The organism is Streptomyces sp. EDA2-14 (assembly GCF_054963755.1).
In genome coordinates this window covers 54,466-110,123 of sequence record NZ_JBUEGE010000025.1, presented here as the reverse complement: position 1 = coordinate 110,123, position 55,658 = coordinate 54,466, and the positions used below count along the sequence as shown (strand labels likewise).

53 protein-coding genes, 1 pseudogene and 1 riboswitch (1 of these 55 running past the window's edge) are annotated in these 55,658 nt (G+C 71.8%); of the genes and pseudogenes, 27 read left to right on the top strand and 27 right to left on the bottom strand.

Going from position 1 to position 55,658, the window contains the following annotated elements:
* The 10 genes from ACY34M_RS37700 to ACY34M_RS37655 form a co-directional block, all read right to left on the bottom strand.
* A protein-coding gene (locus ACY34M_RS37700; RefSeq protein WP_462722752.1) for an amidohydrolase family protein crosses the window boundary here: on the bottom strand, positions 1-1,090 show its 5' portion. Its footprint begins 101 nt before the window's first position; the window shows 1,090 of its 1,191 coding nt (coding positions 1-1,090); its start codon is at positions 1,088-1,090; its stop codon lies off the left edge, out of view.
* Between the two features lie 140 nt (positions 1,091-1,230).
* On the bottom strand, positions 1,231-2,772 hold the full coding sequence (locus ACY34M_RS37695) for an ABC transporter ATP-binding protein (RefSeq protein ID WP_462722753.1): 1,542 nt from the start codon (positions 2,770-2,772) through the stop codon (positions 1,231-1,233).
* Positions 2,769-3,593, bottom strand: coding sequence for an ABC transporter permease (locus ACY34M_RS37690; RefSeq protein WP_462722754.1), 825 nt, complete (start codon positions 3,591-3,593; stop codon positions 2,769-2,771). Before ACY34M_RS37690 ends, ACY34M_RS37695 begins: the two co-directional genes overlap by 4 nt.
* Positions 3,593-4,540 (bottom strand): ABC transporter permease, encoded by a 948-nt coding sequence (locus tag ACY34M_RS37685; RefSeq protein ID WP_462722755.1) that lies wholly within the window; start codon positions 4,538-4,540, stop codon positions 3,593-3,595. Before ACY34M_RS37685 ends, ACY34M_RS37690 begins: the two co-directional genes overlap by 1 nt.
* Before the next feature lie 4 nt (positions 4,541-4,544).
* Positions 4,545-6,050, bottom strand: coding sequence for an ABC transporter substrate-binding protein (locus ACY34M_RS37680; RefSeq protein ID WP_462722756.1), 1,506 nt, complete (start codon positions 6,048-6,050; stop codon positions 4,545-4,547).
* An 88-nt stretch (positions 6,051-6,138) separates the two neighbouring features.
* Positions 6,139-6,352, bottom strand: a riboswitch (cobalamin riboswitch).
* 158 nt (positions 6,353-6,510) lie between these two features.
* Positions 6,511-7,326 carry a class I SAM-dependent methyltransferase gene (locus ACY34M_RS37675; RefSeq protein ID WP_462722757.1) on the bottom strand — a complete coding sequence of 272 codons (816 nt, stop codon included), beginning with the start codon at positions 7,324-7,326 and terminating at the stop codon, positions 6,511-6,513.
* Positions 7,327-7,448: 122 nt separating this feature from the next.
* Positions 7,449-8,294 carry a prephenate dehydratase gene (locus ACY34M_RS37670; RefSeq protein WP_462722758.1) on the bottom strand — a complete coding sequence of 282 codons (846 nt, stop codon included), beginning with the start codon at positions 8,292-8,294 and terminating at the stop codon, positions 7,449-7,451.
* A 112-nt stretch (positions 8,295-8,406) separates the two neighbouring features.
* Positions 8,407-9,582, bottom strand: a complete 1,176-nt coding sequence (locus tag ACY34M_RS37665) for an NAD(P)/FAD-dependent oxidoreductase (RefSeq protein WP_462722759.1) — start codon at positions 9,580-9,582, stop codon at positions 8,407-8,409.
* Between the two features lie 71 nt (positions 9,583-9,653).
* Positions 9,654-10,976 carry an MFS transporter gene (locus ACY34M_RS37660; RefSeq protein ID WP_462722760.1) on the bottom strand — a complete coding sequence of 441 codons (1,323 nt, stop codon included), beginning with the start codon at positions 10,974-10,976 and terminating at the stop codon, positions 9,654-9,656.
* A 304-nt stretch (positions 10,977-11,280) separates the two neighbouring features.
* Positions 11,281-12,012: an IclR family transcriptional regulator gene (locus tag ACY34M_RS37655; protein WP_462722761.1), complete on the bottom strand. Its 732-nt coding sequence runs from the start codon at positions 12,010-12,012 to the stop codon at positions 11,281-11,283.
* Positions 12,013-12,124: 112 nt separating this feature from the next.
* Between ACY34M_RS37655 and ACY34M_RS37650 the strand changes: the two genes are divergently transcribed.
* Genes ACY34M_RS37650 through ACY34M_RS37635 form a run of 4 tightly spaced genes read left to right on the top strand, consistent with a single transcriptional unit; the run spans position 12,125 to position 15,975 of the window.
* On the top strand, positions 12,125-12,694 hold the full coding sequence (locus ACY34M_RS37650; RefSeq protein ID WP_462722762.1) for a MaoC family dehydratase: 570 nt from the start codon (positions 12,125-12,127) through the stop codon (positions 12,692-12,694).
* Positions 12,691-13,545 (top strand): HpcH/HpaI aldolase/citrate lyase family protein, encoded by an 855-nt coding sequence (locus tag ACY34M_RS37645; protein ID WP_462722763.1) that lies wholly within the window; start codon positions 12,691-12,693, stop codon positions 13,543-13,545. Before ACY34M_RS37650 ends, ACY34M_RS37645 begins: the two co-directional genes overlap by 4 nt.
* Positions 13,546-13,552: 7 nt before the next feature.
* Positions 13,553-14,719 (top strand): acyl-CoA dehydrogenase family protein, encoded by a 1,167-nt coding sequence (locus ACY34M_RS37640; RefSeq protein ID WP_462722764.1) that lies wholly within the window; start codon positions 13,553-13,555, stop codon positions 14,717-14,719.
* The gene (locus tag ACY34M_RS37635; RefSeq protein WP_462722765.1) at positions 14,719-15,975 is read left to right on the top strand and encodes a CaiB/BaiF CoA transferase family protein; all 1,257 of its coding nucleotides are present in this window, start codon (positions 14,719-14,721) and stop codon (positions 15,973-15,975) included. Before ACY34M_RS37640 ends, ACY34M_RS37635 begins: the two co-directional genes overlap by 1 nt.
* A gap of 41 nt (positions 15,976-16,016) precedes the next feature.
* On the opposite strand, the gene ACY34M_RS37630 is transcribed toward ACY34M_RS37635, so the two are convergent.
* The 3 genes from ACY34M_RS37630 to ACY34M_RS37620 form a co-directional block, all read right to left on the bottom strand.
* Complete coding sequence (locus tag ACY34M_RS37630; protein WP_462722766.1) at positions 16,017-16,688, bottom strand: hydrolase; 672 nt, start codon at positions 16,686-16,688, stop codon at positions 16,017-16,019.
* A 164-nt stretch (positions 16,689-16,852) separates the two neighbouring features.
* The gene (locus ACY34M_RS37625) at positions 16,853-17,191 is read right to left on the bottom strand and encodes a GNAT family N-acetyltransferase (protein ID WP_462722767.1); all 339 of its coding nucleotides are present in this window, start codon (positions 17,189-17,191) and stop codon (positions 16,853-16,855) included.
* Between the two features lie 85 nt (positions 17,192-17,276).
* Complete coding sequence (locus ACY34M_RS37620; RefSeq protein WP_462722768.1) at positions 17,277-18,266, bottom strand: pirin family protein; 990 nt, start codon at positions 18,264-18,266, stop codon at positions 17,277-17,279.
* 111 nt (positions 18,267-18,377) lie between these two features.
* Between ACY34M_RS37620 and ACY34M_RS37615 the strand changes: the two genes are divergently transcribed.
* Together ACY34M_RS37615 and ACY34M_RS37610 are read left to right on the top strand one after the other, a co-directional pair.
* The gene (locus tag ACY34M_RS37615; protein ID WP_462722769.1) at positions 18,378-18,893 is read left to right on the top strand and encodes a carboxymuconolactone decarboxylase family protein; all 516 of its coding nucleotides are present in this window, start codon (positions 18,378-18,380) and stop codon (positions 18,891-18,893) included.
* Between the two features lie 98 nt (positions 18,894-18,991).
* Entirely contained in the window at positions 18,992-19,300 is a 309-nt protein-coding gene (locus tag ACY34M_RS37610) for a GNAT family N-acetyltransferase (protein WP_462722770.1), read from the top strand.
* A 68-nt stretch (positions 19,301-19,368) separates the two neighbouring features.
* Here the strand turns inward: ACY34M_RS37610 and ACY34M_RS37605 are convergent, their stop codons facing one another.
* From ACY34M_RS37605 to ACY34M_RS37590, 4 genes are all read right to left on the bottom strand, one after another.
* Positions 19,369-19,968, bottom strand: a complete 600-nt coding sequence (locus ACY34M_RS37605; RefSeq protein ID WP_462722771.1) for a hypothetical protein — start codon at positions 19,966-19,968, stop codon at positions 19,369-19,371.
* A complete protein-coding gene (locus tag ACY34M_RS37600) occupies positions 19,955-22,351 on the bottom strand; it encodes a DUF3289 family protein (RefSeq protein ID WP_462722772.1) in 2,397 nt (798 codons plus the stop codon). Before ACY34M_RS37600 ends, ACY34M_RS37605 begins: the two co-directional genes overlap by 14 nt.
* Positions 22,352-22,652: 301 nt before the next feature.
* On the bottom strand, positions 22,653-22,853 hold the full coding sequence (locus ACY34M_RS37595) for a ferredoxin (protein WP_462722773.1): 201 nt from the start codon (positions 22,851-22,853) through the stop codon (positions 22,653-22,655).
* A 47-nt stretch (positions 22,854-22,900) separates the two neighbouring features.
* Entirely contained in the window at positions 22,901-24,172 is a 1,272-nt protein-coding gene (locus tag ACY34M_RS37590; RefSeq protein WP_462722774.1) for a cytochrome P450, read from the bottom strand.
* A gap of 199 nt (positions 24,173-24,371) precedes the next feature.
* Here ACY34M_RS37590 and ACY34M_RS37585 point away from each other — a divergent pair, with 199 nt between their 5' ends.
* The 5 genes from ACY34M_RS37585 (at position 24,372) to ACY34M_RS37565 (ending at position 29,037) form a co-directional block, all read left to right on the top strand.
* Positions 24,372-24,833: a MarR family winged helix-turn-helix transcriptional regulator gene (locus ACY34M_RS37585; RefSeq protein WP_462722775.1), complete on the top strand. Its 462-nt coding sequence runs from the start codon at positions 24,372-24,374 to the stop codon at positions 24,831-24,833.
* Between the two features lie 155 nt (positions 24,834-24,988).
* On the top strand, positions 24,989-26,035 hold the full coding sequence (locus ACY34M_RS37580) for an ABC transporter substrate-binding protein (RefSeq protein WP_462722776.1): 1,047 nt from the start codon (positions 24,989-24,991) through the stop codon (positions 26,033-26,035).
* Between the two features lie 67 nt (positions 26,036-26,102).
* Positions 26,103-27,107, top strand: a complete 1,005-nt coding sequence (locus ACY34M_RS37575; RefSeq protein ID WP_462722777.1) for a FecCD family ABC transporter permease — start codon at positions 26,103-26,105, stop codon at positions 27,105-27,107.
* Positions 27,104-28,183: a FecCD family ABC transporter permease gene (locus tag ACY34M_RS37570; protein ID WP_462722778.1), complete on the top strand. Its 1,080-nt coding sequence runs from the start codon at positions 27,104-27,106 to the stop codon at positions 28,181-28,183. Before ACY34M_RS37575 ends, ACY34M_RS37570 begins: the two co-directional genes overlap by 4 nt.
* Positions 28,180-29,037 (top strand): ABC transporter ATP-binding protein, encoded by an 858-nt coding sequence (locus ACY34M_RS37565; RefSeq protein WP_462722779.1) that lies wholly within the window; start codon positions 28,180-28,182, stop codon positions 29,035-29,037. Before ACY34M_RS37570 ends, ACY34M_RS37565 begins: the two co-directional genes overlap by 4 nt.
* 93 nt (positions 29,038-29,130) lie before the next feature.
* Here the strand turns inward: ACY34M_RS37565 and ACY34M_RS37560 are convergent, their stop codons facing one another.
* Positions 29,131-30,327: an FAD-dependent monooxygenase gene (locus ACY34M_RS37560; RefSeq protein ID WP_462722780.1), complete on the bottom strand. Its 1,197-nt coding sequence runs from the start codon at positions 30,325-30,327 to the stop codon at positions 29,131-29,133.
* 216 nt (positions 30,328-30,543) lie between these two features.
* Between ACY34M_RS37560 and ACY34M_RS37555 the strand changes: the two genes are divergently transcribed.
* Positions 30,544-30,828 (top strand): chaplin, encoded by a 285-nt coding sequence (locus tag ACY34M_RS37555; RefSeq protein WP_462722781.1) that lies wholly within the window; start codon positions 30,544-30,546, stop codon positions 30,826-30,828.
* 67 nt (positions 30,829-30,895) lie between these two features.
* Here ACY34M_RS37555 and ACY34M_RS37550 read toward each other — a convergent pair whose 3' ends face one another.
* Both ACY34M_RS37550 and ACY34M_RS37545 read right to left on the bottom strand, forming a co-directional pair.
* Entirely contained in the window at positions 30,896-31,765 is an 870-nt protein-coding gene (locus ACY34M_RS37550; RefSeq protein WP_462722782.1) for a tyrosinase family protein, read from the bottom strand.
* Between the two features lie 5 nt (positions 31,766-31,770).
* Positions 31,771-32,217 (bottom strand): tyrosinase family oxidase copper chaperone, encoded by a 447-nt coding sequence (locus tag ACY34M_RS37545; protein WP_462722783.1) that lies wholly within the window; start codon positions 32,215-32,217, stop codon positions 31,771-31,773.
* 665 nt (positions 32,218-32,882) lie between these two features.
* Between ACY34M_RS37545 and ACY34M_RS37540 the strand changes: the two genes are divergently transcribed.
* Genes ACY34M_RS37540 through ACY34M_RS37505 form a run of 8 tightly spaced genes read left to right on the top strand, consistent with a single transcriptional unit; the run spans position 32,883 to position 42,208 of the window.
* Positions 32,883-34,016 (top strand): glycosyltransferase family 4 protein, encoded by a 1,134-nt coding sequence (locus tag ACY34M_RS37540; RefSeq protein WP_462722784.1) that lies wholly within the window; start codon positions 32,883-32,885, stop codon positions 34,014-34,016.
* Positions 34,013-35,482, top strand: coding sequence for a sugar transferase (locus ACY34M_RS37535; protein ID WP_462722785.1), 1,470 nt, complete (start codon positions 34,013-34,015; stop codon positions 35,480-35,482). The genes ACY34M_RS37540 and ACY34M_RS37535 overlap by 4 nt, the downstream gene beginning before the upstream one ends.
* A 4-nt stretch (positions 35,483-35,486) precedes the next feature.
* Entirely contained in the window at positions 35,487-36,836 is a 1,350-nt protein-coding gene (locus ACY34M_RS37530; protein WP_462722786.1) for an O-antigen ligase family protein, read from the top strand.
* Positions 36,833-38,509 carry a murein biosynthesis integral membrane protein MurJ gene (murJ, locus tag ACY34M_RS37525; protein WP_462722787.1) on the top strand — a complete coding sequence of 559 codons (1,677 nt, stop codon included), beginning with the start codon at positions 36,833-36,835 and terminating at the stop codon, positions 38,507-38,509. The genes ACY34M_RS37530 and murJ overlap by 4 nt, the downstream gene beginning before the upstream one ends.
* Positions 38,499-39,281, top strand: coding sequence for a polysaccharide deacetylase family protein (locus ACY34M_RS37520; RefSeq protein ID WP_462722788.1), 783 nt, complete (start codon positions 38,499-38,501; stop codon positions 39,279-39,281). The genes murJ and ACY34M_RS37520 overlap by 11 nt, the downstream gene beginning before the upstream one ends.
* Positions 39,278-40,423, top strand: a complete 1,146-nt coding sequence (locus ACY34M_RS37515; RefSeq protein WP_462722789.1) for a glycosyltransferase — start codon at positions 39,278-39,280, stop codon at positions 40,421-40,423. Before ACY34M_RS37520 ends, ACY34M_RS37515 begins: the two co-directional genes overlap by 4 nt.
* A 1-nt stretch (position 40,424) precedes the next feature.
* The gene (locus ACY34M_RS37510; protein WP_462722790.1) at positions 40,425-41,084 is read left to right on the top strand and encodes a YveK family protein; all 660 of its coding nucleotides are present in this window, start codon (positions 40,425-40,427) and stop codon (positions 41,082-41,084) included.
* Positions 41,084-42,208 (top strand): GNAT family N-acetyltransferase, encoded by a 1,125-nt coding sequence (locus ACY34M_RS37505; protein WP_462722791.1) that lies wholly within the window; start codon positions 41,084-41,086, stop codon positions 42,206-42,208. Before ACY34M_RS37510 ends, ACY34M_RS37505 begins: the two co-directional genes overlap by 1 nt.
* A gap of 33 nt (positions 42,209-42,241) precedes the next feature.
* Here ACY34M_RS37505 and ACY34M_RS37500 read toward each other — a convergent pair whose 3' ends face one another.
* The 5 genes from ACY34M_RS37500 to ACY34M_RS37480 all read right to left on the bottom strand — a co-directional run bounded on the left by ACY34M_RS37500 (position 42,242) and on the right by ACY34M_RS37480 (position 50,274).
* Positions 42,242-43,588: a glycoside hydrolase family 26 protein gene (locus tag ACY34M_RS37500; RefSeq protein ID WP_462722792.1), complete on the bottom strand. Its 1,347-nt coding sequence runs from the start codon at positions 43,586-43,588 to the stop codon at positions 42,242-42,244.
* Positions 43,589-43,987: 399 nt separating this feature from the next.
* On the bottom strand, positions 43,988-44,632 hold the full coding sequence (locus ACY34M_RS37495; protein ID WP_462722793.1) for a response regulator: 645 nt from the start codon (positions 44,630-44,632) through the stop codon (positions 43,988-43,990).
* Positions 44,633-44,636: 4 nt separating this feature from the next.
* Complete coding sequence (locus tag ACY34M_RS37490; RefSeq protein WP_462722794.1) at positions 44,637-46,025, bottom strand: sensor histidine kinase; 1,389 nt, start codon at positions 46,023-46,025, stop codon at positions 44,637-44,639.
* An 86-nt stretch (positions 46,026-46,111) separates the two neighbouring features.
* Positions 46,112-47,359 (bottom strand): hypothetical protein, encoded by a 1,248-nt coding sequence (locus ACY34M_RS37485; protein ID WP_462722795.1) that lies wholly within the window; start codon positions 47,357-47,359, stop codon positions 46,112-46,114.
* 143 nt (positions 47,360-47,502) lie between these two features.
* Positions 47,503-50,274, bottom strand: a complete 2,772-nt coding sequence (locus tag ACY34M_RS37480; RefSeq protein WP_462722796.1) for an ATP-binding protein — start codon at positions 50,272-50,274, stop codon at positions 47,503-47,505.
* A gap of 266 nt (positions 50,275-50,540) precedes the next feature.
* Here ACY34M_RS37480 and ACY34M_RS37475 point away from each other — a divergent pair, with 266 nt between their 5' ends.
* Positions 50,541-51,401, top strand: coding sequence for an MBL fold metallo-hydrolase (locus ACY34M_RS37475; RefSeq protein ID WP_462722857.1), 861 nt, complete (start codon positions 50,541-50,543; stop codon positions 51,399-51,401).
* A gap of 49 nt (positions 51,402-51,450) precedes the next feature.
* Here ACY34M_RS37475 and ACY34M_RS37470 read toward each other — a convergent pair whose 3' ends face one another.
* On the bottom strand, positions 51,451-52,392 hold the full coding sequence (locus ACY34M_RS37470) for an NmrA/HSCARG family protein (RefSeq protein WP_462722797.1): 942 nt from the start codon (positions 52,390-52,392) through the stop codon (positions 51,451-51,453).
* A 127-nt stretch (positions 52,393-52,519) separates the two neighbouring features.
* Between ACY34M_RS37470 and ACY34M_RS37465 the strand changes: the two genes are divergently transcribed.
* From ACY34M_RS37465 to ACY34M_RS37445, 5 genes are all read left to right on the top strand, one after another.
* A complete protein-coding gene (locus ACY34M_RS37465; protein ID WP_462722798.1) occupies positions 52,520-53,089 on the top strand; it encodes a TetR/AcrR family transcriptional regulator in 570 nt (189 codons plus the stop codon).
* Between the two features lie 116 nt (positions 53,090-53,205).
* Complete coding sequence (locus tag ACY34M_RS37460) at positions 53,206-53,610, top strand: sec-independent translocase (RefSeq protein WP_462722799.1); 405 nt, start codon at positions 53,206-53,208, stop codon at positions 53,608-53,610.
* Between the two features lie 41 nt (positions 53,611-53,651).
* Positions 53,652-53,930 carry a hypothetical protein gene (locus ACY34M_RS37455; RefSeq protein ID WP_462722800.1) on the top strand — a complete coding sequence of 93 codons (279 nt, stop codon included), beginning with the start codon at positions 53,652-53,654 and terminating at the stop codon, positions 53,928-53,930.
* 114 nt (positions 53,931-54,044) lie between these two features.
* Positions 54,045-54,311, top strand: coding sequence for a GlsB/YeaQ/YmgE family stress response membrane protein (locus tag ACY34M_RS37450; RefSeq protein ID WP_462722801.1), 267 nt, complete (start codon positions 54,045-54,047; stop codon positions 54,309-54,311).
* A gap of 67 nt (positions 54,312-54,378) precedes the next feature.
* Complete coding sequence (locus tag ACY34M_RS37445; RefSeq protein ID WP_462722858.1) at positions 54,379-54,717, top strand: hypothetical protein; 339 nt, start codon at positions 54,379-54,381, stop codon at positions 54,715-54,717.
* Here the strand turns inward: ACY34M_RS37445 and ACY34M_RS37440 are convergent.
* Positions 54,708-55,388: pseudogene (locus ACY34M_RS37440) on the bottom strand (LysR family transcriptional regulator); the annotation flags it as partial. The gene ACY34M_RS37445 and the pseudogene ACY34M_RS37440 overlap by 10 nt on opposite strands.
* Before the next feature lie 137 nt (positions 55,389-55,525).
* Between ACY34M_RS37440 and ACY34M_RS37435 the strand changes: the two are divergent.
* Positions 55,526-55,609 carry a putative leader peptide gene (locus tag ACY34M_RS37435; RefSeq protein ID WP_462722859.1) on the top strand — a complete coding sequence of 28 codons (84 nt, stop codon included), beginning with the start codon at positions 55,526-55,528 and terminating at the stop codon, positions 55,607-55,609.
* The last annotated feature ends 49 nt before the right edge of the window (positions 55,610-55,658 follow it).

The window sequence follows — 55,658 nt, the reverse complement described above, 5'->3', positions numbered from 1 at the left end:
GGACGTCCGCGCCGTAGCCGGGTGTGAGCTGCCCGGTCGTCTCGTCGAGGCCCAGCGCGTGAGCGGCTTCCGTCGTGGCCATCGCGAGGATGCGGTCGGTGGGCAGGCCCAGGTGCGCGTAGAAGGTGAGGCTGGCGGACAGGCCGTCGAATCCGGCGCGCTGGACGCCCGCGTCGGTGCCCGCGATCATCCGCGCACCGGCCTCGGCCGTCCGGCGTACGGCGCCGAACATGGCCTCGGCACGCTCCGCCCCGAAGATCTTCGGCAGCATCCGCCAGTGCGGGCTGATCGTCGGGCAGACGTAGATGTTCCGCTGGACGATCTGGTCGAGCACGTCCTGGCGGACCTCGAATCCGTCGGCCGTCATCCACGTGCAGTGCTCGATGGTGTCGACTCCGGCCGCGACCGCGGCGCCGATGCCGTCCGCGCCGTGCGCGTGCGCGGCGACGGGCAGCCCGGCGCGGTGCGCCTCGTCGACGAGCGCCTCCAACTCCGCCTGGGAGAACTGGGTTTCCCAGCTGTTGGCCCCGCCCTCGGTGAGCCGTCCGCCGGTCTCCATGACCTTGACGACCCCGGCTCCGGCCTCCGCGTTGCGCCGGACGAGCCGCCGGGCCTCGTCGGGGCCTGAGACCTCGCCGCCGAGGAACCAGCAGTGGCCACGGGGCGTGGTGACGGGCATCGTCGCCGAGACGATACGCGGACCGACGGCGGCGCCCTCCCGGATGTCCCCGCCGAGCCGCACCGCGAGACCGTTGCGGTCACCGAGATCGCGGGCCGTCGTCACTCCGGAGCTCAGCAACTGCCCCGCCCGCCCGGCCATCGCGGCGAACAGCGCCTCGTCGTCCTGCTCCTGGAGCGTGGCGACGGGCTCCGGTCCCGCGTCGAAGCAGAGGTGCACATGGGCATCGATCAGGCCCGGGAGTACCGTCCCGCCGGGAAACGCGAGCCGAGGCTCGTCCGGCCGCGCCTGGCGCTCGACCTCCTCGCGCGGGCCGACACCGGCGATGACGCCCTCCCGTACGAGGACGGCCCCGTCGGCGACGGCGTGACGATCGGGTCCGGCGAGGACCTGCGCGGCAGTGATCAACATGAGACGCGGCTCTCTTTCGCATGCGAGGAACGTCGGCGGCTGGAGGACAGGAGCTGGACAGCAGGACATCAGAAAGAGCGGGGAGTGCTGGGTTGTACGCGCCACTCCGGCCCCGCGATGTCATCCTTTCCGCCACCGGGTCACGGCAGCATCTCGTCCGCCCCTCCCCTCCGTACGCACCTCCCGGCGTCGAACAGCACGACGTCCTCGGCGACCGCGCGTACGGCGGGAAGGTCGTGGCTGATGAACAGCAGCGCCGTGGCGGCGGGCGCGAGGAGGTCCGGCAGTGCATCGAGAACCCGCTCCCGCGAAGCCGTGTCCAGGGCCGATGTCACCTCGTCGCAGACCAGGAGCGCGGGCCGCGCGGTCAGGGCGCGCACGAGCGCGCAGCGTTGCAGCTGGCCGCCGGAGAGCCGGTCGGGTGTGCGGTCCAGGAGCGCCCCGTTCAGTCCCAGCGCATCGGCGGTCCTCCGCGCTTCGGCCTCCGCCTCCTCGCGCGACAACCCGCGCAACAGCCGTGCGGTGTCGCCGAGTTGTGCGGCGATCGGGCGGTGCCCTTCGAAGGAGTCCGCGCTGTTCTGGTGGACGTATTGGACGAGCCGGCGCTGTGCGGTGCCGCGGCGATCGATCCGGGCGGGGAGCGGTGCCCCGTCGACGCGGATCTCGCCGGACGTCGGCGTGGTCAGTCCGGCCAGGACGCGGGCGAACGTCGTCTTGCCCGAGCCCGAGGGTCCGAGCAGCGCGGTGCTGCTGCCGGGTGGGAAGGACATCGACACCGGTCCGGCGAGGAGGGTGCCGGGCCGTCGGCGTACAGCGACATCCCGGGCCTCGACTCCGCCTGCCGGTACGGAGGTCGAGCCCTCACCCTGTAGCGCCGCTCGGCTCGCCGCGCTCGTGCGGTGTTCCGCCGCGAGGAGCCTGCGGGTGGCCTCGTGTCGTGTGGGTGCGGCTGCGAGAGGGCCGAGGACGTCGCCCGTGAGCCCGTCGTCCACGGCCCGTCCGTGCTCCAGCACGACAACCCGGTCCGCCGTCCTGCGCACCAACGGCAGGTCGTGGCTGAGCAGCAGGATTGCTGCGCCGTCGTCCGCGAGGCCGCGGAGCGTGCGGCCGAGGTCCTGTGCGAGGGCGGGGTCGAGGCCGCTGGTGGGTTCGTCGAGGACGAGCAGGCGTGCGCCCGTCACCAGGGCGGACGCCAGGGCCAGTCGCTGCTGCTGGCCGCCGGAGAGCTGGTGCGGGAAGCGGCGACGTACGCCGTCCCGGTCAAGTCCCGCGACGGCCAGCGCGTTCGCCGCGGCCGTCTTCCGGGCAGCGCGTCCCGTGTGGCCGAGCGCGGCCAGTTCCGTGAGGACGGCGCCGACCCTGCGGACCGGGTCGAGTACGGATTCGGGGTGCTGGGGCAGATGGGCGACGCGGCCCGCCCGCGCCGAGCGGCGTCCCGCCGGGTCGAGCGCCAGCAGTTCCTCGCCCTCAAGCCGTACGCGTCCGCTCAGACGCACGGAGCCGCGCGAGGCGCCGAGCGCGGCCAGGCCCAGTGTGGTCTTGCCGCTTCCGGAGGGGCCGACGACCGCGACCACGGTGCCCGCCCGTACGGTCAGTCCCACCCCTTCGAGGAGCGGAGCCCCCTCAGCGTGCGCCGACACCGACGGGACGTCCAGCAGCGGTGGGGCGACGGGCCCGGTCACGTGGTCCTCCTGCGGCGCGCGAGCGTCCGGTCGACGAGCAGGTTGCCCCCGACGCACAGCAGCGTGAGCAGCCCCGCGGGCACGAGCACGGCGGCGGGCTGGGTGAACAGGGCGGCGCTGTTGCGCTCGATGAGGACCGCCCAGTCCGGCGAGGAGGCGGGCAGTCCGAGGCCGAGGAAGTTGGCGGACGCCAGCAGGTACAGCACGACCGGGAACCGGCCGCCCGCGTCGGTGGCCAGCGGCGCCGCCAACTCCCGCGCCAGATGGCGCAGATGGATGTACGTCCAGCCGTGCCCCTGCATCCGCAGGGCCTCGACGACCGTACGGGAGCCGGGGGCGAGGGCCGCACCTCGTACCAGGCGTGCAACGGCGGGGACTTGGAGCACCCCGGCGACGGTCATCAGCCACAACCAGTGGCGGTGGCCGGTCGCCGCCAGTGTCATCAGCACCAGCAGGCCGGGGAAGGCGAGGAGCAGGTCCAGGGTGCGCATCACCGTCTCGTCGACGAGGCGACTTGGGCCCGCCGCGAGCAGGCCCAGCGGAACCCCGAGCACCGTCCCCACCACGAGTGCGGCCAGGGCGCTGCCCACCACCGACGCGCCGCCGCGCAGCACGAGCGCGAGCACGTCGCGGCCCAGCACGTCCGTGCCCAGCGGATGCCCCGCGCCGGGAGCCTGCGACGGCAGCGCGCCCGGCCGGGGCGCCTCGGACCCGGCCACCAACGGGCCGAGCAGGGCGAGCAGTACGGGAACGCCCAACGCGATCAGGGCGATCCACGGTCGGCGCCCGACCGGCGTCCCGGTCCCGGTGACGGTCGCCATCACGCCGTCACCTCGCGGCGGGGAGCGAGGCGGTGTGCGACCAGGTCGCCCAGCAGATTCACGATCACGGCCGTACCGGCGAACAGCAGCGCGTACGTCTGCACTTGGGGCAGGTCACGGTTCTGGACCGCCTCGACGAAACCGTTGCCGAGGCCGCTGAATCCGAACACGGCCTCCACCAGTACGGCGCCGCCGAGGAGCCCTTCCACGCAGCGGGCGTACTGCTGCGCCGCCGGGCCGAGCGCTCCCGGCAGTACGTGTCGCAGCACCACGGTCCGCTCGCGTACGCCGAGGAGCCGCAGGTGTTCGGCGACCGCGCCGTGCCGCTCCGCCGCGACCCCGACGCGTATCTGCCGTGCCAGATCGCACACGTGACGTGCCGTCAGTACGACGACCGGCAGCACCAGGGCGGCGGGCTGCGCGAGCAGTGCGCCCGTGTCCATGCCGACGGCGGTGGCGGGCAGCAGGCCTGCCCACAATGACAGCGAGGCGACCAGCAGCAGCCCGAGCACGAACTCCGGTACCGCGTGCAGCACAACCGCCGCCGCGTTCAGGGCGCGGTCCACGCGGCTGCCCTCGCGCAGGCCCGACACCGTGCCGACGAGCGGGGCGAGCACGGTGACGAGGACCAGCGCCGGGAGGCCGATCAGGAGCGTCACACCGACACGGCGGCCGATGTCGTCGCCGACCGGGAGTCCGGTGGTGAGGGACTGCCCCGGCTCGCCGGTGAGCAGGTGCCCGAGCCAGTGTCCGAAGCGGGTCCAGGCCGGTTCGTCGAGACCCAACTGCTCGCGCAGCGCCGTGACTTGTTCGGGGGTGCCGAGTTCACCGCGGAGCACGTCCGCCGTGTCGCCGGGCAGCAGCGTACCGACGGCGAACACGGCGACGAGCACCACCAGGCACTGCACGAGGGCGAGCAGGCAGCGTCGGGCGATGTAGGCGCGCACGCCGTCAGCCGACGCGGACGCGGTCGAAGCGGGCCCAGTCGTGCGAGTTCGGTGGCGCGGCGCGCAGGCCGCTCACCGTGCGGGCGATGGCGTCGTTGGCGTCGGAGAACGCCCACACCAGAAGTCCTGACTCCTCGCGGGCGATCTTCTGGGCGCGCGCGAGCAGGTGCAGCCGCTCCTGTTCGTCGCGGGTGGTGCGGGCCCGGTCCAGGAGGGTGTCGAACTTCTTCGAGGCGTACTGGGTCTGGTTGCGGGCGGCCCCGCCGCGCACCCGCTGCTGCAGGAAGTCGGAGACGGGCAGGGTGGAGGTCGTGTTGAAGGCGGCCACCCCCTTGGTCCTGATCTCGCTGAAGTAGGTACTGGAGGCGCGGGTGTTGGCGGACACCTTCAGGCCCACTTCGCGCAGTTGCCGTGCCATCAGCTCGACGGCCGGTTCCCAGGCGGCGTCGACGGAGCTGGTCTCCACGGTGACGCGCAGCCCGTGGGCGCCCGCCTCCTTGACGAGCCTGCGGGCCTCGTCGACATCGCGCTCGCGGGGCTTGAGGTCGTCCGGGTAGCCGCGCAGGCCGAGCCCGAACAGGTCGTTGCCGGTCTCACCGTGCCCGGCGAGCGCGATCCGGACCAACGCCTCGCGGTCGATGCCCAGTTGCACGGCGCGTATCAGGCGGGAGTCGTCGAACGGCTTGCGTCCCGTGCGCAGGAGCAGTTGCTGCGCGGTCGCGCGCTTCGCGGTCAGCAGTCGCGTGGAGCCGTCCTTCTTCAACCGCTCCACGGAGGCTCCGGCCATGTCGGCCCCGTAGTGCACCTGCCCGGACAGCAGGGCGTTGAGCCGCGCCGACTCCTCGTTCGCGGGGACGATCTCCAGCTCGGCGATGTGCGGGGCGCCGTCCCAGTGGTCCGCCCAGCGCCGGTAGCGGGCAGTGCCGCCGGGCGTGAACGAGACGTAGGTGAAGGGCCCGGAGCCGACCGGCTTGCGGAAGTCGGTCGTCCCGTCGGGGACGATCTCGGTACCGGGGCCCGCGAAGACGGTGGGGAACTCGAAGTTCGGTGCCTTCAGGACCAGCACGACATCGCGCGCGCCGTCGGCCTTGCTGGCGGTGAAGTCGATCGCGGAGAGCAGCACCTGCGAGGGCGAGCCGGTCTTGGGGTCGGCGGCGCGACGGTAGCTGTAGAGAACGTCCTTGGCCGTGACCGGCTTTCCGTCGTGGAACTGTGCCGCGCGCAGACGGACGCGCCACCGCGTGCCGGACGCGTCGCTCTCCCAGGACTCCGCGAGCCGCTTGCGGACCGACATGTCGTCCGCGTACGTGCCGAGGGTGTCGTACAGGGCCTTGGCGCGCGCCTGGTCGACGAAGTTCGGGGCGACGTGCGGGTCCAGCGTCTCCCCGGATCCGCCGGAGGTGAACGCCGCGCGGAACCGGTCGCCGCCTCCGCCGTCCTTCGTGTCACCGCCGCAGCCGCTGAGCAGACCGGTGCCGGCCAGTGCCAGGGCGCCCCCTCCTGCCAGCACGCCACGCCTGCCAGGTTGCGATCGCCGCTCCGGTTGCGTCCGGACATGCGTCGTCACATCGATCCTCTCCGGGGTGTCCTCGCCCCTGCTGTTGGACCGACGACGGGTCAGTCTCCTGGCTCCCGGATCGCCGCTCGCCTCCGCCTTCCCGTCCGCTCGCGCGGGCAGTGGCGTGCGGGAGGATCGCTTCCCGGTCACAGTGGCGGGACCGCGCCGGATTCACACCGGCTTCCTGGCCCCCGTCGCCTCGTGCGCCCATTGTGGCGCACGTGGCAAGAGACACCTGTACCCGGTGGGCGTCACACGACGGCCGTCTTCCGGTGGCGGCAGAACACCTCTCCCGCCGCGTACCAGATCGCCCCCCCTGCACGATGGGCGTCATGCGCCGGTCGCTGCCTTCCGGACCAGGCTGTTCAGGTCCTCCACGGAGGCCGGACCGAAGTCCAATTCGTCATGAGGGTCAGGCCCGCCCGTGTGCAATCAGGGCCGCATGAGGCAGGACCAGTGCGCCGTCCGGGTCGGTGAACTCCGCGCACAGTGAATCGAAGTGGTGCCTGATCTCGTCGATGACCGCCGAGGGCTGGCTCGTCACGATCTGGCCGATCGTCGCCACTCCGGCGGCCGGTCCGCTCCACCATTCCTCGGGCGTCGTCCGGTGGTCCCAGGTCACGGTGTCACTGACGACGTCCTTCAGACCCGCCTCGCCGAGCAACGCTGCGAAGCCTTGTTCCGTACGCAGGAAGTCGTCCCCGGGGGCGAGACCCGGCAGGTGTGCGGGGCGGGTGACGCCTGCCGCCTCGACGGCTCGCCCCAGGAGCGTCTGCCCGGAGGCGGCGGGAACTCCCCAGATGGTGACGGCTGTCCGCCCGCCGGGACGCGTCACCCGGCGCAGCTCCGTCAGGGCTTCCCGAGGTTGCCCGACGTGGTTGAGGACGAAGTTCCCGATCACGGCGTCGAACTCGTCGTCCGCGAAGGGGAGATGGGGCAGCGCGGCGAGCCGTACGTCGGCGTCGGGAGCCGCCGGCGCGGCCCGCGCGACCATGCCGGGTTCGGCATCCACCGCCGTCACCTTCGCTCCCCGCCCACAGGCGAGCGCGGCAGCGGTGCCCGTGCCCGTCCCCACGTCGAGAACCCGCACGCCCGCCCCGACCCGCACCCCGGCAGCGTCGAGGAGTCCGGGCACCGGATATGCGCAGAGCTTGGCGAAACTCGCGGCATAGGCATCGGCGCGCCCCGCCCACGTCCGCCGCTCGGACTCGTCGAACGCCGTCTGCACCGCTCGTCCCCTCCCCCGGAGCGGCGTCCGCCGCACCGACAATCCCGCCGTGCCGACGCCAACCCATGAGTGATCAACGGGGGCCGGAGATCGGAAACCCGCACCCACCACGGCCCGCCACCTCACACGTTCCGCTCCCCCAGCCGGTGCGGATGTGCCGGGTACACGCCGAGGACGCGCACCTCGGACGAGAAGAAGCGCAGTTCCTGGAGCGCGAGGGCCATACGTGGTTCGTCGGGGTGGCCCTCGATCTCGACGTAGAAGCAGCTCGGGTTGAGGCCCGCGCCCATCTGATAGCTCTCGATCTTGGTGAGGTTCACCCCGCTGCTGGCGAAGCCGCCGAGCGCTTTGTACAGGGCGCTCGGGATGTTCCGTACGGCGAAGAACAGGCTCGTCATGGTCGGCCCGCCGGACACGGGGGCGAAATCGGCGTCACGGGACAGGATGACGAACCGCGTGGTGTTGTCCGGGTTGTCCTCGACGCCCTCCTGCAACACGTCGAGACCGTAGTGCCCGGCCGCGGCCGGCGGGGCGAGCGCCGCGTGCCGGGGGTCGTTCAGCTCCGCCACCTCGCGGGCGGACCCGGCGGTGTCGTCGCTGACGTGCGTGCGCCAGCCGCCCGCGCGCAGAAGCTTTCGGCACTGCCCCAGGGCATGCACGTGGCTGCGGACGCACTCCACGCCGTCGAGCGACGCCCCCGGCACCCCCATGAGGTCGAAGCGGATGGCGTGGAAGTACTCGCCGACGACGAACAGGCCGGACTCCGGGAGGAGGTGGTGCACGTCGGCGACGCGACCGGCCGTGGAGTTGTCCACCGGGATCACCGCCAGGTCGGCGGAGCCCAACGTCACCGCGTCCAGCGCCTGTTCAAAGCTCACGCAGGGCAGTTCCGTGCTCCCCGGGAACAACGTCTGGGCGACGGTCGCCGAATTGGAGGCGTGTTCGCCTTGGTACGCGATGCTGGTCACAGGGGTTCACTTCCGGTGGGTGGGCCGTTGCCGTCGAGCAAGGGTTCAACAAGAGACCCAACCCTGTCACCTCGGTTCCCCGGGCAGCGGCTGGGCATCCGGCGCTTTTCGGTCAGTGGCGGCCGATGGCCGAAGCGGTGTCCGGGATGGACGGATTCTCCCCGAAGCGGTGGGGGTTCCAGTGGGCCTGGAGTTCGGGCTCGCCGTCGCCGCCTTCGACGAGGCCCGCGAGGTACTCCCCCATGAACGCGGCGAACTTGAACCCTTCCCCGCTGTCCCCGCAGGCCAGCACCACGCGCGGGTGGGTCCGGCCGACGACGAAGTCCCCGTCCCCGGAGTCGGTCCAGGTGCACACCTGGCCGGCCAGGACATGGGGCGGGACGGCGGTGAGGTCACGTGCCACGCGGGCGCGGATCGCCTCGGTGCGCTCCGGGACCACCGGGCGTTCGAGGTCGTCGCCCAGGGTGTCTCCGGCCAGGGCCCGGAGCGGGTGGTCGATGCCCACTTTGTAGCCGCGCTCCCCGTTCGGCATGGCGTAGATGCCCGGTCCGCCGCCCGTCCCGCAGTCGACCAGGCCGGGCAGGTCGGGTGCCGGCGGCGTCCCGCCGGGGTCTCCGAAGTACGTGACCTGTTCGACGTACGGTCGCAGGGTCAGTCGCAGTCCGAGACCGGGCAGCAGCTCGGGTGTTCCAGGGCCCGCCGCGAGCAGCACCTGGTCGGCCCGGAGGGCTTCGCCTCCGTCGGTCCGTACGGTCGCGTGGGTGTCACCGGGCTCGACGGCACGGACGCGTCGGTGCGGCAGATACGTGCCACCGGCGGCCGTGAAGGCGTCGAGCGCTCCGCGCAGCAGGCGGTCCGCGTGCACGACGCCGCCCTGTTCGACGAAGAGCGCGTCGCGGCCGTCCGGGCGCAGACCGGGGAAGACGTCCCCGACGCGGTCGGCGGTGACCCGGTCGAACCGGGCGGCCACGGCTTCCAGGGCCCGCGTCACGTCGGGCAGCGAGGCGTCGTCGCGCCAGAGCACACCGGTGCGGCGGAACACGGGCGCGCCGAGACGCTCACCGAGGCGCTCCATCGCCGCGACCGTGCCGAGCAGCGCGCGGGCCCGCCACACTTGGGTGTCCGCGAGCCGCCACAGGCGGCTGCTGCCCCCGCTGGAGGCCAGGGGCCCACCGGACTCGAAGCGGTCGATCAGGGTGACCGCATGGCCGCGGTCCTGCAGTCGCAGGGCCGCGGGCAGACCCCAGGCGCCTGCCCCGACGACGATCACTGAGTGCTTGTCCACCATGGTGCTGCTCGCCTTTGGTTCGGTGTCCGACGCTTCCGTGGGCAAGTTAACGCGTCGGCAGTCGCAGCCGGTCAGTTCAGGTCGCTGCTGTACCGCCGGCTCTGGTCGCAGACAGCCCCGACGCCGATGAACAGCGCACCCGCGAGGAACAGCAGCGAGACACCCCAGGTCGCATGGGACGGGGAGGCCTGCACGATGGCGAAGGCGGCCAGGGGTGCCAGGCCGCCGGAGAACGCTCCGCCCACCTCGCGCCCGGTTCCCAGGCCTGTCCCCCGCACGGCGGGCGGGAACTGGCGGGCGAGGAAGGCGCCCTGGGCGGAGAGCAGCGCGGGCACCGTGATGCCGGTGGCGAGGGTGAGTCCGAGCCAGATCAGCCAGCTGTTGCGGGTGTCCAGGAGCCAGAAGAACGGGAAGGCGAGCGCCGCGGTGGCCACCGCGCTGAAGATGACCACCTTCTTCGAGCCGATGGCATCGCTCAGTCGGCCCGCCAGGGGCACCGTGACGAGTGAGCAGCAGCTGGCGATGCTGATCCCCAGGGCGCCGACGCTGGCCGAGACACCCTGGAAGTCGGTGAGATAGGACAGCGAGAATGTTTTGAAGGTGTAGCTGACGCCGTTGTAGCCGATGGTGATGGCCATGACGACGGCGAGGCCCCGCCAGTCCGTCTTGAACAGCTGGATGAGCGGGTTCTTCTTCCGCACGGGCCGGGCCCGTTCCTCGTGTGTCATCTCCTGGAAGGCGGGTGTCTCGGGCAGGTTGCGGCGTACCCACAGGCCGATGCCGACGAGGAGGAAGCTCAGGACGAACGGGATCCGCCAGCCGATGCTGTAGAGGAAGTCGTCGTTCATGCTGGTGAGGGCGGCGACGGTGAGGGACGAGGCGAGCAGGCCGACGTTGACCCCGAGCGCGGGCCAGGAGCCCTGCCGGCCGCGCGACGCGGTGTCCGCGTGCTCGTACGCCACGGCGATCGCACCACCGAACTCGGCGCCCGCGCCGAGGCCTTGGAGCAGGCGCAGCAGGATGAGCAGGACCGGTGCCATGACGCCGATGGAGGCGTAGCTCGGGAGCAGGCCGATGCAGGCGGACGACGCTCCCATCAGGGTGAACGTCAGGGACAGCACCTTCTTGCGGCCCAGCCGGTCGCCCATCATGCCGAACACGATGCCGCCGACGGGGCGGGCGAAGAATCCCACGGCGAAGGTGCCGAGCGCGGCCATGGTCGCCAGCGCGGGTTCCCCGGCGGGGAAGAACACCTTCCCGAACACCAGGGCTGCCATCGAAGCGTAGAGGTAGAAGTCGAACCACTCCATCGCGGAACCCGCGATGACGGCCGAGCGCACACCTTTCGGCGCCCGCGAGGCGGTGGTGCGCTCTTCGTCGAGCGTACGTGCCATGTCCCTCTTCTTTCGGTGCCGAGCCGGACGCGGACCGTGCCGGCGGTGCGTCGGAGCCCGGAGGAGTGGGAGTCCCGGAGCGGGACCAGACAGTCGTTCAGAAATGAGATGGTTCTTATATACGAACTATGACTCGGATATGCGAAGGCTAGGCGAGCGTCGAAGAAGGCGTCAAGGAGTCGGTACGGCGCAATGCCCGTGCGGGGTCCGGACATTGAGGGTGCGTCGCGGCATGCCGACGCACCGGGGCGCGAGAGCCGCGCCCCGGCGGAAAGGGGGCCGAGACCGAGGGGGCGAGCGGTGGCTAGCGGTCGCCGAGGCGCGCCGCCACGGCGGCCACCGCGCCGGTGAGCGCGTCCGCGATGGCGGGCAGGTGCTCCGCGATGCGCTGCGTGGGACCGGCGACGGAGATGACGCCACGCACCCCGCCTTGGACGAGGACCGGGCGGGCCGCCGCGCTGACATCGGGAAGCGTCTCGCCGCGATTGAAGGCCACACCGTCGGCGCGCACGGCGGCGAGTTCGTCCAGCGCCGCCTGGCGGGCTTCCGGGTCCGGAAGCGCTGCGCGCAGGTACGCATCGCGCTGCGCCGCGGCCCGGTACGCCAGGATGACCTTGCCCGCGCTCGGCGGGTACAGCGGGCGGCGGACACGGATCGGCGCCGAGTACCGGATCAGCTGCTGCGATTCGGCGGAGGCCAGGTACACGACCGAGTCACCGACTGCCACGCCGAGCATCGCGGTCTCCTGGAACCGCTCGCGCAGTGCGTCGAGGCTGAGCTGCGCGGCCCCGGCCACGTCCAGGGACGGCTGCGACAGCAGGTTCGTGAGCGCGGGGCCGAGCGTGTAGACGCCGCTCTCCTCGACCAGGTACCCCGTCGACACCAGGCCCTTGACCAGCCCGAAGACCGAGGACTTCGGGGCGTCGAGGGCGGTGGACAGTTCGTGCATGCGGGCGCCGTCCCGCTGCGCGACGATCTCGAGGATGTCGGTCACCCGGCTGACGGTCCGGTGCGCCTTGGCGACGGTCTCGGCCACTGCGACTCTCCCTCTCGGTTCGTATCTACGAACTCTATCCGGCCCCGAAGCTCCCGGTCGACCCTTGACCGCCCGCACCCGCACGCCTACGTTGATCGTATCTGCGAACGCGATGACGCAAATACGAACGGACATCGTCATGCACACCGAGCAGCACACCGGTCGGCCCACTGAGTTGCCCACCGAGTTGCCCACCGAGATCACCCAGCGCGGGCTGTACTTCGAGGAACTGGAACCGGGCGTGCGGTACGCGCACCGGCCCGGACGCACCCTCGGCGAAGCCGACAACACGTTCTTCACCACGCTGACCATGAACCCCCAGAGCCTCCACCTGGACGAACACGCCGCCGCCGCTACGGAGTTCGGCCAACGCCTGGTCAACAGCCTGCTCACGCTCTCCACCGTCGTGGGTCTCAGCGTCGGCCAGCTCACCCAGGGCACGACGGTCGCCAACCTCGGCTTCGAGCAGGTCACCTTCCCCGCGCCGGTGTTCCACGGCGACACCCTCTACGCCGAGACCGAGGTCGTCGCCAAGCGCGCGTCCGCCTCGCGCCCGGACAACGGCGTGGTCACCTTCGAGCACCGGGGCCGCAATCAGCGCGGCGAACTCGTCGCGGTCGTCCGGCGCGTGGCCCTGATGCGCCGCGTCCCGGCAGGCTCCCGGGCGGTAGAGGGCCGATGAGCGTGCTCAAGGGTCCCGCCCTGCTGTTCTGCCCCGGCGACCGGCCGGACCGCTACGCCAAGGCCGCCGCCCGCGCGGACAGCGTCGTCCTCGATCTGGAGGACGCCGTGGCTCCCGCGGACAAGGACCGCGCCCGGCAGTCCGTCCTGCGGGCGCTCCCCCACCTCGACCCGGCCCGCACCTTCGTACGGATCAACGCCCTCGACACACCATGGGGTGAGGACGATCTGGCGGCGCTGCCCGCACACACCATGGTGATGCTCCCCAAGGCGGGCTCCGCGGCCGACGTGCGCGCCTGCGCGCCGCGCACCGTCCTCGCCCTGTGCGAGACGGCGGCCGGCGTGCTCGCCGCCGAGTCCCTCGCGCGCACGGACAACTGCGCGGGGCTCATGTGGGGCGGCGAGGACCTGATCGCCGATCTGGGCGGACGCTCCAGCCGGGGCCCGGACGGCGGCTACCGCGGTGTGGTCCTCCAGGCGCGGGCACAGATCCTGCTCGCCGCGACCGCGGCCCACAAGTACGCCGTCGACGCCGTCCATCTCGACATCCCCGACCTCGACGGCCTCGCGGTCGAGGCCGAGGACGCCGCGGCCGTGGGCTTTCGCGCCAAGGCGTGCATCCACCCCGGTCATGTGGCCCCGATCCGCGCCGCGTTCGCGCCCACGGAGGCCGAGGGCCGCTGGGCCCGTGAGGTCCTGGCGGCGGCCGAGACCCACGGCGCCGTCTTCCGGTACGAGGGCCGCATGGTCGACGCCCCCGTCCTGGCCCACGCCCGCTCGGTGCTCGCCGCCCTGGAACCGTCCGACGACGAACCGCTCCAGGACACCGCAGACCACCACACGAGGAAGTGACAGCTCCATGGACTTCGAACTGACCGCGCAACAGCAGGACATCCAGGCGGGAGTCCGCGACCTGGCCCGGTCCTTCAGCCCCGAATACTGGGCGCAGCAGGACCAAAACGCCGCATTCCCCTGGCAGTTCTACGAGGCGTTCGCCAAGGCCGGCTGGCTCGGCATCGCCGTCCCCGAGGAGTACGGAGGCGGTGGTCTCGGAGTCCTGGAAGCCGCTCTGCTGCTGGAGGAGGTGGCCGCCTCCGGCGCGGGCATGAACGGCTGCAGCACCATGCACCTGACCATCTTCGGGCTCAACGTCCTGGCCAAGCACGGCAGTGAGCGGCTGCGGCGCGAGGTCCTGCCGCACGCGGTCACCGGCGATCTGCACGTGTGCTTCGGCGTCACGGAACCCGACGCAGGCACCGACACCACCCGGGTCTCCACGTTCGCCCGCCGCGACGGCGACCACTACGTCATCGACGGCCGCAAGATCTGGATCACCAAGGCCGGGGACTCGCAGAAGATGGTGCTGCTGGCCCGCACCACGCCGCGCGACCAGGTCGCCAAGCCCACCGACGGGCTCTCCGTCTTCCTCGTCGACATCGACCGCACCGCCATGGACATCCGGCCGATCCCCAAGATGGGCCGCAACGCCGTCGCCTCCAACGAGATCTTCATCGACGGTCTGCGCGTCCCCGCAACCGCCCGGATCGGCGAGGAGGGACAGGGCTTCCGCTACCTCCTCGACGGCCTCAACCCCGAACGGATCCTGCTCGCCCACGAGGCACTCGGCATCGGCCGCGCCGCCCTGGACGTGGCGACCCAGTACGCCAAGGACCGGGTCGTCTTCGACCGGCCCATCGGCCGCAACCAGGGCATCGCCTTCCCGCTGGCCGAGGCGCTCACCCGGCTCGACGCCGCACGGCTCATGGCCCGAAACGCCGCCTGGCGCTACGACTGGGGGCAGCACTGCGCCCGCGAGGCGAACATGGCCAAGTGGCTGTGCGCCGACGCCGGTTTCCAGGCCGCCGACGTCTCCGTGCAGACGCTGGGCGGCATGGGATACGCGAAGGAGTACCACGTCGAGCGGTACTTCCGGGAGTCGCGCCTGATGCGCCTGGCCCCCGTCAGCCAGGAGATGGTCCTCAACTACGTCGCCCGGCACGTGCTCGGTCTGCCGAGGTCCTACTGATGAGCGAACCCGCGAACGCACCCGGGACCGCGCCCGACTCCCGTACGCCCGGCGCGCTGGCCGGGGTGAAGGTCCTCGACCTCTCCCGGGTTCTCGCCGGCCCGCTGTGCACCCAGATGCTCGCCGACCACGGCGCCACGGTCGTGAAGGTCGAGTCCCCGGCCGGCGACGACACCCGCCGCTGGGGCCCGCCGTTCCTCACCGAGGACACCAGCGCGTACTACGCGAACGTCAACCGCGGCAAGAAGAACATCGTCGTCGACCTGGCCACCGACCAGGGCCGCACCATCCTGGGCACCCTCATGGCCGACGCCGACGTCGTGGTGGAGAACTTCAAGGCCGGCACCCTCGCCGCCTGGGGCTACCCCGACGACGTGATCCGCGAGCGCTGGCCGGCCCTGATCCACTGCCGTATCACCGGCTTCGGCACCGACGGCCCCCTCGGCGCACTGCCCGGCTACGACGCCGTACTCCAGGCGTACGGCGGTCTGATGAGCATCAACGGAGAACAGGACGGCCCGCCGCTGCGCATCGGCGTCCCCGTCGTCGACCAGGTCACCGGCATCCTCGCCTTCTCCGGAATCCTGCTCGCCCTCCACGAACGACAGCGCTCGGGACACGGCCAGCTCGTCGACACCACCCTCCTCGACACCGTCATCAGCCTCCTCCACCCCCATTCGGCGTCCTGGCTGGCCGACGGCCGCGTCCCGGCCCGCACCGGCTCCGCGCACCCGACCATCGCCCCCTACGAGAACTTCGCCACGCTCGACGGACTGTTCTTCATCGGCGCGGGCAACGACCGCCAGTTCGCGGCGCTCGCCGACGTGCTGGGCGAACCCGCCCTCGCCACGGACCCGCGCTTCGCGACCAACCCCGACCGCGTGCGCAACGTGGCGGAGCTCCGCGCGATCCTCACCGACCGCATCGCGCGCCGTCACCGCGCCGACCTCTCGGAACAGCTCCTCGCCAGAGGCGTACCGGCATCACCGGTCCACGACATCGCCGAGGCCATGACCGCACCCCAGGTACGCCACCGCGATCTGGTCGTCGAACAGGACGGCTACCGGGGCGTCGGCGTCCCCATCAAACTGACCCGCACCCCCGGCCGGGCGGCGCCACCGCCGAGCCCGGCGGGCGGCGACACCAGGGAGGTACTGGCGGCGGCCGGTTGCACGGCGGAGGAGATCGCGGAGGCGCTGGCGGCAGGTGCGGTGGTGGCACGGGACGCCTCCGGGCCTCCCCCTTCGTCCGACTGAGCCCGCAGGGTTCGTACCCATCGGGGCGCCGTGCGGTCGGGTTACTGGAACAGGGTTCCCGTCTTGTCGCCGATGGCCTGCTTGCGCTGGAAGTAGTCGTTGATGACGACCCGGTACAGGTCGGCGTCCGGGCGGGCCCAGTTGCGCATCAGTTCGCAGCCGAAGGCCAGCGACGTGATCGGCTGCGCGCCGGCCTGCGTCATCCGTTCGATCGCCGTGGCGTGGGTGACCGGGGAGACGCCGCCGACGGCGTCGACGACGGGGTAGATCTCGAAGCCCTCGCGGAGCATGTCCAGCGTGGGGAAGGCGAGGCAGACCTCCGTCCACAGCCCGGCCATCACGATCTTCTTGCGGCCGGTCGCCTCGACGGCCGCACGGAAGTCCGCGTCCTCCCAGGAGTTGACACCCGTGCGGTCGATCTCGGGAACGTCCGGCAGCTCGTCGGTGATCTCCGGGACCGTGGCCCGGTTGACGCCCATGCCGACGGCCACGGTGGACAGCACCGTCGGGATCTCGTACGCGCGCGCCAGCTTGGCCAGGGTGATGGCGCCGAGGTCGATCTCCTCCCGGCTGGCCGAGCCGATCGTGGCGTACTGGCCCTCCTGGTAGTCGATGAAGACCACGGCGCAATTGTCCGGCGTGAGCAGATGGTCGGCGGTGGTGTCCCGCACGGGCTCGGGGGCGGTCTTGATGGGGGCGGCGTCGGCGGTCATGCCGTGTTCCCTTCTCGCGTCTGGGCCATGGTCACGGCGTTGGCGGTCCGAGCGTACCGACGGCCGGGCGGGCCCGGCCGAAGGCTTTCTGCGGCGCGTCGACGAAGGCCGAAAAAGGAAGGCGTCCCCCGTTCAGCACGTCCCCCGATCGGCACGTTCCCCGTTCAGCCGAGCAGGCCCCGCAGCCAGTCGAGGACCTCGGGCCGCACCGGGTCCACGACGTCGGCCGTCTCTTCCGCGCGCTTCTTGACGTACTTGGCCCAGTAGGGGCAGACCGGGACCACTCGCTTGCCGCCGGCGCGGACGTCGGCCAGGGCCTCGGTCACCAGGATCGAGGCCAGGCCCTGCCCGGCGAAGCGGTCGTCGACCTCGGTGTGGAAGAAGACCCGCTGCTCGCCGCGGTCGCGGTACTCGGTGAAACCGGCCAGTTCGCCGTCGACGGTGATGACGTAGCGCTGCTCGTCGGGACGGTGTTCCACGACCGGAGTGGTGGCAGATGTCATGTCGCTTGGCTCCTAGTGCTCTGCAGGGATGGCCCTGGTGTGTCGGTGTACTGGCGCGTTGAAGCGTTGGTGCGGATCTGCGGGGTCAGCGCGGCGTGTGGTTGCCGCGTGACTTGAGCCTGCTGTTGGGCAGTTCGGGGGCCGGCAGGCGGTTGCTGGGGTAGCCGGTGACCGTGCCGAAGCGGTCGGCGGCGGCTTCCCAGTCCGTCCGGGCCTCGACGACGTCCTCGTGGCTGCGGCCGATGAAGTTCCACCACATCACGATCTCCTCGCCGAACGGCGTACCGCCCAGCAGCAGAAGCCGCGCCGGACCGCTCGCGTCGTTGGTGAGGGTGATCGTGTCGCCGCCAGGAGCGAGGTAGCCCAGCTCTCCGCCGGGAACGGGGGTTCCGTCGACCCGCACCGGCCCTTCGTCGACCAGTACCCCGTGTTCGAAGGCCGGGTTCACCGCGAGGGTGATGTGCGCGCCCGGTTCGAGCACGATCTCCGCGCCGAGCAGTGGGGAGTACGCGGGGACCGGCGAGGTGTCTCCGGCCAGCGTGCCGAGGAAGACCCGGGCCTCTCCCCCGTCCAGGGCGACGGCGGCGGGGGCGTGGTGCCGGAACGCCGGCGCCACGTCGCGGTGCTCGTCCGGGAGCGCGATCCAGAGCTGGATACCGCGCAGGATCGTGGTGTCCGGGGTGGAGACCTCGGAGTGGCTGATGCCCCGCCCGGCGGTCATCAGGTTCAGTTCGCCCGGTCGCACCATGGCGTGGGTGCCCAGGCTGTCGCGATGCTCGATCTCCCCGTCGAACAGCCAGCTCGCCGTCTGCAGGCCGATGTGCGGGTGCGGCGCCACGTCCATCCCGCCGGTGGCGGAGACGGCGTCCGGCCCGTAGTGGTCGGCGAAGCACCACGCGCCGATCAGGCTCCGAGAGCGCTGCGGAAGAGTGCGCCGTACTGTCATCGCCCGCGGGCCGCCGAGCGGTACCTCGCGGGCCGGCATCACCTCCACCCGCCTCCCGCCGTCGGTTCCCTGATCCGGCGTCACGGTCGTGCGGCCCGTGTCGGTCGGCGTCTGCCGGTCTGCGGCCATGATGCTCTGCCCCCTCTGTGGATCTTCCCCGTAGCAAGGTGATTGAAAGGTAAACTATATTGGCGTGGACCGCCACTCCGTCGGCGGCCACGAACGAGGGAGGGCTCGACCATGAGCAGCAGCACAGCGACCACCACCGGCACACGCGACCGGCGCCGCGTCTTCGTCGACAAGCAGTCCCCGGACGCGTACCAGGCCTTCCGGCACGCCTCCGAGACGGTGCGCGCCACGGCCGCCGAGGCCGGCCTGGAGCCCGCCCTACTGGAGTTGATCAACATACGCGTGTCCCAGATCAACGGCTGCGCCTTCTGTCTCAACCTGCACACCCGCGCCGCCCTGCGCGACGGAGAGTCCCCGCTGCGCCTGGGCGTCCTGCCGGGGTGGCGGGACACGGACGTGTTCACCGACCGGGAGCGGGCGGCGCTCGCCTTGGCCGAGACGGTCACGCATCCGGACGACGCCCTCGCGCAGGAGTCGGCGTACGCCGCGGCCCGGGAGGTGTTCGACGACGCCGAGATCTCCGCCGCGATCTGGGCGTCGATCACCATCAACGCCTTCAACCGGGTCTCCATCCTCAGCAAGCACCCCGTGCGCCAGGCCGCCATGCCGAGCCCGGCGGTCCAGTGACCGCACCACCTCACTGCGCCAAACTACGCACACAACCCGAGCCACAACCGACAGCACACCGGTCAGCACACCGGACAGCACGACATGGAGGGCCCACGATGGCCATCGAGATCACCGACTCCCCCGACGAGAACCGCTACGAGGCGCGTGTCGACGGGCAGCACGCGGGATTCGCCGAGTACATGCGCACCAAGGAGAGCGGCCTGGTCGTCTTCACCCACACCGAGGTCGACCCGCAGTACAACGGGCAGGGCGTGGGCTCCGCGCTGGCCCGCGCCGCCCTGGACGCCGCGCGGGCGGACGGACTGAGGGTGCTCGCGGTGTGCCCGTTCATCTCCGGATGGATGGCCCGGCACCCCGACTACCAGGACCTCGCCTACCAGAGCCGCAGCAAGGTCGAGGACTGACCGTCACGCACGAACGGCCGTACGGTCCCGGCGGGTTGTGAGACCCACCCGGACCGCACGGTCCGTCCCTACTGCCACTGACGGTCCTCACGGCCCACGTCGGGGATCGGTCCGAGGATCGTCCACCCCGGCTCCAGGGAGCGGGTGCTCCGGAAGCCGCGGTCGTCCGCGTACGCCTCCACGTCCGTGTCCGCGGACGCGTGCATGATCGTGTAGCGCGGCGGATCGTCACCGTAGAAGCGGAAGAACGTACGCCCCTCGTCCTTCGACTGACGCACGACGACGTCGACGCCCCGCAGGTCCTCGTACGTCGCCCGGTCCCGCGCGGTCGTCGGCTTGCAGGAGTCGGCCGCCCGCCCCTCGTCGCGTACGCAGATCAGCGCCAGGCTCCAGCCGATCCGTTCGGCGTGCGGGTGGGCGGCCACCAGCTCGCGCATCCGGGCGTCGGCCTCCGAGAAGGCGGCCTGCCGGTGGTCGAACCGCGACTGGAGTGTGTCGAAGCGCCGCGTGTCGTACCCGCTGCCGAAATGCGTCTCCAGCACGCCGATGACGACGACCCGCCAGGCCAGGTAGAGCGCCGTCACGACGAGCAGTGCGACGAGCAGGACCCGGCCCGGCGGGAGCCGCCGTCGGCGGCGCTCCGCATCGAGGGCGTCAGAAGGAGCCACTGATGGGTACTTCGACATCCGCCACCGCGATCGGCGGGGCGTACTTCCCGTCGAACCGCTCATAGTGCTGCAGCGTAAACCAGTCGATGAAGCCGTAGTTGGTGACTTCGTCGTCCGGGTCGAGACCGAAGTGGTCGTAGGAGTGGAACAGCAGCTTGCCGGAGAAGGTGTTTCCGGTGACCTTGTAGTCCCTCAGCTCGATCGTGTGCCCGTGGAACTGGTGGATGGCGATGGAGAGCGCCCGCTGATTGGCATCGGTCAGGGAGAAGTCGTAGACCGGGTACTGCACGCCCTGGTTCTTGAACAGCTGGTACAGCAGGTTCTTGTTCAGGTCGTCCTCGACCTCGAACTGCTCCGTCACACCGTCGTTGTCCGTGATGTTCTGGACGATGATCTGCTTGGCCTTGTCGATGTAGCTCTGCTCCTGCGGTGATGCCGCGACCGCACGGGACAGGGCGCCGCCGGAGCCGACCTGCTGGAAGCGGGTGGGATCGTAGTCGTCGTCGACCGAGACGGAGCCCGCGCTCTCCCCGTTGTGGCCGTAGCGGAAGGCGTTGCGCAGATCGTCCACCGTCTGCTGGTTGTCGGTGTCCGCGCCGAGCTTGCCGAAGTTCATGATGTCGTTGAACTCCGCCCACATCAGGAACTCGGGCGTGATCGAGGCGTTCCAGAAGTCCCAGCTGAGGTCAGTCAACTCGTCCCAGTCGTAGTCGTTGAACGTCAGGTCGTCCGCCACCTGCCGGCTCGGCGGCACCTGGAAGTGGTCGGGGTCGGGCTCCTTGCGCCGGCCCTCCCGGTTCGCGGACTGGTGGATCAGCATGTTCACCTCGTCGGAGACGAGCGGGCGCCGGTCGGCGCCGTCGCGGGAGCCGTCGCCGTCCGTGTCGCGCTTCAGCGGATTCGAGGTCAGCTTGGCGTAGGTCGACTGCGCGGTGACGACCTGGACCTCCTTGCCGTCCTTGACCGAGTCACCGTCGGTGTCCGGGTTCCCGGGGTCCATCGCGCCCACCGGCACACCGTTGCCCCGGACGAGCTTCCCGGCCCGCATCTGCTGCTCGTCGTAGTCGCTGAGGCCGTCCTTGTCGGTGTCCTTCGACCGGTCGGCCGCCGGGGTGGAGCCCGTGCGGAGGGTGCGGTCCCACACCTTGTCGAAGACCCGGCTGTCGAGGACGGTGTACTTGGAGAAGCTGCTGGTGGTGGCCGTGATGGTGGCACCGTCGAGGTGCTGGTCCGGGAGCTTGACCAGTCGCTGGGACTTCTCGTCGTAGCCGTAGACGGCCGGCTCGAAGTCCGCCCCGGCGGCGTGCTTCGGGTCGACCTCGAAGGAGATCTTCGCCTCGTCGAACGCGCCGTCGACCGCGAAGGCATACCCGTTGCCCACGTAGCCCGGAGTGGACTTGGGGAACTGCCGCTGGTCGGCCGGCAGTTCGGTGACCGAGAACGTCGGCACCTGCTTGGCGCGCAGCCCCTTGATGGTGGCCGAGGCAGTGGTGGCGCCGCCGTCCGCCGACCGCGTCACGTCGAATGTGGACTCCGCGGCACGCGGGTCGGACCCGATCCGTGTCTCGTGGCCGTCCTGCACGCCGTCGCCGTCGGTGTCGGGGTTGGCCGGCCCGGTGTGCCGGGCCAGTTCCTTGCCGTCGTCCAGTCCGTCGCCGTCGGTGTCCGCCCGCACGGGCGAGGTCTTGAGCCCCACCTCGCGCTCGCTCGACACCTTGTCGCCGTCCGGGTCCTCCTTGCCGTCACGGACCCCGTCGCCGTCACTGTCCGCCTTCAACGGGTCGCTGCCGTTGCCCAGTTCGACGAAGTCGGCCAGGCCGTCGCCGTCCGTGTCCTTCTTCTTCGGGTCGAGCCCGGCGCGCTGCTCCATGTCGTCCGGGAGCCCGTCGCCGTCGGTGTCCTTCGTCGGCCGCGCCCCGTTCTTCGCGAAGCTCGTCCAGGCCGGGGCGTGTGCCGCGCCCCCGGCCTTCGCGCGGTACCAGAGGGTCGAGGTCGCGCCCGGCTCGATGTCCTTGTGCGCCGGGTCGCCCTGGATCGTGGTGCGCCCGCCCTGCTCGCCGTCCAGCTTCGCCGACCCGGTGGCCGTGATCGTGTCCGGCAATTCGAACGTCAGGGACCAGTCGGTGATCTCGCGCTTCGAGATGTTCTTGATCTGGAGCTGCGCGATGTACGAACCGTCGGCCGACTTCTCGCGCAGCTCCCGCGGCACCTTGCCCCACTGCGGATCGTCCGCAGCGAGCTGCCGGTAGGAGACGTCGACCGCGTTGTCCCGGTAGATGGTCTTCCCGGGAGGGGTGTCCTCGTCGTTGCCCGCGACCGCGGGTGCCGCGGTCCCGAGCAGGAGTAATAACGCGCTGAGTGGCATGGTGACGCGTCTGCGCATGGTGTTCCCCCATGTATCCAGACTTACCAGGCGTCGCGAAGCAGCCCCCGTTTCACGGCACTTCGCCGGTCGAACGGAGAAGCTAGCAGGGGACGGTGATGGCTTTCTGACCTAATCGAGGGGAAGTTGGGGAGACGCCCGAGAGGACCGTTAAGCTCCGTTTTCTGGAGTCCTGACTGCCTGGCAGGGCCCGGTTCGACCGTCATTCGGCAACGCGACGCGACCGCGGCGGGAGCGGGACGCGTCACCGCGCCCCTGACTCCGCCGCGTCACCGGCACCCTTGGGCGCCACGGACCACCTCTACTCCGGCTCGCTCACCCCGATCGCCGCCGTAGGACACATGGCCGCCGCCTCGCGCACGGCAGCATGGTGTTCGGGGTCGGGCTCGGTGGCCAGGAGTGTCACGATGCCGTCCTCGTCCCGCTGGTCGAAGACCTCCGGCGCGGACAGGACGCAGGCACCGGCGCCGCAGCACTTGTCCTGGTCGACGGTGAGTTTCACGATCCGTCTCCTCTGCAGATCTACGGGCTGTGCGCTACGAGACAGGGTCACCAGCTGACGGGGACTTCGCTCAGGCCGCCGACGAGGAGGCCCTCCGTCTTGCGCAGTTCGGCGGCGGGGACGTCGAGGCGCAGGGTCGGCACGCGGGCCAGGAGGACCTCCAGGACGACCTGGAGTTCGGTACGGGCAAGCGCCTGACCGAGGCAGGAGTGCGGCCCCACGCCGAAGGTGAGGTGGGGGTTGGGGGTGCGGGCGAGGTCCATGGCGTCGGCGCCGGTGAAGGTCCGCTCGTCGCGGTTGGCGGCCGGCATGCTGCACACGACCGTGCTGCCCGCCGGGACGACCTGACCGCCGATCTCCGCGTCCTCGCCGAGGTAACGGCGCAGCCCGAAGCCGAGGTTGCTGTCGAAGCGCAGCGACTCCTCGACGGCGGTGCGCACCAGCGAAGGGTCGGCCAGCAGTCGCTCCCAGCGGCCGCGGTCGGCGAGCAGCAGGGAGACCATCTTGCCGATGCTGTTGGCGGTGGTCTCGTGGCCGGCGACGAGCAGGCCCATGCCGGTGGAGACGAGTTCGTCGTCGCTCAGTCCGCCGCCCTCGACCTCGCTGCCCGCTCCCCCGGCCTCCTCGCTCTGCGTGATGAGCACGCTGAGGAGGTCGTCGGCCGGCGCGGCACGCTTGGCGGCGATGTGCGCGGACATGTAGGCGACGAACTCCTGCTGGGCGGTGCGGATTTCGTCGGCGCTGTAGCGGGTGACGCTGAGGAAGCTGTCGGACCAGCCGGAGAAGCGGTCCCGGTCCTGCGCGGGGACCCCGAGCAGATCGCAGATGACGTAGACGGGGAACGGGAAGCCGAGGCTTGCTCGCAGGTCGGCGGGGGCGCCGTCGGCGAGCATGGCGTCCACGAGGCCCTCGGCGAGGCGGGTCATGCCGGGGCGCAGGGCGGTCATCCGCTTGGCGGTGAAGTACCGGCCCACCAGGCGCCGCCAACGCTGGTGCGGTTCGCCCCGGTTGGGCGTCGCGATGGCGGAGCTTCCGGTGGCGGCGGCCCCGCCGGCACCTTCGGGCGCCATCCGCGCGGCGTTGTCCTGCTCGGTGGGGCGTACGAACCGGGGATCGGAGAGCAGACCGCGCACGTCGTCGTACCGGGTCAGGTAGACGGCCGTGTCACCGCTGGGCAGCGTGGCGTGGGCGACGGGGCACCGGGCGCGCAACTCCTCCCACACGGCGGGAGGTTCGAGCGGGGTGTCGCCGGACAGCGGCAGGCTGACGGGAGGTTGGACGTAGGTGTGGTCGGCCTGGTCGGTCGCCTGGTCGGTCATGGAGCGTTCTCCTCGTGGGGGTGGAGGCGGCTGGTGTCGGCAGGTGTCCACGGTGTCGAAAGGGCGGGCGCGGGGCGCCGCAACGCAAGAGTGCATCATGCACTCCATGTGCATCATGCACTTTCCATGTATGGCGCACAACAGCGCATGATGCTTCAATCGCGTACCAGGCAACGGCGGTTGAACAGGGGAGGACTGCGTGGACGCACGGCAGGCGGGCGGCCGCATCGAGCGCGAGCTGCTGATCCTGACCCGGCACCTGGAGATGACCTCCCCGCGCCGCGTCCGCCTCGACAACAACGCCCTCGACCGCAGCGCCTACGTCCTGCTCAGCCGCCTGGAGGCGCAGGGGCCGATGTCCGTCCCCGACCTCGTCGACGCCTTCGGCCTCACCCCCTCCACCCTCACCCGGCAGACGACGGCGCTGCTCCGCGACGGCCTCGTGGAGCGCACCCTCGACCCGGGCGGCAGCATCGCCCGGCAGTTCCGGATCACGGACGAGGGCCGCAAGCGGCTGCGCACCGACCGGGACGCCATCGCCACCGGCCTCACCGACGTCATCGGCGACTGGCCCGAGGACCGGCTCCTCCGCTTCGTCGAGGATCTCGAACGGTTCAACACCGACATCGAGGAGCGCACGGGCCGCCCCTGGCCCCGCTGAGCCCGACCCCCGGCTGACCTGCACGTCCGCGCCGGAGGGCGGCCGGGTCGCGGCGGGCGGGACGGGGCCACCCCCTCTTGTCGAACCATCCATTCCTGTGCGTAAGGTATGCCTCACCTATCCCTTGAATGTTTGATAACTGCTCCGGGGGCACCATGCTTCTCCGACGGCGCGGCACCGCCGCGGCCTCGATCGTTCTCGCCGGTCTGCTGTCCCTCACCGCCTGCGGCGGGTCCGGCGACGGCGCGGCGAGCGGCGGCAAGACCGCGGACGGCGGCAAGGACTCCAAGTCCGTCGCCCAGGGCGGCGAGGACTTCGGCGACGCCGCGAAGAAGACCGCCGCGATGGGCACCGACGCCAAGCCGGGCCAGTGGCCGCGCACCGTGAAGCACGCCATGGGCAGCACGGAGATCAAGCAGCAGCCCAAGCGTGTGGTGGTCCTGGACGTCGGCGAGCTGGACAACGTCGTGTCGCTCGGCATCAAGCCCGTCGGCCTCGCGCCGAGCGAGGGCTCGCCCGAGCTGCCGTCGTACCTCAAGGCGGACGCGGGCAGGCCGAAGAACGTCGGCACCATCAACAGCCTCAACCTCGAAGCCATCGCCGCGCTCAAGCCGGACCTGATCATCGGCAGCCAGCTGCGCGCCGCGAACTCCTACGACGAGCTGTCGCAGATCGCGCCGACCGTCTTCTCCATCCGCCCCGGCTTCACGTGGAAGGAGAACTACCTCCTCAACGCGGCCGCCCTGGACAAGACCGCGCAGGCCAAGAAGAACCTCGTCGCGTACGAGAAGCGGGCCGAGGACCTCGGGGCCGAACTGGGCGCCGACAAGCCGAGCGTGACGATGCTGCGCTTCATGCCCGAGGGCAAGATCCGCCTCTACGCGAACGACTCGTTCATCGGCACCATCCTCAAGGACGTCGGCATCCCGCGGCCGAAGAACCAGGACATCTCCGATCTGGCCGCGGAGGTCAGCGCCGAGAACATCGACCAGGCCGACGCCGACTACATCTTCACCGGCGTCTACGGAAAGCCGAACGCCACGGAGAAGTCCGCGGTCCAGAAGAACCCGCTGTGGAAGAACCTCAAGGCGGTCAAGGACGGCCACGCCTACGACGTCCCGGACGAGACCTGGTACCTGGGGCTCGGCACGATGGCGGCCGACGCGGTCCTCGACGATCTGGACAGTCACCTCACCAAGTAGCCGGTTCCGAAAGACAGCTGAAAGACCTCTGAAGGACCTCTGAAAGACAAGAGAGTGAGCGCGGCACATGGCGCGAGCGACCCGTCGTCGTATCGCCTGGCTGCTCGGATGTGCGGCGATGCTGCTGATCGCCGTCCTGCTGAGCCTGGCCGTCGGCAGCCGTCCCGTCGCACCGGGTGAGGTGGTGCGGGCGCTGGTGAACAACTCCACCAGCGCCGACGCCCAGTTGGTGCGCGCCCTGCGGGTGCCGCGCACCGTCATCGGCGTACTCGCCGGAGCGGCCCTCGGCGTCGCCGGGACGGTCATGCAGGGCATCACCCGCAACCCCATCGCCGAACCCGGCATCCTCGGTGTCAGCCAGGGTGCCTCGGCCGGTGTGGTGTGCGCGATCGCGTTCCTCGGTGTGCACAGCCTCACCGGGTACATCTGGTTCGCGTTCGCGGGTGCGGCGCTGGCCGCGGTGGCGGTGTACGCCGTCGCGGCCGGGGGCTACCGCGGGGCCTCGCCCGTCAAGCTGGCGCTGTCCGGCGCGGCGATGAACGCGTTCCTGGCCGCGATCGTCTCCGGGATCGTGACCACCGACGCGCACGCGCTGGACGAATTCCGGTTCTGGCAGATCGGCTCCATCAGCGGCCGGGACAGCGAAGTCATCGGCCAGATCTGGCCGTTCGTCCTCGTCGGCCTCGTACTGGTCGCGGTGGCGGCCCGTGGCCTGGACGCGCTCGCCCTCGGTGACGACGCCGCCCGCGGCCTCGGCCACAACGTGGGCCTGCTGCGCGTCCAGGGCGCGGTGGCGGCGACGGTGCTGACCGGTGCGGCGGTGGCCGCCGCCGGGCCGATCGCCTTCACCGGCCTCGCCGTTCCGCACATCGCGCGGGCCCTGGTCGGCACCGCGCACCGGTGGGTGCTGCCCGCCGCGGCGCTGCTCGGTCCCGTGATGATCCTGGCGTCGGACGTGCTCGGCCGCATCCTCTTCCCGCCCTCGGAGGTGCCGGTGGCCGTCATGACCGCGATCCTCGGCGTGCCGTTCCTCATCGTGCTGGTACGTCGCCGGGCGGTGGTCGCCGCATGAGCGGAACCACCACCGCCACGCCCGCCCGTCGGATCCGTCCGGCCGGACACACCGTGCTGCGACCGGGGCGCGGCAGCTTCCTGGTGCACCGCAGATCGGTGCTGGTCGCCCTCGCGCTCGCCGTGCTGCTGCTGGCGGCCGTCGTCGCGTACCTGTGTGTCGGCGAGGCCTTCGTCTCCCCCGCCGAGGTGGTCGACGTCCTGCTCGGCAGGCCGAGTCCGGACCAGCTCGTCGTCGGCACGCTGCGGCTGCCGCGCCTGACGGTCGGGCTGCTGGCCGGGCTCGCCTTCGGGATCGCGGGCGCCCTCGTGCAGACCGTCGCGCGCAATCCGCTGGCCAGCCCCGACATCATCGGCGTGACCCACGGCGCGGGCGCGGTGACCGTCGCGGCGATGAGCTTCGGCCTCGCCTCGTACACCGCGCTGCCGTACGTCTCGGTGGCGGGCGGCATCGGGGCGGCGCTGCTGGTGTACGTCTTCGCCTGGCGGCGCGGGATGCAGGCCTCGCGGTTCGTCCTCATCGGCATCGGCATCTCGGTGGCGCTCGGCTCGCTCACCCAGCTGTTCCTCACCAAGGGCGACGCGCTCGTCGCCCAGCAGGCGAAGGTGTGGCTGACCGGTTCGCTCAACAGCCGCGGCTACGACCAGGCGGCGCCGCTGGCCCTGGTGCTGGTCATCGCGATCCCGGCGGTCCTGTGGGCGGCCAGGGCGCAGCGTTCGGCGTCCTTCGACGACGACACGGCCACGGCGCTGGGCATCCGCCTGAACCGGATGCGGCTCGGCCTGACCGTGCTCGGCGTCGTGCTCGCCTCGATGGCGACGGGCGCCACCGGGCCCGTCGACTTCGTCGCCCTGCTCGCCCCGCAGATCGCCCGTCGGCTGACCCGTACCGCGCAGATCCCGCTGCTGTCCTCGGCGCTGACCGGGGCGCTCGTGGTCGTGGTCGCGGACCTGCTGGCCCGGCGCCTGTTCTCGCCGGTCGAACTCCCCGTCGGCGTCCTCACCGCAGCGGTGGGCGCCCCCTATCTGATGTGGCTGATCGCGCGCGGCCGCAGTCGTTCCGGAGGCACCAAATGAGCCCGACGAGCCGACTCACGGCCGAGTCCCTGACATTGGCGTACGAGGACCGCACCGTCGTCGACGGCCTCGACCTGGAGATTCCCGACGGCCGGGTCACCGTGATCGTCGGTCCCAACGCCTGCGGCAAGTCCACGCTGCTGCGCGCCCTGGGCCGGCTGCTGAAGCCGCGCGGCGGCACGGTGCTGCTCGACGGCGCCGAACTCGCCCGCATTCCCGGCCGCGACATCGCCCGGGCCATCGGCGTACTGCCGCAGAGCCCGACTCCGCCCGACGGCATCACGGTCGCCGACCTCGTGGCCCGCGGCCGTCAGCCGCACCAGAAGTGGTGGCAGCAGTGGTCCGAGGTCGACGAGCGCGCGGTCACGCAGGCCCTGGAACACACCAACACCACGGCCCTCGCCGAGCGTCCGGTGGACGAGCTGTCCGGCGGGCAGCGCCAGCGGGTGTGGATCGCCATGGCGCTCGCCCAGGAGACCGAACTGCTCCTGCTCGACGAGCCGACCACCTACCTCGACATCGCCCACCAGGTCGAGGTCCTGGACCTGGTGCGCCGCCTCAACCACGAGCGCGGCCGCACCGTCGTCGCCGTCCTCCACGACCTCAACCAGGCCGCCCGCTACGCCGACCACCTCGTCGCCATGAAGGACGGCCGCATCGTCGCGGAGGGCCCACCGGCCGACGTCATCACGGCGGACCTGGTCCACACCGTCTTCGGCCTGCACTCCGTAGTGGTCCCCGACCCGGTCACCGGCAGCCCTCTGGTGGTCCCCGGCGCCCCGTGGCAGTCCACGGAGCCCGAGAGACCCACCCCCGTGTCCGTCCCCGACCAGAACACCCCTACGAAGAATTAGACCGGGCGACGCTGAGGACCGAGCCCGTGTGCACCGACACGGTCGCGTGCCCGTGAACGGTCCCGGCGCGACGGCATCGCCCCTTCCCGCAGGTCACTTGTCCTGAAGCACCCGCGCCACCCGCGGCCCGAGCCAGCGCTTCAGGGAGCGCAGGGCCCGGGTGTGTTCGACCGCCTGGTCGACCCGGTAGTAGAGCTGGGGCGGGACGTACGGGAGCAGTGGGGAGTGGCGCTGGCCGAGCAGGGCGAACATCTGGTGCGGTTCCAGGTGGATGTAGCGCGTCAGGTTCTCGTACCAGTTCGCGCTGTGCCGGGCCGCGCTCTGCAGGGGCATCAGTTCGCGGCGGCGCTCCCGTTCGTAGCGCGCGAGTGCGGCCGGGAGCGGGTCGGGCTCGCGCAGGGCGCGGGCCAGCGCCATGGCGTCCTGCATCGCCAGGGTCGTGCCGGCGCCGATCGAGTAGTGCGTGGTGTGGGCGGCGTCGCCGAGCAGGACCAGGTTGTCGCGCGACCAGACGCGGTTGGTGACGGTGGGGAACCGCTGCCACTGCGAGGGGCCGTCGGTGTCGGTGCGGCCGATGAGCGGATGTCCTTGCAGGACGTCGTGGAAGAGGCCCTCGAGGAGTTTCAGGGCGTCGGAGCGCTCCATGGTGTCGAGTCCGAGTCCCGCCCAGGTGGCGGGCGAGCATTCGACGATGCAGGTGCTGTGCGTGCCGTCGAACCCGTAGGCGTAGCACCACAGCCACCCGTGGTCGGTCTCGACGAACGCGAAGGTGAAGGAGCGGAACACCCGTGTGGTGCCGAGCCAGATGAACCGGTTGTGCCCCAACGCCGTGCGCGTGCCGAAGTGTTGTGCGTGCCGGTCGCGCCAAGCGCTGCGCGCGCCGTCCGCCGCCACGATCACGTCGGCTTGGAGGCCGGAGTCGGGCTGTGGGGCCGTTCGGCCGAAGCGGACGTCGACGCCGAGCGAGTCCGCCCGTTCGGCGAGGATCTCCAGGAGGCGGTGGCGGCCGATCGCGAAGCCCTCGTCGCCGTGGTGGGTCGTGGTCCGGTCGCGGACGTGCGCCACGCCGTCGTTCCACCGGACCGAGTGCTCCTCGATGGCGCGCGCGGACACCTCGTCGTGCGCCGCGAGCAGGGCGAGCATGTCCGGCCAGTAGGTGACGCCCCAGCCGTACGTCGACCCCGCGGGGTTCTTCTCGTACACGGTGATGTCCTGGCCGCGGCCCTGCAGCTTCAGCAGGATGGCCAGGTACAGGGACGCGGGCCCTCCGCCGACGCAGACCACCTTCATGTTCGCTCTCCTATGCCGTCAGATTCTTGATCGGATACTGGGGTTGCCCGCCGGTCGCCGCCGAACGCCGGGCATCTGGTCACCTATTGAGACCTAATTCTCATCTTTTTCCGGATGTATCGGCGTATCGGCCGTGACCCTCTGTCGCGAGCGCCGTTGAATGAGCCGACGGCTGCGACCACGCGGCCGCACCTTGCAGAACAGAAGGAGAACGAGATGTCTCGCATCGGGAAGGCAGCCGCTGTTGCTGTCGGCACGGGCGCCGTGGTGCTCAGTGGCGCCGGTCTGGCCATGGCTGACGCGGGTGCCCAGGGTCTGGCGACCAACTCGCCGGGCGTCCTGTCGGGCAACCTGGTCCAGGTTCCGGTCCACGTCCCGGTCAACGTCTGCGGCAACACCGTGAACGTCATCGGTGCGCTCAACCCGGCCTTCGGCAACGCCTGCATGAACGGCGACCACGGTGACGGCGGCTACGGCGACGACGCCGGCTACGGCGGCTGACACTCGACTTGAGCCCTGACGTCGGCCCCCGGCACACCATGCCGGGGGCCGACGTATGTGCGGGCGGTCATGCGTACCGGTACAGCGACTTGTGGTCGAGCATGTCGCGCAGCGGGGTGTCCCACGGCGGCATGGTGTCTCCCAGTGCCAGTACGCGGCCGCGCTGCGCCTGGCCGAGCGCGGGCTCCTGCGCGGGCAGGTAGCGGTCGGCGTTCTCATGGCGCTGCCGCCACCGCGACCAGCACAGGTCGATGAAGGCGTGGTGGAGCCAGAAGACCGGGTCGTTCACCGAGGCGGCGCCGAGCATGTGTCCGCCCACCCAGCGGTGCACCGCGTTGTGGTTGAACCATGTGCGGTCGCCGCGCCGGACGGGCCAGCCCTCCAGTTTGTTGCGGAAGCCGCCGGGCGAGCGCGAGTTCCACGGCTCCACGTCGTACTCGGTCTCGTCCATCGCGGCGGCGAGGTCGCCCTTGCTCGGCAGGTCGACCGGGGCCTGCGGCCGCCCGAAGTCCCGCATCAGGAAGTCCCCGTCCGTCACGGCCGCCGCGATCTTCCAGTGCCCGTGCCGATACGCGAAGGGTCCCGCCGTCACCTGCCGGTCGGAGCGTCGGCCGTTGCCGCCCAGGAAGTCGTCGCCCCACAGGGAGACGGCCGGCGTGCGGTCCACGGTCCAGTCCCAGTAGGGAACCGTGACGCCCGAGTCCACCTTCTGCAGGGCCTTTTCGAATTCCAGCAGGAACTTGCGGTGCCAGGGGAAGAACGACGGCGTCATGTGCGCCACCCGCAGTTGGCCGTCGCCGTCCCCCACGTAGAAATCGATGTGCATGCGCACGAAGTCGTCGTAGCGGCCCGACCGCTTGATCGCGAGTACCGCGTCGACGAAGCGCCGCTTCTGCGCCTTCGTGAGCGTGCGCTGGTTCTGGCGTGTGTACACCATGGGCCTCACACCTCCCCTTCGTGGGCGCGCAGTTGCTGGTCGCCGAGCTCCGCGACGGCTCCCTTGGCCGCGGCGAGCGGGGTGGAGTAGCACGTGTAGTGGTCGACCATGCTCAGATACGCGCCGCCGGCCCGGCGCATGAGGTGCAACGGGCGCCCGTCGACGGTCACTTGCCACACGCCGTCCCCCTCCCCCGTGCCGGGCAGCAGCGTGCCGACGATCCGGCGGCCCAGATACGTTTCGTCGAACGCCTCCGGGCGGGCCCCCGGTTCGTCCCGCTCGAACGGACGGACCTGGAGGACGGCGGTGGTGCCGCAGGCGGCGCCGACCAGGATCAGCCCCGCACTGCGTCGGGTCAGGAGCGGTTTCGCCCTCGGCGGCCGTCCGGCCGCGGACGGCGCCGCGCCGCTCTCGGCGGCCTGCGCGCCGGCCAGGAACGCATAGGGGTTCACGACCATCTCCTTCTCGTCATTTCGGTGGCCCGCCCATCCAATTTCGGTGGCCCGCCCATCCAATTCGGGGCCGTTCCCTTTCACGGGCCGGAACGGGGAATGTGAATATCCGTTCGATCGCTGAAGTGCGCCACGGAGAGCCGTCGCAGGATGGGCGAGACGGTCACAACTCCAACATATCTGCGACTCAACCGAAAATCCCCATCTAACGCTTTCATGGAAAGTCTTCGCCAAGGCCTCCTCAAAACACGACGCAGACATGTCACGAGCGTCGTTCCACTTCAGTCGGGGCGAACGCTCGGCACATCAAAAACGCGTCATCACCTGCGAGGTTTCGCATCCGGTCGGGTGAATACCCGTTCCGTTGTTGACGCGTATCGCACAGCGCGGTCGCCCAATGGGCGAGAATTTCACAAGTCCAACACAGTGGTGTATTAAGTGAAGTCGCATCCCAGCTCCTTCACGACCACCCCGTTCGAGTCGACGTCCGCCACGGAGGTCGACGAGAAAAGTATGAATTTCTCGTCCATTCAGCTGGCGCCGCAGAGCGTCCACTCACCCCTGAAACGGAAGCGGGCCGTGCCAAACTCGAAAGTCTGTTTCCCGCGCCCCGGGGCAGCAGGGCGCCGGACCTCCGGCTTCCCTCCAAGTAGGGGGCGGCGCCGGTGACTTCTCCGTCCCTGCCGCCGCGCGTGCTCCATGTGGCTCAACCTTCCGACGGCGGAGTGGCACGTGTGGTCGCCGACCTCGTGCGCATGCAACAGGCCGCGGGAATGGCCGTGTCGGTGGCCTGCCCGGTCTCCGGCGGACTGCGGCACAGCGTGGCCGGCCTCGGCTGCCAGGTCCTGGAATGGGAGGCCCACAGGTCCCCGGCCAGGGGCCTGCCCGGCGAGGCGCGCCGGCTCGGCGCACTGGTGTCGCGGGTACGCCCCGATGTCATCCACGCCCACAGCGCCAAGGCGGGCCTGGTCACCCGGCTCGTCGTGCGCGGCCGTGTCCCCACCGTCTTCCAGCCGCACGCCTGGTCGTTCGAGGCCGTCGACGGGATCGAAGCACGGCTGGCGGTGCGTTGGGAGCGGTACGGAGCACGCTGGGCCTCCCGGCTGCTCTGCGTCAGCGGGGCCGAGCAACGCACGGGCCGGAGCCACGGGATCGAGGCGCAGTGGCGGCTCGTGCCCAACGGCGTGGACCTGGACCGCTTTTGCCCGCAAAGGCCGTCCCCCGCCCACACCGCGGGCGGGCCGCTCGTCGTGTGCGTGGGGCGGCTGTGCCGGCAGAAGGGCCAGGACGTCCTGCTCGCGGCGTGGCCGGAGGTCCGCCGCGCGGTGCCGGGCGCCCGCCTCGTCCTCGTGGGCGACGGACCGGACGCGGCGCGGCTGCGGGCCGCGGCTCCGGCCTCGGTCACCTTCACGGGCGCGGTCGACGATCCGGTCGGCTGGTACCGGGCCGCGGATCTGGTGGTGCTGCCGTCCCGGTGGGAGGGCATGGCGCTCGCGCCGCTGGAGGCCATGGCGTGCGGGAGCCCGGTGCTCGCCACGGACGTGGACGGCGCCCGCGAGAGCCTGCCGCCGCACCTGGCGTCCCGATGCCTGACCGCACCCGACGATCCCGCCGCCCTGGCAGGGGCGTTGGTGGATCTGCTGCGTGACGCCGAGGGCCTGCGCGCGATGGGCGACGCCGCCCTGCGGCACGTGCGCGCGCATCACGACGTCCGGCGCACCGCCGCTGCGGTCGCGGACGTGTACGGAGAACTTCTGGGGCTGGAGACCATCGAGTGCAGAGAGCCGATCGCGAAGTGAGCCGGGAAAGAACCGTCTCTTCGCCCGCCCGGCAGCCCGCCGCGGACGACACGGGCGCCACCGCCGTCGTCATCACCCAGCGGACCCCGGGCAGCACCGGGGCCGCCCCGCCCGGCGGCCCGCGTCGGGGCCCGTCCAGGGCGATCCTGTGCGCGACGGACGGTGCGGCCGCGCTGCTCGGCGCGGTCGTCCTCGCCCCGCTCGCGCACCACCCCCTGCTGCTGGGCGGGTTCGTCCTGCTCGTTCTCGTCCTGTTCGCGAGCGGCGGTCTCTACCGGCACGCCCACGAGCGGCACATGCTCGACGACTGCCCGGCGGTCGTCGGTCGCGTCGCGGCCGCGTGGTGCGTGCTCACGGCCGTCTGCGCGGCCCTGGCCCTGCTCCCGCGGATTCCGGGGCAGGACCTGCTCCTCGGCTGCGCGACCCAGGTCGTCCTCACCCTGCTGGGGCGGGGCGTCGTCCACTGGCGGCGTCGGGTCGCCCTGGTGCGGCGGCCGTGCACGGCCCTTCTGGTGGGGCCGCGGCCGGCCGCCTCACGCGTCGCCGCCGCACTGCAGCGGCACACGGCGAGCGGGGTCCGTGTCGTGGGCATCGCGGGCGACGACGCCGCGGAGCAACAGCGGCAGGACACCGCCGCGCCCGCTCCGCCGCTCCTGACGACCGTGGACGACATGCGGCGCGCGGTGATCCAGAACGGCGTGCGGCGGGCGCTCGTGCTGGGCAGCGCCGGCGCCCCGCAGCACCAGCCGTGGCTGCGCGCCCTGAGCGAACTGCACTGCGAGATCTGGGAGTTGGACCCGGACCCGTCGCCGTACGTCCCTCAGCTGCGCGAGTCGGTCCTGTATCTGGCGGGGTTCCGCTGCCGCCCCCTCGCGGGCCCGCACCTGCCGCTGCATCCCGGCAAGCGGGCCCTTGACGTGGCGGTCTCCGCGGCTCTGCTGGTGCTGGCCAGTCCGGTGCTGGCAGCGTGCGCCCTGTGGCTGCGCGTCACCCAGGGACCCGGTGTCGTCTTCCGGCAGGAGCGCATCGGCAAGGACGGCCGCCCGTTCACCCTGCTCAAGTTCCGCACGTACCGCCCCGCCGACGCGATCGAGTCGGCGACGCGCTGGAGTGTCGCGGGCGACCACCACATGCCGTGGTTCTGCCGCTTCCTGCGCCGCACCTCGCTCGACGAGCTGCTCCAGCTGTGGAACGTCTTCCGCGGCGACATGAGCCTGGTCGGCCCGCGGCCCGAACGACCCTACTTCGTGGGGCAGTTCAGCGAGGCCCACCCCGGCTACGGCGACCGGCACCGCATGCCGACCGGCATCACCGGGCTCGCCCAGGTCAACGGCTTGCGCGGCGACACGTCCATCGAGGACCGCTGCCGGTACGACAACGCGTACATCGCCGAGTGGTCGCTGTGGCGGGACATCACCCTCCTGCTGCGCACGGCCACCGAGTTCTTCCGGCCGACGGGGAGTTGACGACGTGACCGTTCTTCCCGCCGTCACCGGCCCGCGCACCAGCCCCCTGGCCGCCGGGCTGCGGCAAGTGCGCCGCGCCGGGCCCGTGCTCCCGGTCCTCCTTCTGGTCGCCATGCTCGCCCTGCCGCTGGGTGCGGGCGAGGGCGCGGGCGGCGGGGGCACCCCGGCCGACGCCGTCTCCGGGCTCGTCGTCGTCTTCTGCGCCGTACGGCTGGCGCGCCACCGGCAGCGCCCGCTGACCCGCACCGCGTGCGTCGTGCTGGGGCTGCCGCTCGTCGGCGTCGCGGTGGCCGCGCTCGCGGCGGACACGGCGGCGAACGCCCTGGAAGGAATGGCGCGTTACTACCAGATCCTGGTGCTCGTCCCGGCCGCCGTGCTGCTGCTCGTACGCGACCGCGACGACTTCCGGCTGGTCGCCTGGGCGCTGGTGGCGCTCGGCCTGTGGCAGGGGACGATCGGCGTCCATCAGTACCTGACCGGGACGGGCGCCTCGTACGCGGGAGAGGACATCCGGGCCGTCGGCACGTTCGGCGCCTCGGACGTGATGGGCATGTCCACCGTGGTCGCGTACGGGCTGGTGTGCGCCGTGGCGCTGGCCCTCGGCGGGGAGACGCCGCGCGTGCGGATCGCCGCCCGGGTCTGTGCGCTGGCGCTCGTCGTGCCGCTGGCGCTGTCCTTCAGCCGCGGGGCCTGGATCGCCACGGCCGTGGTCTGCGTGCTGCAGATCGTGCTCGGCGGACTGCGCCGCGCCGTCCGGCTGCTGGCCGTCGCGGTGGCCGCGGCGGTCGTCCTGGTGGGCGGATTCGGCGTGGGGACGTCGATGCTGGAGGAGCGCCTGAGCAGCATCACGCAGGTCACCGCGGCACCGGACCAGTCCGTCACCGACCGGTACACGATGTGGGCGGCGGCCATCGGCATGTGGCAGGAGCACCCGGCCACCGGGGTCGGGCTCAAGAACTTCCCCGCCTACCGCGACAGCCACGCCTCGATCGCCCTGTCCGCGGGCAGCGACGTGGCCGGTGCCGGAGCCGCGTACCACCGGCAACCGTTGCTGTCGCCGCACAACATGTACCTTCTCGTCCTCAGCGAGCAGGGGCTGCTCGGCCTGTGCGCCGTCGTGGGGTCCTGGGCGGCGCTGCTGGTGTGCGGTACGCGGCGGCTCGCCACCGCGCACCGCCGCGGTCGCGGCCTCGACTGCGCGCTCATCGCCTGCGGACTGCTCACCTGGCAGTTGATCGACTTCGCGTACGCGGACATCGGCGGCCCGTCCACGGTGCTCACCGCCGTCGTGCTCGGCCTGGCCGCCTGGTGGGCGCTGGCTCCGGCGGCGTCCCGGACGGCAGGCGGGCGATGAAGCGCACGCCGTCCGTCGGCCGGGCCAGGCCCCGGCTCTCCTCCGCGGTCCCGGCCCAGCAGTCGGCTCCGTACGACATCGGGCAGGACGGTGCCGGGCACCGCCCGTCCACCGCGTTCCTGGCCCGTGTCGCCCTGCTGACCGCCGGGCTCTCGGCCGCCGGGTCCCTCCTCGGACTCGTACGGGACCAGGCCCTGGCCCAGCTGTTCGGAGCGGGCAGTGCGACGGACGCCTTCCTGGTGGCGTGGACCGTGCCCGAAGTGGCGTCGACGCTGCTCATCGAGGACGGGCTCGCCTTCATGCTCGTTCCGGCGTTCAGTACCGCGATCGCCGCGCGCGCCGCCGCCGGACCGAACCGGCGGGCGCAGGACCCGGTGCGGGCCCTGGTGGCCGGATCGCTGCCCCGTCTCGCGCTGGCCTTCCTGGCGTGCGCCGCGCTGCTGATGGTCGGCGCGCGACCCCTGGTCGCGCTGCTCGCGCCCGGCCTGCCGGATCCGCAACTGGCCGTCGACTGCACACGGTTGACCGCGACCTGCGTGCTGACGTTCGGGCTCGCCGGGTACTGCAGCGCCGCACTGCGCGCCCACAGCAGCTACCTGCCGCCGGCCGCCATCTACGTCGCGTACAACACGGGCATCATCGCCACCCTGCTGGTGCTGGCCGACCGCTGGGGCGTGCGCGCCGCGGCGGCCGGCGTCGCCGTGGGCGGCTGTCTCATGGTGCTCGTGCAGGCGCCGTCGCTGCGGCGGCGGCTGCGGAGCACGCCGTCGCAGGCCGTGGCGGACGCGGCGGACGCGAAGGCGCCGGAGCGGCAGTCGATGAACCTGGCGCTGGTCGCCGCCGTGCTGCTCTTCGCGCTGTGCCGGCAGGCCCAGGTCTTCATCGAACGCTTCCTCGCCTCGTCCCTGCCGTCCGGGGCCATCTCCGAGCTCAACTACGCGCAGAAGGTCGCGCAGTTGCCGATGGTGCTGTCGCTGATGCTGTGCACCGTCACCTTCCCCGTCGTGGCGAAGGCCCTGGCGCGGGGAGACATCGAACAGGCGCGGGACCGCGTCGAGCGCGACATCGCGCTCGCGGCCTGCGTCGTCCTGTCCGGCGCGGCCGTCGTGTTCGCCTGCGCCCCGCAGATCATCCAACTCCTCTTCCAGCACGGCGCGTTCACGGCCGAGGACACCGCTTCCACCGCGGCCGTCATGCGGGTCTACTCCCTCGGCCTGCTCGGCCACTGCCTGGTGGGGGTGCTCGTCCGCTCCTACTTCTCCGCCGGCCGACCGACCTGGTACCCGCTGGCGTCCATGGCCGTCGGCATGACGCTCACGGCCGCCGTCGGGGCATGGGCGGTCGGTGTCCGGGGGGTCGGTGGCATCGCCGCGGCCAACGCGCTGGGCATCACGGTCACCGCCGTCCTGCTCCTGGCAGCGATGAACCGGCGCAGTGTGCCCGTACGGATGCCCGTGGTGCTGCTCGAACTCGCCAAGACGCTGCTCGCGGCGGTGGCCGCCACGGCCGCGGGGCTGGTGTGCGCCGCCCGCATCGAGCAGCCACTGGGCTCCCTCGCCGTCGGCTGCCTGGCCGTCGGAGCCGTGTTCGGCCTCCTGCTGTGGGCCCTGAGGGTCCAGGCGTTCGTGCCCGCCGTCCGCATCGCGACCAGAAAGCTGCGCCATGTCCGTTGAATCAGCGTTCCAGGCCACCTGCGGCGCCCGCCCGCGGGGCCTGCTGCCCGGCAGGGCTCCCTGGGTGGCCATGTACCACTCCGTGGACGACTGCACCGACGACCCGTACAACGTCACCGTCAGCCCGGAGCGCCTGCAGCAGCAGCTGAGCTGGCTGCGCTCGCGCGGCCTGCGCGGGGTCAGCGTCGCGGAGCTCCTCGACGCCCGCAGGCGCGGAGCCGGGCGCGGCCTCGTCGGGCTGACCTTCGACGACGGCTACGGGGACTTCGTCGAGAACGCCCTGCCGCTGCTGAGGCACTACGGGTGCACGGCCACCGTGTTCGTCCTGGTCGGCCGGCTCGGCGGGGACAACGCGTGGGACGCCGAAGGGCCTCGCAAGCCGCTGCTGACCGCGCAGGGGATCAGGGCGGCCGCGGCGGCCGGCATGGAGATCGGCTCGCACGGCCTCATGCACGTCGACCTCACCCGCGTCGACGAGACGGAGCTCCGCGCCGAGATCCAGCGGAGCAGGGCGCAGCTCGCCGAACTCACCGGCCGTACGGTGCACGGCTTCTGCTACCCGTACGGAAGCGTCGACCCGCGGACGGTGGAAGCGGTCCGCCGCGCGGGCTACCGCTACGGCTGCGCCGTCTCCCCCGGCCCGCTGGCCGGCATCCACGCCCTGCCCCGCGTGTTCGTCGGGCAGCGCGACGCCCCGTGGCGCCTCGAACTCAAGCGCCGGATCCACCCGGGCCGAAGACGTGCCTGGCGGGTCGGGGAGAGTGTCCAGTGAAGGCCCTGCACGTGATCACCGGCCTGGGCGCCGGTGGTGCGGAACAGCAACTGCGCCTGCTCGTACGGCATCTGCCGGGCACCCACGACGTGCTGACCCTGACCAATCCGGGGCAGGTCGCCGACGGGCTGCGCCGTGATGGCGTGCGCGTCGCCCACCTCGGCATGGCGGGCAACCGGGACGCGCGGGCGCTGCCCCGCCTGGTCCGGTTCATCAGGGACGGGCGCTACGACCTCGTCCACACCCACCTCTACCGGGCCTGCCTGTACGGCCGCGTCGCGGCGCGGATGGCGGGCGTGCGGGCGGTGGTGGCCACGGAGCACTCGCTGGGCGACGGCCAGATCGAGGGGCGCGCGCTGACCTCCGGCGTGCGCGGCCTGTATCTGGCGGGCGAGCGGCTGGGCAGGGCGACGATCGCCGTCTCGCCCGCGGTGGCCGAGCGGCTGCGCCGCTGGGGCGTGGCGCACCACCGGGTGCACGTCGTCCCGAACGGCGTCGATGTCGCCCGCTTCGCCTTCGACGCCTCGGCCCGCGCCGCGACGCGTCGCGAAATCGGCCTGCCCGCCGACGCGTTCGTGATCGGCGGCGTCGGGCGGCTGGTCCCGGGCAAGCGGTTCGACGTACTGATCGACGCACTGCGCGGACTCCCCGGCGACGTACGCCTGCTGCTCGTCGGCACGGGGCCCGAGGAGCAGTCCCTGCGGCAGGCGGCGCGCCGGGGCGACGTGCTCGACCGGGTCGTCTTCGCCGGGGAGCGCCTGCACACGGTCACCGGGCCCTCCGGCGCGGCGGTCGACCTGCCGGCCCTGATGTCCGCGATGGACGTGCTGGCCTCCCCGTCCACCGACGAGGCCTTCGGCCTGGCCGTGATCGAGGCGCAGGCCGGCGGGCTGCCCGTGCTCTACGTCAGCTGCCCGGCGCTCGACGACCTGCCCGCGGGGACCGGGGCCCGCGCCGTCCGGCTGCCCTGCGCCCCGACCGCGTTCGCCCGCGAAGTCCGGGCCCTCCGCACCGAAACAGCGAGCACCAGGCCGCCGACGCAGGCCGCCCTCCACTACAGCATCGCCCGCAGCGCCGCCCTGCACCACGAGGTGTACGCGACGGCCCTCGGCGCACCGACATCAGCACCTCAGGAGCAATGACGTGAAGACCGCAACCGCCCCGGCCACCGACACCCCCCGCCCGCCGCTCACCCGGATCGGCAACAGCGCCAGGAAACTGCCCCGGTGGTGGCCGCTGCCCCTGGGCATCGTGGCCGGCGCGCTCGCCGGTGGCGTCTACGGCGCGGTCAGCCCGCCGCAGTACACGGCGACGAGCTACGTGATCGCCGTCCCCACGAAGAAGTCCGACCCGATGTCCGCGCTCGGCTTCGCCCAGGCGTACAGCCGGGTCGCCACACAGGTCGCGGTGCTGGCCGACGCCCAGGACAAGGCCGGTGTGTCGGTCCAGGAACTGAAGTCGCAGGTGCGTGCCGAGACGTCGCCGGACGCCCCGATGGTCGCCCTGTCGGCGTCGGCGGGCGAGCCCGCGCAGGCCAAGAAGATGGCCGACGCCGTCGCCCGCGCCCTCACCAGCAGCGCGAGCGAGGCCAAGTCCGACACCCACGTGAAACTCCTGCGCTTCAGCAAGGCCGTGCGGCCGACGGAGCCCTCGACGCCGTCCGCCGCGCTGACCACGCTCGTGGGCGGCTGTGCGGGCGGACTGCTGGGCGGGCTCGCGCTGTTGGTCCGTCCGCGGCGCGAGGACGTGTCGGCGACGGTTCCGGGTCCCGCCTCGGAGGCCGGGCTGCGGGGTGGCGCCTGATGACACGCGGCGGGTCCGAGCCGGTCGTCACGGTGTGCACGGACACCGCCGAGTTCGGGTCCCTGCGCGAGGAGTGGAACCGCCTGCACCGGTCGTCGCCGACCGCGACACCGTTCCAGAGCCATGCCTGGCTCCACTCGTGGTGGCTCTCCTACGGCGGCGCGGCCCGGCTGCGCGTCGTGCTCGTACGCCGGGACGACCGGCTCGTCGCGGCCGCCCCGCTCATGCTGCGCTTGCGCCCCTTCCCGGTGCTGACGCCCCTCGGGGCGGGCATCTCCGACTTCTTCGACGTACTCGTGGACGAGGAGAACGCCGGATCGGCGGAGTGCGCGGTGCGGGCGCTGGGTGCGGGGCTGTGGAGGCAGGCGAGCGGCGCGGTGGTCGACCTCCGGGAGGTGCGGCCGGGCAGCGCGGCGCAGGTCCTGTACGACAACTGGCAAGGTACGCGTCGTCGTTTCGACGACTCGGCGTGCCTGGAGTTGCCCGCGGTGCCGATGGACGAGCTGGTGCGGCGCATGCCGCGGTCCGGGGCCCAGCGGGCACGCGCCAAGATGCGCAAGCTGGACGCCGCCGGGATCGAACGCCGGATCGTGCCCGCGGCGGAGGTCGGCACTTCGGTGCTCCGGCTGCTCGCGCTGCATCAACTGCAGTGGCGGGAACGCAAGGTGACGACCGAGCACGTGACACCGCGCTTCGCGGAACACCTGTCCCGCTCGGCCGCCCTGATGGCCGAGACGGGCGACGCGGTCGTCACGGAGTTCAGCCTGGACGGGTCCGTCGTGGCGGCGGACCTGACGTTCGTGTCACCACGGCTCGCGGGCGGCTATCTCTACGGCGCCCACCCGCAGCTGAGGGAGCGCAAGATCGACGTGGCCACGATGCTGCTGCGCTCGTGCACCGAGCACCTGCGGGAGGCGCCGCGGGCCGGGGTGCTGAGCCTGCTGCGCGGCACCGAGCCCTACAAGCTGCACTGGCGGCCCAAGCAACTCGTCAACCAGCGCCTGCTGTTGGCGCGCCCGAGCAGCGCACCTCAGCTGGCCGCGCTCGTCGCCGGCATCAGGGCCCGCTCCGCCGCCAAGCAGGTGCGGGACGCCTGGCGGGATCGCGGTGGCGGCCGGGCCTAGGGGCCGGGCCGCCACCGCGGGGGACATGCCGGTTCAGGAACGGCGCTCCCACCAGTCGAACCGGACACACACCGTGCCTCCGAGCCAGCGCTCGACCCAGTCGCCCAGGTCGATCCGGTGGCACTTCGGCGGAGGTGTCGGCTCGGTCGGCTGCGCCGGCTTCGTCGGTTCGGCGGGCTTCGTCGGCTCGACCGGCTTGTCGCGGCCGGTCAGTGTGTCCCGGTAGACCTTCGACGCCTTCGGATTCTCGTCGCACTGCCACACACCGTGCGGACAGTAGTCCGTCAGCGTGTTGTAGAGCGCCTTGTGCTTGTCCATCCAGGCGAGCATGCGCCGCATGTACTCGGAGTTGTCGCCGTTGCGGAACAGCCCCCACTCCGGATAGGAGATCGGTTTGTCGTGCTCCTTGGCGAAGTCGACCTGCTTCTGCAGACCGTAGGGCTCGGACACCTGCTCGTCGAAGGACTTGCCCTCCGGCTGGTCGTACGCGTCCATCCCGACGATGTCGACCACGTCGTCGCCCGGATAGCACTCGGTCCACGGCACGGCGTCCCGGCCGCGGCTCGGCGTGAAGTCGAAGCGGAACTTCTGCCCCGGCACGGAGCGCATCGTCGTGACGATGCGGGTCCAGTACTTCTTCCACGCCGCGGGGTCGGGTCCGCAGCGGTGCGTGTAGGTGATGCCGTTCATCTCCCAGCCGAGCACCACGACGGTGTCCGGCACCTTCAGGTCGACGAGGCGTTCGGCGAGGGTCTTGAAGTGCTCGTCGAAGTCACCGGCCGCGCCGCGCCGCAGCAGCGTGCGCACCTGCGCGTCGGGCACGTGTGCCTCGTTGCGCTCCAGCATGGGTACGTTGAGCACGAAGAGATTGTCGTCGCTCTCCCTGCGCCACTTGGCCCAGCTGTCGAGGAAGTCCGGTGCGCCCTCGATGTTGCTCCACCTGTCGCCCGGCAGGTAGGTGTGTCCCACGCGCACGTCGGCGCCGCCGAGCCAGTCCGACAGCTTCGTCATCCGGGTCACGCCCCGGGGCCCGTAGTCGAGATAGGCGCCGAACGCGGGGAACTTGTGCTTGGTGTCCGTGCCGGGGGACGTGGACGGGCTCGGTGACGTGCTGGTGCTCGGGGACGTACTGGGGCTCGGGGACGTGGTGGAGCTCGCCGAGGTCGTGGGGCTCGCGGACGTGCTCGGCGATGCGGGGGGCTTGGGGCTCGCCGGGGGCGAGGGGTCGGCCGAGCCGGACGGGCTCGGGCCGCTGCGCGGGGTGGCGTCCGCGCGCTCGATGGAGACGGATCCCGACGCGACCATCAGCGGGATCAGAACACCCGCCGAGATCAGCGAAAGCCGTCTTCGACTCGTCCATCGCGTTCTGTTTCCGGCCATGCCTGCTCCTTGTTCCGCACTCGCTCCCTTCCTGACACTGAGTCATATAAACGCGGGCGGCGCCATTCGTGGGCCGTCGGACGACCGCCCTGCCTCACCCTCATGGGCCAGCGGCCGCGGCCTTTTCCGTGGGCCCGCCGCGCCGCGGCGTGCGCGGCAGGCCCCTGCCGGTCACGGGGTCGCGCCCGCTCGTCGGGGCGGCGTGCTCGTGCACCCGCGCCCCAATTGGGGTGACGTTGCGGGCGAACGGGTGAACGCGCCCCGTGCGGTGGGCTCGGCGGTGGTCCACTGGCACCCGGCATGAGAGTGCCCGGCTGCCTCCCTCCCAGCCGTCGGCTTCGCGCCGCAAGGGAGGCAGCCGCCCGGCGGACGGCCTCCGAGCCCACGGCTAACCGAACGTCAGCCGAGCAGGCCCGCCTCTTGTGCCAGCACCGCGGCCTGGACCCGGTTGGTGCAGTCGGTGCGCGTGAGGATGCTGCTGATGTGGGCCTTGACCGTGCCGGAGCTCAGGTGGAGCTGTGCGGCGATCTCGGCGTTGGCCAGGCCTGTGCCCAGCAGCCGCAGGATGTCGCGTTCGGCCGGTGTCAGGTCCGCGATCCGCTGTGCCGCCACGTCGCTACTGTGTCCCGTCCGGGTCCGGAAGTCGACGAGCTGGCGGGTGACCTGCGGGGCGAGGACGGGGTCTCCCGCGGCGGCGCGGCGTACGGCGTCGATGAGTTCGCGCGGGCCGGTGTCCTTGAGGAGGTAGCCGTGGGCTCCGGCGCGCAGGGCGCTGGTGACGGTCGGCTCCTCGCCGAAGGCGGTCAGCATCACCGCGCGGGTGCGGGGAGAGTGCCGGGCGATCTCGGCGACGGCGGTGATGCCGTCCCCGGGCATGCGGATGTCGAGGAGGGCCACGTCGACGGAGTGGACGCGGCAGGCATCGACGGCCTCGCGGGCGTCCTGCGCCTCGGCCACGATGCGGATCTCGTCGTCGTGCTCCAGGACCAGCCGGACCCCGGTGCGCATCAGCGCCTCGTCGTCGGCGATCAGGACTCGGATCATCGGCTCATTGTAGGACGGCCATGATCAACAGGGCGACGGTGCCGCCGATCGTCGGCAGCAGCACCAGCAGCGCGGCGCAACCGCCGCCCAGGATGCGGGGCCATGTGAGCACTTCCGTGGACAGCGGCGGCCGGGAGCCGGCGCCGTCGGACAGCGGTTTCGGTGAAGTGACGTACGAGGGTGGCACGTTGGGGCGGACGGGTATCCGGGCGGAGAGGACGAAGCCGCCCTCCGGGCGCGGCCCGGCGTGCAGGACGCCGCCGAGCAGGCCGATCCTCTCCTGGAGGCCGACGAGTCCGCTGCGGTTCCCTTCGCCGGGCGAACGGGGCTCGGGCGGGGCGTCGTTGACGACGGCGACCAGCACCGTCTCCCCCTCGTCCTGGAACGTCACGCGGACAGCGGCGCCGGGTGCGTGCTTCAGGGCGTTGGTGAGTCCTTCGCGGGTCACACGGTGGGCGGCCTGCCGGGTGCGGGCGTCCGCCTCCGTCAACTCCGATGCGTTCCAGAGCAGTTCGACGTCGGCGCCCGCGTTCCGGGAGTCCGCCACGAGGGCGGAGAGGGACTCACGAGTCCCGCGCTCGCCGATGCCCTCGCCGGACTGGTGGCGCAGTACGCCGAGGATGCCGCGCAGCTCTTCCATGGCCGTTCCGGCGGTGGTGTGCAGGAGTTCGGCCTGCGGGGCCAGCGGGGGCGCCTGCTTTTCGGCGGCGAGCTGGAGGGCGCCGGCGTGCACGGAGATGAGGCCGATGCGGTGGCCGAGCAGATCGTGCATCTCGGCGGCGATGCGCGCGCGTTCCTCCATGCGGGCCGTCTCGTCGGAGAGGAAGCGGGCCTGTTCGAGGTAGGCGTTGCGTTCCCGCAGCAGTCCCTTCAGCGGACGGCGGTGCCCCAGCACGCGGCCGGACAGCGCGGGCAGCAGGACGAACAGCGCGGCCAGCCCGGCGCCGGTGAGCAGGTACGGCAGCGTCGTTGGTTCGCTGCGGGACTGGGCGACGACCGACAGGAGTACGGCTCCGGCGGCACACGCCCCGACCGCCCACCAGGCACGCCGGGCGGAGGTGATGCGGCGTACGGCGGACCACACGACGTACGGCACCACCACCGTCGCCCATACGTTCTCCCCGGCGATCACCGGCATGCAGCCCAGCACCGCGAGGGTCGGGTACCTGCGCCGCGCGGGCACCAGCAGCGCCGCCCACACACCTAGGAGGGCGACCGGCACCGGGTGGGCCGGCGGGATCAGCGGGACCGGCACCAGTGAGCACAGCAGGACCAGGGCGGCGAGTACGGACTCGACGACGACCGTCCGCCGGGGCGCGGCTCGTACGGCGTTCCGGATCGCGGCGGCCTCGCGGCGTATGCGCACCCACGACGGTCGCACTACCGGGCTCATCGTTTCCTCCGTGCGGGTTCCGTTCTGAACGGCTGATCGTGTCATATGCGTTGGCGACCACTGCGGGCCCGCCGGGCTCCTCGGCCTCAGCCGACCCGAGCCGCTCCTCCGGGCACCTGGAGCTCCGGCTCCGCCCGCAGCCCGTCGACGTCCACGCCGGTCTCGGTCAGCACACGCGCGATCTCCGCCGCGGACTCCGCGTCCGTTCCGGTCTCGTCCAGCAGCGCGGCCAGCACGTGGGTCGTGCCGACCGTGGGCGAGCCCTGGTGGGAAGCGGTGAGCTGGGTGACGTGCAGGAGCCGCTGCTCGAAGTCGGCGGGGCCGCTCACCTCCGCGGGCTCCCCCACGTCGACGCCGGTGGTGGGAAGCAGTACGCGGGCGAGGGCGTCCTGCCGGGCGCCGTGTCGGCGCAGGAGTTCCGCCCCTCGGTTCGCCGCGCGCAGCTTCTCGGGCAGCTCATGCCCCGCGACGCGCAAGGACCGGTCCAGCGCCAGGATGCCCAGCAGCATGTCGACGGCCCGGGACTGCGGCTCCCCGCGCCGCACCGTCACCCGTGGTGTCTCCGCGCGCACGGCGCCCACGACCGCGGAGCCGAACCCGGCCCCGCCGCCGAAGACCCAGGTGGTCAGCTTCCGGGTCAGCGGATTGCCGCTCTTCCCGAACGTTCCCGCCTTGCGCAGCACGAACACCGAGGTGGGCTCGGGCGCTTCGTCGGTCCCCCGCAGCGCCTCGAGCGCGGCCGACGCCGCCGGGACATCGAGCTTCTCCACCACCATGGCCTCGTGGGCCCGCGTACCGGGCGACTCGACCAGTGCGCGGGCCACATGGCGTACGCGCACCGAGACGGTGCCTTCCTGTCGTGCGGCCTCCAGCGCCTTGCGCAGGCAGGACCGCAAGGCGCCGGTCATCGGCGGGAGTTCGACGCCTTCCGGGGCCCGCCCCTCCTCCCCCGTCCTCGCCTTCTTCTCCTTCTTTCGGTTCTCCCGACGCCGCCGCTTGGCGTCCTCGTGCCGGACCTCCCGCCACAAGGCGTCGATCTCCCGCTCGTCGTCGGGAGTTTCCACCACGCCGTCGCCCGCGTCGCCGCTGACCCACACGGCCGTCCCCCGGCCCGCGATCGATCCGCCGAGCGAACCGGCGGCCCGCATCCCGGGGGCGATCGCGGAACCCGCGGCCGAGTCACCCGCCACGAGCGCGGCCAGCACGCTCTCCGTGCCGAGGTCGGCGCGCTCCTGCTTGGCCACCGCACGCATCGCCTCCAGCAGCAGCTTGACGACGTCCTTCTCGAACTCGGTGGCCAGTCCAGTGTCGCGGTCGGACGTTCGCTGATCCATGGCGCTTCCCTCTCCGTGGTGTCTCCTGCTGAGAAGGAAGCTAGCCACGTGCCCTCCGGTGCCGCATCGGCCGACCGTCCAAGCTTCCGGTCCGATCGGCCAAGGTGTCCCCGGCTCTCCCGGGCCCATCTCTCCCGGTCGGCTCAGCCCACGTCCGTGTCGGCGGTCACCGCGTCGACCACGTCCCTGAGTTGGGCGCGCGCGGTGATGCCGAGCTTGGGAAAGGCCCGGTAGAGGTGCGAGCCGACGGTGCGCGGAGACAGGTAGAGCTTCTCGGCCACTTCGCGGTTGGTCAGGCCGAGCGCGGCGAGCCGCACGATCTGCTGTTGCTGGGCGGTGAGCGTCGCGAACGCGTCGGGCTCCCTCGGACCGCTCTGGGCTCCGGCGGCCCTGAGTTCGGTTTGGGCCCTGGCCTCCCACGGCTGCGCGCCCAGTCGACGGAAGACGGCCTCGGCCTCGACGAGCGGCGGGCGGGCGTCGGCGATCCGTCGGCGGCGGCGCAGCCACTGCCCGTACGCCAACCGCGCCCGGGCGTGCTCGAAGGGGCGACGGCCGAGCGCCGAATGGTCCAGGGCCGCGGCGAAGTGCCGCTCGGCCTCGTCGACGGGGGCGAGCAGCGCCCGGCTCAGTCGGACCAGGGCGCTCCTGCGCGGAGCGAGGGCGCCCGCGTCCGCCAGGGACTCCTCGACTCCGTCGACTATGCGGGCGGCCTCGTCCCGGTGGTGTCCACGGGCCGCGGCTGCCGCCAGTTCGGGCAGCGCCGGGTGGGAGAGGTGATAGTGCGCGGGGTTGCCCCGGCCGTCGAAGAGCGTCCGGTAGTGCTGGTAGGCGGTCTCGTGGTCGCCCTCCGCGGTGGCGGCGGTGCCCAGTGCGCGGTGGGCGAGGACGAGAACGGAACGGCTCTCGTCCGGGTCGACCAGGGAGAGGGCGTGCCGGGCCAGCGCACGGGCTCCGGCCGTGTCACCGCGCAGGGCGCGCAGCAGCGCCTCGGTCGAGGCGGCACAGGCCACGGCATGGTCGAGTCCCGCACGGGACGCGACGGCCTCCAGGTCGGCGCAGGCGCTCCGGGCGCGGGCCCACCGCCCCTGTTCCAGGTAGGCGAGGGCGGCGACTCCACCGAGGCCGTCCGGCAGCGGCCCCTGCGAGCTCCACGAGGCGAAGGCGTCGTCGAAGATCCGTGCCGCCGGCTCGGTCTCGTCCAGCAGCCAGGCCGCGACGGCGAGCAGAGTCAGCGTCTCCGGCTCCTTGCGCGCCGCCGCGGCCAGGGCGGGCAGCCGAGGTGCGAGGTGTGTGCGGGCCGCCTGCGGGTGCGCGACGGTCTCGGCCCAGGCCGCCAGAAGCCTCTCCCGCTCACTCAACTCAGGGGCGGGGTGGGCCGGGACGCGGGGCAGCAGGCGTTCGATCTCGTGCAGTTGGGTCGCGTCACTGGAGTAGAAGCGGACGACCGCGGCGGCGGCCAGGGCTTCGAGCGCCGCTCCGGATGCGCCGCGCTCCGCCAGCACGGCGGCCGGGCGCATCAGTTGTCCGAAGGCGGCGCTGTGCGAGGCGGTCAGGGCCATGAGCCGGCCGACCTGGAGGTCCGCGAGGGCCGCGGTCGTCGGATCGTCGGTGCTGGACCGGGTGCGGGTTGCCAGCCGTTCGACCGAGTCGAGCCGTCCGGTGAGGACCGACGTCCTGGTCGCGGCAGCGAGCAGCCGGGTGCTCTCGCTCCGGTCGGGGTGCAGGTCCGCGGCTCTCTCCAGCAGGTGCGCGGCGGCCCCGTAGCCGCTGCGCTGCCGCGCCCGCTCCGCGCCGCCCTCGAGTGCGGCCGAGACCCGCGCGCTCAGTCCGGAGGTGGCGGCGGCGAGGTGCCAGGCGTGCCGGTCGGGGTCCTGCCCACGGAAGAGGTCGGCCAGTTCCAGGTGCGCCGCCCGCCGTTCCTGCGCGGGGGCCGCCTGGTAGACCGCGAGGCGGGACAGCGGATGGCCGTGGCGCAGCCGTCCCCCGCCGCGCCGCACGAACCCGGCCTCCTCGGCGGGCGTCCACACCGGGTCGGCGACGTCGGGCAGCCAGGACCGCACCGCTTGCGCGGGATCCCCGGTGTCCGCGGTGGCCAGGCGCACCACGGCGCGGCGGGTCGCGGCGGGCAGGGCCGCCAGCCGGCCGGCGTAGATCCGCTCCAACCGGTCGGACACCGGCAGCGGGCCGTCGGGCCCCCGAGCGGCGTTGTCCTCGGCGGCGACGGAGCGGGCCAGCTCCACCAGTGCGTGGGGGTTGCCCTCGGCCTGGTCGAGGACGCGGTCCCGGACGAGCCCGGTCGGCACCCGTGGCTGGAGGTCCAGCAGTCGCACCGCCGCGCTCCGGTCGAGCGGCGCCAGTTCGAGGGTCACCTCCCGCGCGGCGATGTCGTGCAGCGTGTCGTCCCGGGTGGCGACCAGAAGGGTCACGGGTTCGTCGGCGGCCAGGCGTCGAGCGGCGAAGGAGAGGGCGTCGAGCGAGGCCCGGTCGACCCACTGGGCATCGTCCACGACCACCAACAGCGGCTGCCGCACGGCGAGTTCGGAGAACAGGGTCAGCACGGCGATCCCGATGAGCATGGGGTCCGGCGCCCGGCTCGGCCCCGCCAGGCCGAAGGCGGCTTGCAGGGCTTCCCACTGGCGCGGGGGCAGCGCCTCCATGTCCTTGCGGACCGGACGCAGCAACTGGTGCAGGCCGGAGAACGCCAGATCGCTCTCGGACCGGCTGCCGTGTACCCGCAGCACGCGACCGCCGTCCGCGGCGAACCGGTCCGCGACGGCTTCCACCAGGGTGGTCTTGCCGGCTCCGGGCGCTCCCACCACGGTCAGCAGCGGGCCCTTCGGGTGTGCGCCCGGGCACGCCGGTCGCACCGCCGCGAGCAGCGTGCTCAGCTCCGCGTCCCTGACCACGTCGTCCACCAGCTCTCTTCACCTCCCGCACATCGTACGAAGGTGGGCCCGGCGCAGGTGCAGTCAGGTGTCCGATACCGCCGAGGCATCCCCCGCCCGCAGGGTGGAGGACATCCACAGCCCCCAAGGCGAACGAGCCACGAAGGAGAGCCATGCCTCCCCTCACTTCCCCCGCGCCCCCGGCCGGGACCGAAACCGCGACCGGGACCGGGACCGGGACCGCCGCACCGGCGGTCAGCACCATCGAACTGGGTGACGTGCAGATCCACCGCGTCATGGAGTACTCCGACACCACCCCGATGACGACCGATGTCTTCTTCCCCAACAGCAGGCCCGACGAGTGGCAGCGTCACACCGAGCTGCTGGCGCCGCACCACTGGGACCCGCAGAGCGACCTCACCCGCGCCGCGACCCAGTCCTGGGTGCTGCGCAGCGAGGGCAGGATCATCCTGATCGACACCGGCGCGGGCAACGGCAAGTACCGCCCCCTGCAGCCGATCTGGTCCTACCTGAACACCGGATACCTGGCGAATCTCGCCGCCGTCGGAGTGCGACCGGAGGACGTCGACCTCGTCGTCAACACTCATCTGCACGACGACCACGTCGGCTGGAACACCCGGCTCGAGGGCCGGGACTGGGTTCCCACGTTTCCCAACGCGACCTATCTCATGCCGCGTCGGGACTTCGAGTACTGGAAGCCGGAGAACCTCCACAACACCGTGTTCGGCCGGGGCAATCAGAACGTCTACGAGGACAGCGTCGAACCGGTCGCCGAGGCCGGACTGGTGGAGACCTGGGACGAGTCGTACACCATCGACTCCAACCTCCGCCTGGAGTCGGCTCCCGGCCACACACCGGGTTCCTCGATCATCCACCTGGAGTCGGCGGGCGATCGCGCGATCTTCGCCGGTGACCTCCTGCACGGCGCGATCCAGGTGCACGAGCCGCACATCAACAGCTGCTTCGAGGAGGACGAGGACGGCGCCCGCGCCAGCCGTGCGCGCATGTTCGCGCACGCGGCCGACACCAACGCCCTCGTGCTCCCGGCCCACCTTCCCGGTCACGGCGCTTTCGAGCTGCGCCGTGAGGGTTCCGGCTTCCGACTCGCCAACTGGGCGCCGTTCTCCCTCACTTGATCCACGGCCGGACGACGCGAGGCGTAGGGCCTGCTGTTTGGACCAGCCCCTAAAGCAGGTTCTCCCGCGCCCAGTCCTCGAAGCCCGTCAGCGGCAGGCCCAGCGCACGCGCGAATTCCGGGCGGCCCGGCTGGCCGGCGGCGTTCATGAAGGCACCGGAGGCGCCCATGGGCGGCATTCCGGCGGCGAGGGCCTGCTCCAGGGTCAGGTCCGGTGCGGTGATCGGCCGGTCGAGGACGCGGCTGAGGATCTCGGCGACGTCCCCCATCGACCGGTACTCACTGGCCAGTTCGAGCTCCACCTCGTGGAAGCGGTCCGGGTCGGTGAGGGCCGCGGCGGCCGTGGTGCCGATGTCGGCGACCGCGGTGAGGGAGAGCCGGGTGTCGGGCTTGATGAGGGTGATCAGGCCGCCCTCGATGCCGCGCGGGAAGAGGTAGGCCATGGAGGGCAGCAGGTTCTCCATGAAGAAGCCCGGCTTGACGAGGGTCCAGCGCGGGAATCCGGCCTTGCGGACCAGGTCCTGGATGGCGGCCTTGGTGTCGAGGGCGGGGGCCATGAAGTCCCAGTGACCCTCGGCCCAGCCGGGAACCTCGGTGTGCTGCCCCGCGCCGGCGACGGAGGTGTGCACGAACTGCTCGACCCCTGCGGTCCGGGCCCCTTCGACGAGGTTGGTGGCCTGGGTCAGCTCGTTGCCGAAGTCGGCGCCCTCCGCGGTGAAGACGGGCATCTGGACCGAGAAGACGGCGCGGGCGCCCTCGGCGGCGCGGGTCACGGAGGCGCGGTCCAGGAGGTCCCCGGTGACGAGCTCGGCACCGAGAGCGGCGACGGCGCGGGCCCGGTCGGTGCCGGGGTCCCGGACCAGGGCGCGTACGGGGACACCTGCGGAGAGCAGCGCGCGGGCGGTGGCGCCGCCCTGGCGACCGGTGGCGCCGGTGACGAGCACGGGGGCATGCGCGTGGGCGAGGGGCGGGTTGGCGGGCGGGGTGGGCATGGGAGGACTCCTTCGACGTGCGACCGTCGGCCGACTGCCGCCGACCGGCGTAAGTGGCGGGGCCCGCCACTTACGTTCGGATACGATATGGCGGGCCCCGCCACTTAGCAATCCTGGAGCTGATCACATGGTCGAGCGGCAGCGTGCCGACGCCCGGCGCAACTACGAGCGGATCCTCGCCGTGGCCGCGGAGGAGGTCGCCGCACAGGGCGCCGCCGCCTCGCTGGAACAGATCGCACGCGTGGCCGGGGTCGGCTCGGCGACCGTCCGCAGACACTTCCCGACCCGGCAGGCACTGCTGGAGGCGGTCTCCCGGCAGCTGATCGAGGCGCTGTGCGCACGGGCCCGAGAGCTCGAGGGCGGACAGAGCGACGGCCGGGAGGCGCTGCTGGAGTGGCTGGGCGAGGTGCTCGCCTACTGCGTCACCGCGCGCGGACTGGCCGCCGCCCTCTCGTACGACGAGGCGACCGACCCCGTGCGCGGCAACTCCTGCGCGGCGACATTGATCGCGGCGGGCGAGCCACTGCTGCGGAGCGCCGCACAGGAGGGCGCCGTGGCGCCGCAGGTCACGGTCGAGGACCTGATCACCCTTGCCGTCGGCCTCGCCCTCGCCACGGAACACCACCCCAACCCCACCGCGCGCGCCGAGACGCTGCTCGGGCTGGCAGTGGCGGGGATCAGCCCGGAACACGCCTGACACGACACCCGGGACAACGCTGCCGCGGCAACAATGATTCTATTGGTTGCGCAATATCTAAAGCGTTACGCGCGGCGCGACACCGCACCGCGCCGCCGTCAGGCAAGGAGTGCCGGATGTTCTCGGATGTGGGCCCGATGGAGCTGGTCACGATCGCCGTGATCGGCCTGCTCGTGTTCGGGCCGGACAAGCTGCCGAGGTTCCTGCAGGACGCGGCCCGCACCGTGCGGAAGATCCGGGAGTTCTCCGAGAGCACCCAGCAGGAGATCCGCTCCGACCTCGGCCCGGAGTTCCAGGACTTCGACGTACGGGATCTGCACCCGAAGACGTTCGTGCGCAAGCACGTGCTGAGTGGCGACACCGACCTCGGCCGGGAGCTCGGCGAGATCCGCGAAGCGCTCGACCCCCGCGCCACCGGCGACAGGAGCGACACCGCGACCGCGAAGCCCGTCGTCAGCCTGGCGAAGCCCACGGCATCGGCCGAGGACGCCCGGCCCGCCTTCGACCCCGATGCCACCTGACCGAAGCCATGCCCGCATCACAAGAGTTCAGGGAAGGTGCCATGCCGAACACAGCGACCGCACACACCGGCGACACGGGCGACACGGGCGACACGGGCGATGGCGACAAGGAAGTCGCCGTTCTTGAGGGTGGGCCCGCCCACGGACTGCGCCTGCGCGTCACGGACCGCCCACCGGTGGTGCAGGTGACCCAGCCCTGCGACGTGGAGGAGCCGCCCGACCCGCAGGGCCTGCGGGCCGAAGCACTGTACGTCTACCGCCGCGACCTCCAAGTGCGGGACGAGCCACTGCGCTACGGGTTCGACCGGGCGAGCCCGTGAGGACGTAACCCTGCCTCGCGCGCAACCAGCACACGCCGTACCTGCGTCTCCTTGCCCACCTATAGAGTTGCGCAACCAAGCAAGGTATGAACACGAACGGAGATCGACGCAGACATGGGCATCATCAGCTGGATCGTCCTGGGCCTCATAGCCGGAGCCATCGCCAAGTTCCTGCTCCCCGGCCGCGATCCGGGCGGCCTCATCGGCACCACGCTCATCGGCATCGCGGGCGCCTTCGTGGGTGGCTGGCTGTCGGCCCGCTTCCTCGACCGCCCCGTCTCAAAGGAGTTCTTCGACCTGCCCACTTGGGGCGCCGCGATCGCCGGCTCGCTCGTGCTGCTCATCGGCTACCGGGTCCTGTTCGGCAACTCGCGGGACTGACGGGGCTCCGTGGTTCCTCAGGCCACCGGATTTGGTCCGCGCGGACTCGACCAGCACCATGACCTGCATGACAGGAATCCTGGGACTGAGCAGTAAACGCAAAGACTCCGTGCTGCTCGTCAGAGACGTGGACGTGGTCGCGGCGGCCCTGCGCGAGGCGCTGGCCGAGGCCTCGCCCGAGGAACGACCGGGCCTGGAGCGCGCCGTCGCCCTCGCCGAGTCGGCCGCCACCGCCACCGACGCCCAGCTGCGCGCCCGTTGGGTCCACTCCCGGTTGGCCGCCGTCGGCTTCACGGGGGACCTCGACTCGGTCGCGGCGGTGAAGGCACTCCGCCAGGCCGAGCCCTCGCTGAGCCTGACGGCCGCGGTGGAACTGCGCAAGCACGCGCTGGCCCACCCGGAGTGAGCGCCGTCCGTCGAGTACGAGAACGCCGGAACGCGCCCCGCCAGCAGACGATGCACGTACCGGTGCATCACATAGCCGGTGCGCATCGCGATCAGCGGCTCCGTGAGCAACGCGTCCACCGACACCTCCGCCAGAGCCGCCAGCGGTCCGTCCGGCCGCACGCACACCACCGGCCGCCCGCGCAGGAGTTCGGTCGCCTCGAAGCCGGCGGGCAGGTCGTCGCCGTCGAGATGGTTGATCAGCCCCAGGTCGAAACCACCCTCGGCGAGGCCTCGTTGAATCTCCGTCTGCCGCGCGCCGACCACCTCGACCTGCGTGAGCGGATGCGTCGAGCGAAACTCCCTCAGTACGGGGATGAGCAGCGGGACCGTCGCGGCGTTCACCGTGCCGACGCGCACCATCCGGCTCAGACGGTGCTGCTCGCCCGCCGCGAAGCGCAGCCGGTCCACGGCCTCCAGCACACTGACGATGTGCGGCATCAGCTCCTGCCCTGCCGTGCTCATCGTCGCCCCGGTGCGTTTGCGCTCCAGCAGGTCGACACCGAGTTCCCGCTCCAGGTTCCGCACCGTCTCGCTCAACGCGGGCTGCGACAGGCGCAGTTCGTCGGCCGCCCGGCGCAGCGAGCCGAGCCGGGTGACGGCCGTGACGCATTCCAGCTGTTCGGTTCGCATCCCGGAAGAATGCGTCGGGTTTCGCGGCGTGTTCAAGGGTTTCCCTGTCACACCTTCGTGAAATTCAATGGTCCGGGATACGAGAACGGTCGGGTTTTCCTTGACGGCACTCGAAGGCGGCTGCCACGATCAACGGCATGAAGAAGCGACTGGACCTCACGCGGCGACGCCACGTCGACCTCGCACGTGTCTCCAGCGCCTTCTGTTGCGCCGCGGCCTGACCACTCCGCCGCAGATCACGCACTTTCCCTCCTGAACCAGGCCTGCCCG

Bases quoted from the DNA above. Each gene is read 5' to 3' on its own strand.
- ACY34M_RS37690 (WP_462722754.1), bottom strand. From the start codon at position 3,593: ATGGCGACCGTCACCGGGACCGGGACGCCGGTCGGGCGCCGACCGTGG.
- ACY34M_RS37665 (WP_462722759.1), bottom strand. From the start codon at position 9,582: ATGGTGGACAAGCACTCAGTGATCGTCGTCGGGGCAGGCGCCTGGGGT.
- ACY34M_RS37660 (WP_462722760.1), bottom strand. From the start codon at position 10,976: ATGGCACGTACGCTCGACGAAGAGCGCACCACCGCCTCGCGGGCGCCG.
- ACY34M_RS37650 (WP_462722762.1), top strand. From the start codon at position 12,125: ATGACGCAAATACGAACGGACATCGTCATGCACACCGAGCAGCACACC.
- ACY34M_RS37645 (WP_462722763.1), top strand. From the start codon at position 12,691: ATGAGCGTGCTCAAGGGTCCCGCCCTGCTGTTCTGCCCCGGCGACCGG.
- ACY34M_RS37640 (WP_462722764.1), top strand. From the start codon at position 13,553: ATGGACTTCGAACTGACCGCGCAACAGCAGGACATCCAGGCGGGAGTC.
- ACY34M_RS37635 (WP_462722765.1), top strand. From the start codon at position 14,719: ATGAGCGAACCCGCGAACGCACCCGGGACCGCGCCCGACTCCCGTACG.
- ACY34M_RS37630 (WP_462722766.1), bottom strand. From the start codon at position 16,688: ATGACCGCCGACGCCGCCCCCATCAAGACCGCCCCCGAGCCCGTGCGG.
- ACY34M_RS37625 (WP_462722767.1), bottom strand. From the start codon at position 17,191: ATGACATCTGCCACCACTCCGGTCGTGGAACACCGTCCCGACGAGCAG.
- ACY34M_RS37620 (WP_462722768.1), bottom strand. From the start codon at position 18,266: ATGGCCGCAGACCGGCAGACGCCGACCGACACGGGCCGCACGACCGTG.
- ACY34M_RS37615 (WP_462722769.1), top strand. From the start codon at position 18,378: ATGAGCAGCAGCACAGCGACCACCACCGGCACACGCGACCGGCGCCGC.
- ACY34M_RS37610 (WP_462722770.1), top strand. From the start codon at position 18,992: ATGGCCATCGAGATCACCGACTCCCCCGACGAGAACCGCTACGAGGCG.
- ACY34M_RS37600 (WP_462722772.1), bottom strand. From the start codon at position 22,351: ATGCGCAGACGCGTCACCATGCCACTCAGCGCGTTATTACTCCTGCTC.
- ACY34M_RS37590 (WP_462722774.1), bottom strand. From the start codon at position 24,172: ATGACCGACCAGGCGACCGACCAGGCCGACCACACCTACGTCCAACCT.
- ACY34M_RS37580 (WP_462722776.1), top strand. From the start codon at position 24,989: ATGCTTCTCCGACGGCGCGGCACCGCCGCGGCCTCGATCGTTCTCGCC.
- ACY34M_RS37575 (WP_462722777.1), top strand. From the start codon at position 26,103: ATGGCGCGAGCGACCCGTCGTCGTATCGCCTGGCTGCTCGGATGTGCG.
- ACY34M_RS37570 (WP_462722778.1), top strand. From the start codon at position 27,104: ATGAGCGGAACCACCACCGCCACGCCCGCCCGTCGGATCCGTCCGGCC.
- ACY34M_RS37565 (WP_462722779.1), top strand. From the start codon at position 28,180: ATGAGCCCGACGAGCCGACTCACGGCCGAGTCCCTGACATTGGCGTAC.
- ACY34M_RS37560 (WP_462722780.1), bottom strand. From the start codon at position 30,327: ATGAAGGTGGTCTGCGTCGGCGGAGGGCCCGCGTCCCTGTACCTGGCC.
- ACY34M_RS37555 (WP_462722781.1), top strand. From the start codon at position 30,544: ATGTCTCGCATCGGGAAGGCAGCCGCTGTTGCTGTCGGCACGGGCGCC.
- ACY34M_RS37550 (WP_462722782.1), bottom strand. From the start codon at position 31,765: ATGGTGTACACACGCCAGAACCAGCGCACGCTCACGAAGGCGCAGAAG.
- murJ (WP_462722787.1), top strand. From the start codon at position 36,833: ATGAAGCGCACGCCGTCCGTCGGCCGGGCCAGGCCCCGGCTCTCCTCC.
- ACY34M_RS37520 (WP_462722788.1), top strand. From the start codon at position 38,499: ATGTCCGTTGAATCAGCGTTCCAGGCCACCTGCGGCGCCCGCCCGCGG.
- ACY34M_RS37505 (WP_462722791.1), top strand. From the start codon at position 41,084: ATGACACGCGGCGGGTCCGAGCCGGTCGTCACGGTGTGCACGGACACC.
- ACY34M_RS37500 (WP_462722792.1), bottom strand. From the start codon at position 43,588: ATGGCCGGAAACAGAACGCGATGGACGAGTCGAAGACGGCTTTCGCTG.
- ACY34M_RS37495 (WP_462722793.1), bottom strand. From the start codon at position 44,632: ATGATCCGAGTCCTGATCGCCGACGACGAGGCGCTGATGCGCACCGGG.
- ACY34M_RS37490 (WP_462722794.1), bottom strand. From the start codon at position 46,025: ATGAGCCCGGTAGTGCGACCGTCGTGGGTGCGCATACGCCGCGAGGCC.
- ACY34M_RS37485 (WP_462722795.1), bottom strand. From the start codon at position 47,359: ATGGATCAGCGAACGTCCGACCGCGACACTGGACTGGCCACCGAGTTC.
- ACY34M_RS37475 (WP_462722857.1), top strand. From the start codon at position 50,541: ATGGAGTACTCCGACACCACCCCGATGACGACCGATGTCTTCTTCCCC.
- ACY34M_RS37470 (WP_462722797.1), bottom strand. From the start codon at position 52,392: ATGCCCACCCCGCCCGCCAACCCGCCCCTCGCCCACGCGCATGCCCCC.
- ACY34M_RS37465 (WP_462722798.1), top strand. From the start codon at position 52,520: ATGGTCGAGCGGCAGCGTGCCGACGCCCGGCGCAACTACGAGCGGATC.
- ACY34M_RS37460 (WP_462722799.1), top strand. From the start codon at position 53,206: ATGTTCTCGGATGTGGGCCCGATGGAGCTGGTCACGATCGCCGTGATC.
- ACY34M_RS37455 (WP_462722800.1), top strand. From the start codon at position 53,652: ATGCCGAACACAGCGACCGCACACACCGGCGACACGGGCGACACGGGC.
- ACY34M_RS37450 (WP_462722801.1), top strand. From the start codon at position 54,045: ATGGGCATCATCAGCTGGATCGTCCTGGGCCTCATAGCCGGAGCCATC.
- ACY34M_RS37445 (WP_462722858.1), top strand. From the start codon at position 54,379: ATGACAGGAATCCTGGGACTGAGCAGTAAACGCAAAGACTCCGTGCTG.
- ACY34M_RS37435 (WP_462722859.1), top strand. From the start codon at position 55,526: ATGAAGAAGCGACTGGACCTCACGCGGCGACGCCACGTCGACCTCGCA.